Genomic DNA, 57,671 nt, shown 5'->3' on the forward strand with positions numbered 1-57,671 from the left:
GAGCCTGCTGGTGGGCAACCTCAACCTGGGGATGCGGCTGGCGCTGGCGCTGGGCATCTACGCCACCGGCCTGACGACTTATCTGCTGGCCCGCGACCATTTCTCCAAACCGGCGGCACTGGTGACGGCCGTTGCCGTTATGTACGCCCCCTACTTCGCCTTCGATGTTTACTTTCGTGGCAACCTGGCCGAATCGCTGGCCTGGCCGCTGCTGCCCCTGGCGCTCTGGGGCATGGGCCGATGGGTCCGCACCCCCCAACCACGCTGGCTGCTGCTAACGGCCGTTACCTACGCCGCCATCCTCCTCACCCACAACGTCTTTGCCCTGATTTTCAGCCCGCTGCTGGCGCTTTACGGAATCTGGGAAATTGTCAATTGTCAATGGTCAATGGTCAATGGTCAACGGCGAAAATTGACAATTCACCATTGGCTGTTAACCATTGGCAATTCTCTTCTCCCCCTCCTCCTCGGTCTCGGTCTCTCCGCCTTCTTCTGGCTGCCGGCCATCGCCGAACGGGGATTGGTCCACAGCGACCGGCTGCTGGTTCCGCCGGTGTTTGTCTATTGGGGCAACTTCGTCACCCTGCGCGAGATTTTCGCCGCGCCGCAAACCGTCCACCCGGACCTGATGAACCCGTCGCCGGCGCGGGCGCTGGGGCTGGTTCCGCTGCTGCTGGCGCTGCCGGCCCTCACCATCGGCTGGTGGCGGCTGCGTCCAGAGCCGCGCCGCCAGGTTGTCTTTTTTGGCCTGGCAACGGCCGTCTACGTGTTCCTGATGACGGCCGTGTCCGACCCCCTCTGGGCCAACCTGCCGCTGATCGAATACGTGCAGTTCCCCTGGCGCTTGCTCGGCCCGGCCGCCCTGACGCTGGCGATGTTGGTCGGCGCAAGTGTGGACGCTTTGGGGAGACGGGGAGACGGGGAGATGGGGAGACAGGGAGATGGGGAGATGGGGAGATTTTTTCTCCCGGTCTCCTTGTCTCCCGTTCTCCCGGTCTTCTTCACCGCGGCTCTCATCCTGGCCGACCTGGCCTGGCTGGACGCCCGCTTTTGCCCTGGCCTGGAAAACCCGACCATTGCCGATATGCAGGCATTTGAACGCGACAGCGCCACCATCGGCACGACGGCGAAGGGGGAATACCTGCCGCGCACAGTGGAATATATGCCCGACCAACCGGCTACGGAACCATTTGCGCCACTGCCGGACACGGCCGTTCTCCAATCCGCCACCCGCGCTCCTCTCCGCCTGGAAGCGGCCATCCGCGCCAGCGCCCCCTTCACCCTGACGGCCAACATTTTCGATTACCCCGGCTGGCGCGCCGAACTAGACGGCGCGGCCGTCCCGGACGGCCGCGCCGTCCCCATCACCCCCACCCCAGGAACCGGCCTCATCTCCATCCCCATCCCCCCCGGCGACCACACCCTCACCCTCCACTTCGGCTCCACCCCCCTGCGCACCGCCGCCAATGGGGCATCGTGGGCCAGCCTGTTCGTACTCGCCGTCATCGTATTCCGTAAGCCGTATTCCGTATTCCGTGTTCCGTAAGCCGTATTCCGAAATCCGAAATCCGCAACCCGTTCACAATTCACAATTCACAATTCACAATTCACAATTCACAATTCTCTTCCTCGCCCTCTTCCTTTTCGCTCTCATCCACCTCCTCCTCCCCCGCGCCGAAACCCCACTGCGCCGCTCGGGGTTGGCCGGACTGGCGGAAACGGCCGTCTTCACCAACAACCTCATCCTGCGCGACTACCAGATCGCCAGCCGCACCCTGGCCGCCGACGACGCCCTGCTCATCACCGCCACCTGGCAGGCCGGCGGCGAGGTAGACCGCGCCTACCGCGACACCGTGCGCCTGATTGGGCCAGACGGCAATTTGTGGAGCGAAAAAACGGCCGTTGCCCCCCGCGTCTTCCGTGCCGCCGGCCCGACACAGACCTGGCCGGCGAACCAATACGCCGAATCGCAGCATTTGCTGGAGCCGCTGCCCGGCACGCCGCCCGGAACTTATCGCATTGAACTCATTTTGTTCGACAAAGAGACGCTGGCAACCGCGCCGACCACCGACGGCCGTCTCACTCTCGACCTGGGCACAGTGCAAGTCACCCGACCGCGCCAGGCGGCCCGGCCAACCGCCCAGTACAACGCCGACTTCGCCTGGGGTGATGTGCGTCTGACCGGCTACAGTCTGGACCGCGCCGCAGCCGCCCCCGGCGATCCCTTCCTGCTCACCCTCATCTGGCAGGCCGACGCCGCGCCCGACGCCAATTACCTGGCCCGCCTGAGTCTGCTGGCCGCTGACGGCCGTGCCGCCTTCCAACTCGATTTACCGCCCGTGCGCGCCGACTTCCCCACCGGCCAATGGCAGGCGGGCGACGTCTGGCGGGGGCAGCACAGCTTCCGCCTGCCGGTAGATTTAGCCAGCGGCGACTACCACTGGCAGCTAACCCTGTGCGACGATCAATGCCGCGCCCCCATCGCCGATCTGGGCGCGCTCACCATCACCGCTCCCGACCGCCTTTTTACCACGCCGCCGCTGGACATCCCCCTGAACGCCCAATTCAACACCCTCACCACCCTGCTCGGCGTTAACTTCACTCCCGGTCTCCCGGTCTCCCTAACTCCCACCCTCATCTGGCGTGCCGAAACAGAGACACCCACCAGCTACCGCGTCTTCGTCCATCTGGTGGACGAGGCCGGGCAAATCGTGGCCCAATCAGATGGTGAACCGGCCGGCTGGACGCGCCCCACCACCGGCTGGCTGCCCGACGAAATCATTCTGGACGCGCACACCCTGGACTTGAGCAGCGTGCCGCCCGGCGTTTACCAGATCAACGTCGGTTTGTATGATCCGGTGGGCGGCGGGCGTGTGCCGCTGCCGGATGGGGCAACGGCCGTTACCATTCCCAATATCACCATCCCATGAACCGCGCACTCTCCCGCTACACCTGGCTGGCGCTGCCAACAATCCTTCTTCTGACCGCTGCTTTGCGTTTCTACCGGCTGGACCAACTACCGCCCGGCCTCTGGTTCGACGAAGCGTGGAGCAGCGTCGCTGCCCGCGACAGCGCTGCGCAGGGGCTTTACCCTGTCTACTACGCCGCCAGCTTTGGCGGGATGCATCCGGCCATCGTCTACCTGGCCCGTCTGGCCAACGCCCTCAGCGACTACCCCCTTTCCCTGCGCTACGCCGTCGCCGTTGTCAGCACTTTAACGGTGGGCGTCGCCTTCTTTGCCTACAGCGCTGTTTTTGAATTAGACAGCCGTAAACCGTATTCCGTTTTCCGTAAACCGTTTTCCGAACTTCACCATTCACAATTCACCATTCACCATTCATAATTCCTCCTCTCCCCCCTCATCCTCGCCATCACCTATCCGTTTGTCCATTTCAGCCGGATGGGGTTTGAGTCCAGCCTGCCCGTGCTGGCCGGGCTGCTGGTGTTTTGGAGTCTGGCGCTGGCCTTGCAGCGCCAGCGGGCAGGCTGGTTTGCTCTGAGTGGCGCTGTGTTAGGGCTGTCGCTGTACAGCTTCGACACGGCGCGTTTTTTTCCCTTTGCTCTGTCGGCAGCCTATTGGGGCGTCGTCCTGGTCCACCGACGGCGGGAATGGCGGCGTTATCTGGGCTGGTATGGACTGCTGGCGGGCACGGCCGTTCTTGTTTTCCTGCCGCTCGGCCTTTACGCCTTTACCCACTGGGACGCCTTCGCCGGGCGCGTCGGCGTAGCCACCTACAACACCCTCGGCCCGGGCGCCGCCTCCGTGCCGCTGACCCTGCTGCGCAACCTGGGGCGTACGCTGGCTGGGCTGTTCTTGCCCGGCTTTGGCGACGTGATCGCCCGCCACAACCTGCCTGGCCGCCCTGTGTTTGATCCTTTTCTGGCGATTCTGTTTGGCGTTGGCCTGGCGCGATTGGTCTGGACATGGCGACGGCCGTCTTCCATCCTCCTGGCCTCCTGGGCTTCCGTCATGCTGCTGCCGGTCATCCTCACCGATGGCGCGCCGACCTACACGCGCATCTTTGGTGCGCTGCCCGCTCTGGCGGCCATTGCGGCGCTGAGTTGGGATTGGGGATTGGGGATTGCGGGTCGCGGCGAGGGTGTGCCGCAATCCTCAATCCGCAATCCACAATTTCTCGTCCTCGTTTTGCTGGCGTTTAGCCTGACCACCACCATCCGCGACTATTTCGTCCACTGGGCCGCTTTGCCCCAGTTGTTTGATGATTTTCAGGTGGCCGAGTGGCAGGCGGGCCAGGCGGCGCTGGCGGCATTGGCCGAAGGGGATGTGTTTCTGGTCCCCAACCAGATCGATGAGAGCCACCCCACGTTGGATTGGCTGCTGCACGATACGGCCGTGCGCCCCCTGCCGCCTGACTGTTTCGTTTACCCGGCGGATGGGGAACGGACGTTCACCTACCTCATCCACACCCCCTCCGCCCCCGACGCTCTGACCGCGCTGCAAACCGCCTTCCCCACCGGCCAAACCACCGCCGCCGTCGTCAGCCCACTCACCGGACAGACGTTGTATGAGAGGTTTAATGGTCAATGGTCAATCGTCAACGGCCGTACCCGCCTCCGAAATCCGCAATCCGAAATCACCTTCGGGGCCATCCAACTGGTGAACAGCCCGGTGGTCGGCGTGACGGAAACGGCCGTTCTCATCCCCCTCGTCTGGTACGCCGCCGACCAACCGACCGGCGACCATACCCTGTTTGTCCACCTCTACCCCGCCGGGCAGGAAAATGGCCCACCGCTGGCGCAGTTAGACGTACAACCCTGCCTGCCCACGGCCCAATGGCGGCCCGGCGACGCTATCACCGAAACCTACGCCCTGCCCCTGCCGCCCGATTTGCCACCCGGCGACTACACCCTGGCGCTCGGCTGGTATACCTGGCCGACGTTCGAGCGGCTGCCGGTTGCGGGGACAACGGCCGTTCTCCCCAACAACCGCCTGCTCCTCCAATCCATCACCCTGCCGCCGGACGCCGCGCTGGGCAGCTATGCCCTCCGCCTGGGCTGGTACGAGCCGGTGACGGGGGAGCGCTTGAGAGAGGTTGTGATTGATCCGTAAGCGGAATCGGAATACGAGTTAGATTCCATGACAAAACGACTGACTTCCAACCATTTGAACCTTCTCTGTCTTCTGCTCCTGGCGGCGGGTGGGCTGTGGGGCGTGGGGCGCGCCCGGCAGACGATGGCCCAATTTACCCAGACGCCGCCCGACTTTGACGAGGCGGTGCATCTGCTGCCGGTGCGCCAACTGGCCTACGATTTGCAGCAGGGCGACCTGGGCGCGTTCTTGCGCCATACGCTGAATCAGGACCAACTGGCGGCGTACCCGTTTTTCCATTCCTGGCTGATGGTTCCGGCCTGGCTGCTTGCGCCGGGCATCACCACGGCGCGGACGATGAGCGCGGTGTATCTGGCGCTGGCGGCGCTGGTGGCTTTTGGCTTGGGACGTGATCTGGCGCGGAACGGCCGTTCCCCCTGGTTAGCCGGTCTGGTCGCCGGGGCGCTGACGCTGCTGGCGCTGCCCTTGTGGGCTTACGCGGCGCTGGCTTACCTGGAGGGGGCCGGGCTGCTGGTGACGTTGTTGGCGCTGTGGGTTTACGGCCGTAGCCATCCACCGCAAGCGCCCCACACCCATCGTTACGCCGCGCTCACCAGCCTGGCCGTCGCGGCCGCTTTGCTGACCAAATACAACTTCGGCCTGTTCCTGGCGGGCGGCATCATCCTGAATGAACTCATCACCCTCTGGCTGGCGGACCGCGCCGGGCGGTTAGGGGAATGGCGGCGGCGCTGGCTGTGGTTGGGTGGGCCGGCGGCGCTGGTGGCGCTGCTGTGGTTTGCCTGGCCGGGACATTGGGCGCGGTTTGTGGCGTTTAGCGGCGCGCAGCAGGGCGCATTGACCATTGGGGAACCGGCAAGTTGGCTGTTTTACCCGCGCAGTTTGCTAACGCAGTACAGCGCGGGCTGGCCGGTGGCTTTGCTGCTGGTCGCCGGGCTGCTTTATGGCCTGTGGCGCTGGCGCGATTTCCGGGGCGCGGTCGCTGCTGGCTTATTTGTTCGTGAGTTGGCTGCTGCTGGTAACAGTGCCACAGAAGGAGACGCGCTTTTTGTACACGGTGGCGCCGGTCGCTTTTGTGCTGGCGGGCGGTTGGGCAGCAGCGGCCGATGAATGGCTGGCGCGGCAGGTGGGGTGGCGGCGCACGGTGTTGGTGACGGTGATGGGGTTGTGGCTGGTGGCGGGGATAACGGCCGTTGCCCAACGCTTCCGTTTGTTCGATGAGACCCTGGCCGCCGGTTACGCCAGCGCCCCAGAGACCACTTCGTTGTATCGGTTTGTTCAGGAGCATACGCTGGCCCAGGGCGAAGGCGTGTATTTGCTTAATAGCTGGCATCTGTTCAGCCACCCCGCCCTGCTGTGGACTTACTACGACGCGGCCCCAGACAGCCCGCTCGCTTATGACGACGGCTTGTTAGACGCCGGAGTCGTCCCCGAACCGACGCCCGCCAACCAGGATGCGTTCATCGCCGATTTGCGCCAACGAGACATCCGCTACGTGGCGACGATTGATGGCAGCCCGGCCGGAAGTTACACCGGCTGGGCGATCATGGAGCCGTTGTTGGCGCGGGGGCTGGTGGAACACGTGGTCAGTTCGCCGGTAACGGCCGTGCCCGTCTTCGGTTTTGCCGCTCAGGAGGCGCTGCTGCGCGGAGATACACCCCAGGCCGCTCATGGGCAAGACGCCATCACCCTTCAGGTTCATCTCTACCGGGTCAGGGAATAGAGGAACTGGAGATTGGAGATTGGAGATGGTGATTCTCCAATCTCCAATCTCCAAAAGACGGTACAATCAGGCGCGATGAAACAACGCCTTCTGACTTTATTGGCCCTGGCTTTGCTGGCGATTCCGGCCGCGTCGCCTTTCTTTTTGCCCGGTGTGCCGCGCACCAACGACCTGTCGGCGCATCTGTTTCGCACCTTCTTTTTTGACCGGGCGGCAGATTGGGGCGGCTGGTGGCCGCGCTGGTCGCCGGACCTGGTTTACAGCTTTGGCTACCCGGTCTTCAACTTCTTCCCGTCGCTGTTCCACGCCGTCACATCTACGCTGAGCGATGTTGGCCTGCCGCTGCTGACGGCCTATCGGGTCGTGACTTACCTGCATTTCTTTGGGGCGGCAGTGGGCAGTTACCTGTTAGGGCGGGTGGCGCTGCGCAGTCGGGCGGCCGGCTGGGCGCTGGCGTTGGTGTACACCTACAGTCCCTACCTGCTCTACGACGCCCACGTGCGCGGCTCTGCGCCAGAAACGCAGGCGTTGGCGCTGCTGCCCTGGCTGGTGCTGGCAATCTGGAAAAGTGCGGAGTGCGGATTAGAAGCCGCTCCGCGAATCCGAAATCCGAAATCCGAAATCCGAAATCCGAAATCGCCGTTTTGGGTGTTGGCAACGGCCGTTCTCTTTGCCGCGACCTTTCTCAGCCATCCGGTGGTGTACCAGATTCTCATCCCGATTGGGTTGTGGCTGCTGCTAAAGGCGTGGTTTGCGCGGCGGGACGGCCGTTTCTGGGCATCACTTGTCGGGCCGGTGGTGGGCATTGGGTTGGGCGGGCTGCTGGTGGCCTTCTTCTGGCTGCCTGCCTTTGCCGAAGTGGGCCTGGTGCAGGCCGATCGCAGCATCAGCCAGGGATACGCCTACCAGAGCAACTTCCTGTCGCTGGCCGATATGCTGCGCTGGCCGCGCATCCCGGCCGACCCGGCGCTGGTGAATCCGCCGGTGGTGCGGGCGCTGCCGGTAGTGGGGCTGCTGTGGGCGGCGCTGTTTTTGGCCTGGCGCTGGCGCAAAACAGCCCGGCCACAGCGCGAGATTGTGGTGACGTGGACGGCCGTTCTGCTGCTTTGCGTCTGGCTCATCACCCCCAGTTCCCAGTTCGTCTGGGACAACTTCCCCCTGCTGCGCCTGACATTTTACCCCTGGCGGCTGCTCAGCATGGCCTCGCTGGCGACGGCGATACTGGCCGGCGTGGCAGCCGGGGAAATTGTCAATTGTCAATGGTCAATGGTCAATGGTCAACGGTTAACCATTGGCAATTGGCTATTAACCATTGACAATTTCTTCCTCTTCCTCCTCACCATCCTCATCATCACCGCCAGCATCCCCTGGTTGTACCCGCCGCGGCAGGCGATGCCGGAGCGAGTGGATTTGGCATTGGCGTTGAGCGAAGAACTGCCGCCGCTGCTGATCGGCACGACGACGTTGGGCGAATTTTTGCCGCAATGGGCCGCCGAACTGCCGCCGCAGGAACCGGCCCAAAGCGCCCTCATCGCCCAGGACAACCCGGATCGTTTGCAGCCCACCGCCGGCCTGACCTGGACGCTGCAAAGCGCCAACCCAATTGACGCGGTGTATCAGGTGACGGCCGCACGGCCGTTAACCATCACCTACAACCAGTTTTATTTTCCCGGCTGGCGGGCCTGGCTGGATGGCGCGCCGCTGCCCATCACCCCATCCACGCCGCATGGCCTGATCACCGCCGCCGTCCCAGCCGGCGACCATGCGCTGCGCCTGGCCTTTGGAACCACCCCGGCGCGCACCGCCGGCTGGGTGATTAGTGGGCTGGCGCTGGCCGCCTGCCTGGGAATGGCTTATTGCGGATTGCGGATTGCGGATTGCGGAGTAGACCTTCCGCAATGCGCAATCCGCAATCCGCAATTCCTCCTGGGGTTAACGGCCGTTCTCGTCTGGCTTTTTTTCACGGTTGTGGACACGCCGCTGCGCCGGTCAACGCTGCTGCCGGACGGGGTGTGGGGCCAACCGACTATCACGCCGTTGGATTTTGCCGGGGAGCTGCGCCTGTTGAGCTTTGCGCAGTCGGCGGCAGCCATCGCCGCCGACGAGACCATCGAACTGACGCTGTACTGGCAGGCGCAGCGCGCCATTGGCGTGCCCTACGACGTGGGCGTGCAGGTGTTGGATGAGAACGGCCGTCAATGGCAGGCGGGGGTGCATCGCCCGGCCGACTGGCGTTTTGTCGGCGCCGATCCCGGCCGCCGGACAGCTATCGGCTGGACCCGTTTGTGGTGGAATTGGCCGATGGCGCGCCGCCGGGAGCTTATACCTTCCTGGTGGGACTGGTGCGCAGCGATACCGGGCAGACGGTAGCCGCCCATGAATTAGGCGGTTTTGCGCTGACGCGGCCGGGCAGCGGGGCGCGGCAATTGGAAGAGGGGATGATGGCGGCGGCGGAAACGGCCGTCTCGCAAAATCTCCGCCTCCTCGGCACGCGCCTGGACCGGCGTGAAGCCGCGCCGGGCGACGTGGCACGGGTGACGGCCGTGTGGCAGGCGGCGGCTGGTGTGGCGACCAACGAATTTGAACTGCAATTGGTGGGGGAAGATGGCACGGCCGTTCTCCGCCAATTTGTGACCATCGCCGCCGATTATCCATTGGCCCAATGGCAGCCCGGCGACCGGCTGCGCAGCGAGACCATCTTGCGTTTGCCGCCCGGGTTAGACAGCGGCGACTACACCTGGCGGTTGTTGTGGGGCGACCAGGATGTGGCGCTGGGCGACCTGCGCGTGGCTGCCCCAGAACGCAGTTTTACGCCGGTGGCGGTGGATACGGCCGTGAACGCCACCTTCAGCGACCTCGCCACCCTGCTAGGCGTTAGCTTCTCCCCGTCTCCCGCTCACCCCCTCTCTCTATCTCCCATTCTGGTCTGGCGCGCTGAACGGGAGATGACAACCAGTTACCGTGTTTTTGTGCATCTGGTGGATGCGGCGGGGCAGATCGTTGCCCAATCGGACGGCGAACCGGCAAATTGGGGCCGCCCGACAACGGGCTGGCTGCCGGGCGAGATTGTGGTGGATGAATACACATTGATGCTGCCGGATGCGCTGCCAGACGGTCGGCTGCGTTTGCGCCTAGGGCTGTATGACCCAGAGACAGGGGAACGGCTGCCGGTGGCAGCGGCCGATTTTGTGGAAATTGCCTTGCCCGATGGGTAAGGCGTTACGCCTCGCCTGTTACCTGCCCTTTTGTTTTATGCCGCAGCCGCCATTCCCGCACCACCAAAATACCTAACGTCAGCGCCGTCAGGGGCACGACAAATTCCAACATGACAGCGCTGAAATTGGGCAGCGCGTCGTGCTGCGTCGCCGCCAGCACCAGATACAGAGTGTAGGCGATGTAATAAGCCAGAAAAACAGCCCCTTCCCAACGGGCGATCAGATTGCCGGTGAAGAAAATCGGCAGCGTTGCTATGGTCACGGCAACCATCACCGGGATATCGAAGCGGATGACTGCCGGGGCCACCGAGATGCCGCTGGGCGTAATCAGGCCCGTCAGGGCCAGCACCGCCATAATATTAAACAAGCTGCTGCCAATGGCGTTGCCAACAGCAATGTCTTTTTCCTGCCGCAGCGCCGCCAAAACAGATGTCGCCACCTCCGGCAAAGACGTTCCGGCGGCGATGATCGTCAGCCCAATAATCAATTCGCTCAGTCCGAAGATGCGCGCCAGAGAAACAGCGCCATTTACCAACAAACGCGAGCCAAACACTAGCAGGATCAGCCCCAACGCCACCAAACCCAAATTAATCGCCCAACCCTGCCAGCCTTCAATGCCAGCGCTGTATTCCTCGGCGTACTCATCTTGCACCGCCTTTGTCTCGCGGCGGCTTTTGCGGACGAGAAAGACGATGTAAACCAGCAGCCCGGCGAACAACAGCCCGCCCTCCCAACGGCCGACCAACCCATCGGCGGCCATCCACCAGAACAGCAGCGACACGCCAAGAAGCAGCGGCGCGTCTAGTCGGATGAGCTGCTGGTCTACAATCAAAGGGGTGATGAGCGCCGACAGTCCTAAAATGACCAGGATGTTAAAAATATTGCTGCCAACCACATTGCCGATGGCAATATCCGCCTGTCCCTGGAAGGCGGATTGCAGGCTGATGGCTAACTCTGGCGAACTGGTGCCGAAGGCGACCACTGTCAGGCCAATGATTAGCGGCGAAATGCCCAGGGCGGCGGCCATGCGCGATGCGCCGCGCACCAGGCCTTCTGCGCCAACAACTAATAAAACCAAACCGGCGATAAGGGATAGCGCTATTTCTAATGTCATCGTCTGTTTTTGTCTCCAGGAACGGCCGTTTTCGGTGCTGGGCGCTGATAATTACCCAAGCGCGCCAGCACACCGCTGCGTTTATACCGGCTTCCTCCGCCTCAGGCCACATTTGCTTGTTTTTCGCTAAGGGTTCATCTGTTTTTAACTTGTGAGATTGGACCAATCATGGAGATTGGTCCAATCTGGGCCATGTAATTTCTAGTTGATCACCAAGGTAGAACCAACTGAGCAATTGCTGCAATTGCTGTCAGAGTAAACTATCTGGGCGCACTTCGGAGTATAATCAAGCAAAACCCAGGCAGGGATTGCCCTGAACCTGAGGCTGATCGAATACAGGTATGAACTATGAACCGAACCGAACTGCTTAAGCAACAACTACAACAACGCATTCTCGTCACCGATGGGGCCACCGGCTCCCTGCTGCAAACCTACCAGCTCGACGAAGCTGGCTACCGCATGGAACGCTTCGCCGACTTCCCCTACGACATCAAAGGCAACCATGAAGTCCTCAACCTGACCCAGCCGGAGATCATCAAAGCGGTGCATACCGCCTACCTGGAAGCGGGCGCGGACCTGATTACTACCAATACGTTCAACGGCACGGCCGTTTCCCAGGCCGAATACCACATGGAACATCTCGTCTACGAGATGAACTACCACGCCGCCCGCCTGGCCCGCGAAGCCATCGCCGCCTTCAATCCGAAATCCGAAATCCGAAATCCGAAATTTGTCTTGGGCTCCCTCGGCCCGGCCAACAAAATGCTCTCCCTCTCGCCCGACGTATCCGACCCCGCCTTCCGCGCTGTCACCTTCGACCAAGTGGCCGCGGCTTACGCCGAGGCGGCACGGGGCCTGATGGATGGCGGCGCCGACGTGCTGCTCATCGAAACCATATTTGATACGCTGAATGCCAAAGCGGCCGTGTTTGGCATTCAAACGCTCTTTGAAGAGACGGGTAAAGAACTGCCCCTCATGATTTCCGGCACAATCACCGACGCCAGCGGCCGCACGCTGTCCGGGCAGACGATGGAAGCGTTTTGGTACGCCATCAGCCATGCACGGCCGTTGATTGTGGGCATGAACTGCTCGTTTGGGCCGGCGACGTTACGGCCGTATATCACCACCATCGCCAACCTGGCCGACACCTATGTCAGCCTCTACCCCAACGCCGGGCTGCCCGACGGCTTCGGCGGCTTCAGCGAAGAAGTGGACGACATGGTTCCCGTACTGCGCGAACTGGCCGAAGAAGGCTACCTCAACATCATCGGTGGCTGCTGCGGCACCACACCGACCTACATCCGCGCCTTCGCCAAAGCTGTCGAAGGCTTGCCGCCGCGCCCGATTCCGACCATCGAACCGCGCCTGCGCCTGAGCGGCATGGACCCCTTTGTCCTGACGCCGGAGATGAATTTTGTCAACGTCGGCGAACGGACCAACGTCACCGGCTCGCGCAAATTCGCCCGCCTCATCCTGGAAAACAAGTACGACGAAGCCCTCAGCGTCGCCCGCGAACAGGTGGAAAACGGCGCGCAAATCATTGACGTGAACATGGACGAGGGCATGTTGGATTCCGAAGTGGCGATGACCCGCTTCCTCAATCTCATCGCCGCGGAGCCAGACATCGCCCGCGTGCCGCTGATGATTGACTCGTCCAAATGGTCGGTGATTGAGGCGGGGTTGAAGTGTGTCCAGGGCAAATCCATCGTCAACTCCATCAGCATGAAGGAAGGCGAGGCGGAATTTATCCGCCATGCGAAGCTGGCGCGGCGCTACGGCGCGGCGGTGGTGGTGATGGCCTTCGACGAGCAGGGGCAGGCGGACACCTTCGAGCGCAAGACGCAAATTTGCGCCCGCGCTTACCGCATTCTCACCGAAGAAGTCGGCTTCCCACCCGCAGACATCATCTTCGACCCCAACATTTTTGCCATCGCCACCGGTATCGAAGAACACAACGAGTACGCGATGGCCTACATCGAGGCGGCGCATTGGATAAAGGCCAATCTGCCCCACGCCCTGATCAGCGGCGGGGTGAGCAACCTCTCCTTCTCCTTCCGCGGCAACGACGCCGTGCGCGAGGCGATGCACGCCGCCTTCCTGTACCACGCCATTCAGGCGGGTATGGATATGGGCATTGTCAATGCCGGGCAGCTTGCCATCTACGAAGAAATTCCCGGCCCGCTGCTGACGGCGATTGAGGATGTGCTGTTCAACCGCCGCCCGGACGCTACAGAGAACCTGGTGGGTCTGGCGGAGAAGGTCCGCGGCGGCGGCAAGGAGCGACGAGAAGATTTGAGTTGGCGCGAGATGCCGGTGAACGAACGGCTGTCTTATGCCCTGGTGAAGGGGATTGACGCTTATATTGTGGAAGATACGGAGGCGGCAAGAATGGCGGCGGCACGGCCGTTACATGTCATCGAAGGGCCGCTGATGGAAGGCATGAACCGGGTCGGCGACCTGTTTGGCGCGGGCAAAATGTTCCTGCCGCAGGTGGTAAAAAGCGCCCGCGTCATGAAAAAGGCGGTCGCCCACCTGGTCCCCTACTTGGAAGCCGAAAAGGAAGAGATGGGGCTGGCCGACCAGGCCAACGGCAAAATTCTCATGGCGACGGTGAAGGGCGACGTCCACGACATCGGCAAGAACATCGTTGGCGTGGTGCTGCAATGCAACGGCTACGATGTGATAGACCTGGGGGTAATGGTCCCGGCGGAGCGCATTTTGCAGACCGCCCGTGAGGAAAAGGTGGACATCATCGGTCTGAGCGGCTTGATCACCCCGTCGCTGGAAGAGATGCGCCACGTGGCCGCAGAGATGGAGCGGCAGGGGTTCACCCTGCCCCTGTTGATTGGCGGGGCGACGACTTCTAAGATTCATACGGCGGTTAAAATTGAACCCAACTACACACGCGGCCCGGTTATCCACGTGGTAGACGCCTCACGCGCCGTCGGTGTAGCCACCCACCTGCTGGGCGACAGCGACGATTTGATCCATGAGGTCAAAGCGGAGTATGCCAGCCTGCGGGAAAAACATGGCAGCCGACGGGATAAGCAGCGATTACGGCCGTTGGCCGAAGCCCGCGCCAACAAATTCCAGGCCGATTGGGGCAGTTATTGCCCGCCCGCGCCCACCTTCACCGGCGTGCACGTGTTTGACGACGTAGACCTGGCCGGGCTGCGTGCATACATGGACTGGACCCCTTTCTTCACCGCCTGGGAGTTGGCGGGCAAATTCCCGCGCATTTTGGTGGATCCGGTCATCGGAGAGACGGCGACGCAGTTGTACGAGGATGCCCTGGCGATGTTGGACTGCATCATCCAGGAGAAGTGGTTGACAGCGCGGGCGGTGGTGGGCTTGTTCCCGGCGCACAGCGTGGGGGATGATATTGTTGTTTTTAACGCAGAGGCGCAGAGACGCGGAGACATGTTGACGGTAGTGCATACGCTGCGGCAGCAGATGGAACGGCCGCCGGGCCGGCCGAATCTGGCGTTGGCTGATTTTATTACGCCACAAGAGACAGGGCTGGATGATTACCTGGGCTTTTTTGCGGTGACGGCCGGGTTGGGCGTGGATGAGAAAGTGCGCCAGTTTGAAGCCGCCCACGACGATTACCGCGCCATCATGCTGAAGGCGCTGGCCGACCGGCTGGCGGAGGCGCTGGCGGAACAGATGCACGGCCGTGTGCGCCGCGAATTATGGGGCTATGCGCCCGACGAGAATTTAAGCAACGAGGAGTTGATCAATGAGGCGTATCAGGGAATTCGGCCGGCGCCAGGCTATCCGTCTTGCCCCGATCACACGGAAAAGGGCGAATTGTTCCGCGTGCTGGACGCGCCGGGCAATGTGGCGATGAGCCTGACGGAGAATTTTGCGATGCGGCCGTCGGCGGCCGTGAGCGGCTATTACTTCGCCCACCCCCAAGCGCGTTACTTCGGCCTGGGCCGCATTGACAGAGACCAGGTGGCTGATTATGCTGAACGGAAAGGGATGACGCTGCAGGAAGCGGAGCGCTGGTTGGCGCCGAACCTGGGTTATGAGCCTATGGAGTGACGATGCAAGCATTAAGGTTTGTTCAAACGCCAAAAGATGGCAAGATTATTATAGAGTTACCGACGTATCTGCGTTCGCAGTTAGTAATCGTCTAAGAATAACTTCCCGTTTTTTAGATTGGACCAATCTTGGAGATTGGTCCAATCTGGCCATGTAATTTCTAGATGATCACTTAGTTGAAGTCATTGTTTTGACGGGTGTCGAATAAGAGGTTGAGCTTGAAGGGAACGCCACGCAGTATCGCGGCGCGCTGCGTTTGGATCTGACTGTCCAGGAAGTTGATGATGAGTCGCAGATATTGAGGGATGAATGGGACCCACGTATTTGATTGATACAAATATCTTGCTCTACTACTTCAACGATCAGTACCGGCTCAAGCCATTCCGATGATGGATGGGATTGTCAGGCAATCTTTCAATATTTGGCATGGTTCATCGAGCGAAACATCTTCTTTACAAATTTACGCTGCATTGTCATGCTGAACGGAGTCTTCGGCCCTGAGCAACGTCGAACGGGGAAGCATCCCATTCCCACCAGAGTAGCGGGATGCTTCGGGGGATGCTTCGGCTTCGCTCAGCACAGGCTCTCAGCATGACGCGCTTTCTTGCCAAATTTGTAAAGCACATATCGCCTGGAATGAACCATGCCCAACGTAGATGATTTTGCTGAGATTGCTATGGTACCAGTTTACAATCCGTTCGCCTGAGCTTAAACAGGGCAATGGCGCTGATGTCTTGGTCAAGATAAGGTCTTCTTGCCATATACGCAACAGTATGAAGATGAAACTGCTTGATGTTTTGCGGGCGGAGGCTGTTCGGCGAGGGTTGTTGGCGGAAACGGCCGTCATAGACGCGGCCACCGCTTTCCACCTGGTACGCGACATGCCCTACATTCGCGCCAGTTCGCGCCAGCCAGAGGCCATCATTCAGGAATGGCGGGGCACGTGTTCTGGCAAACATTATGTGCTCAAGGCGCTGTTGGCGGAGTTGGGCATTGCGTCGCGGCTGATGGCTTGCACGGCCGTTACCGAGATTGATTTAGCCGACGCGCCGCCAGCGTTACGGCCGTCGCTGGAAATGGGGCACGGCCGTTTTGTAGATGTTCACAACTACCTCATCCTGGACCTGCCCACAGGGGAGATGGTGGTAGACGCCACCTGGCCGCTGGCTGTGAAGGGCACGGGGTTGGTGGTGAACGAGCAGTTTGTGCCGGACCAAAACCAGGAAATTGCCTGCACGCCGCTGCAAAGCTGGGTTGTGCCCGCCGACCAGGACCCGCAAACGTACAAAGACTACCTGCTTACCACCCATTTTTCAGCCGAGGAGTTGGCGGCGCGGGATGCGTTTGTGCTGGCGATGGGCAGCTTGTTTCAGATGAATGAATGAGTGATTGATGGAGGGGAGAGCATGACAGCAATTCTTGTTTTGACGGCAGCGGCGGTGGTAACTGCCGTACTCGCCACAGCCGGCGAATACAAAGCCACGCGCACCCAGGTCTATTTCTTTAAACCGCTCACCACCACCCTGATTATCTTCATTGCCTTGTTGGGAACCGGCGCAGCCACGCCGCTGTACAAGGGCCTGGTGATTGCCGGGTTGGTCTTTTGCCTGGGCGGCGATGTGTTCCTGATGCTGCCGGCGCGCTACTTCATCGCCGGGTTGGCGAGCTTTTTGCTTGGGCACATCCTATACATTGTCGCCTTTGTCACCGATGCCGGGTTCCAGTTTTCGGTCTGGTGGCTGCTGCCGCTGTTGGTCTATGGCGCGGTGGTATACGGCCGTCTCCACGCCCACCTGGGCAGAATGCGCCTGCCGGTCATTGTGTACATGATCACCATTTTGACCATGGCCTGGCAGGCATTGGGCCGCTGGTCGGTGCAGCCAACGACTGGGGTGCTGCTGGCGGCCGTTGGCGCGGTTTTGTTTGTGGTGTCGGATTCGGCGCTGGCGCTGGACCGTTTTCGGGCGAAGTTTCGCAGTGCGCGGGTGATTGTGCTGAGTACTTACTGGCTGGCCCAATGGCTCATCGCCCTGTCGGTGGGCGGCTACCTGGCCCTGACATAAAATGAAAAGGCCCGGTGTACACCGGGCCTTTTTTATTCACAGAATTCTTCTCTAAAAGTTTCTACTTACAAGTTTCTAAATCTCGATATTTAAACCTCGATTCTTACCTTCACTAAAAACTTTGTTAAGCTCAACAATTCTGAACAGTTGTTACGCAAACTCTAAACAATTACCACATTTTCAATTTGCTAACGGCTAACTCAACGCTACCGTCTACACCGGATTTGTGTTGGTCAGAGGTTCAAAAGAATCTGCTGGACCTTATTTGAGGCCGTTATGGTTAGCCAGTTGGTGTTGCCTTCGATCACTTCTATACGCGCCTCCTTTCTGACTATTAATGAAAATTTGTAAATGGTAGGTTAACCTGAGGCCATCATACACGGTTTAAAGGGGAGCCGTCAATAGGCCTTCTGGCTTAGTTAATCTACGACTTACCTACGACGTGCGGCTCTGTGCGGACCTGCCAGAGGTGGGAAAAGCGCCCAGGGGCATGATGGTTTCAGGATTGGTGTCCACAATTTCGGCCGATAGTGCGCCGTGGGTCATCTCTTGCAAGGCGGTCTGGAAGGCGGGGAATTGGGTGACGGTGAATTGGGCGGTGAGGGTGATGTCGGCGGCAAATTCTTCTTCGAGGATACGGCCGTCATGCGCCGCCGCCAACAGGCGAATTCGCTCCAGCATTGGGTAGGGCAAGGCCAACATCACCGTGTGGGTGGGCACTTTTTCGGCCAGGGGCAGCGCGGCCAGCACAGCTTTGGCGGCATCGCCATAGGCGCGTACCAGGCCACCCGTGCCCAGTTTGGTCCCGCCAAAATAGCGCGTCACCACCACCGCCAGATCGCCCAGGCCGCTGCCCTGAATGACGGCCAGTATGGGCCGCCCGGCTGTGCCGGAGGGTTCGCCGTCGTCGTTGCAGTGGGCGGTAACGGCCGTGCCAAAGCCAATCTGGTAAGCGGGCACATTATGGCTGGCATCGGCGAACTCTTCTTTGATACGTTTGATGAAGGTCTTGGCCTGGTCTACGTTGAAAACCGGCGCCGCGCTGGCGATGAAGCGGGAGTTTTTCACTTCGATTTCGGCGCGGGTTTCGGCGGCGGGGATGGGATAACGGCTGCTCATGTGGCTATTGTAACGGCCGTTGCCTGGACAGGCCAACTGTCAGAGAGTGACAAGGTGACGCAGTGATAAAAATGTCCGATTGTGAGCTTTGCGCCTATACGGGGAGATTTTTTGTTAACTCTTGTGTGGGTCTCTGCCTGATCTGGTGGATGGCTGTTAGAATGGGGTTCATGCGAACATTAACGATTTTGCTGATTTTGCTGCTGTTGACCGGATGCCGACAGATGGATGAGGTGGCGACGGCGACGGCCGTTCCCCCGCCGCCGCCATCTATTGCCATTCTGCCTTTGCCGACACTGACGCCCAGGGCGACGGCCGTGCCGCCCACGCCAATCTCATCGCCAATCTCATCGCCAATGCCTGCGCCCACGCTAACGCCATCGCCCACTGCCACGCCGGCTTATCCCATCTACACCGGCGCGCCGCTGAACCGCACCGACATGGGCGTGCAAATCCACCTACACCGCGAAGATTTAACGGCCGTGATGAGCCATCTGCAAACCCTGGGCGTCGGTTGGGTGAAGGTGCAGGTCTCCTGGAAGCTGTATCAACCCGCGCCCGACCGCTACGACGACTTTTTGCTGGCGGAACTGGACGCGCTGGTGGCGGCGGCCGAGGCCAACGACATCGCCGTGCTGCTCAACGTCGCCAAAGCGCCGGAATGGAGCCGCCCGACGACAGAATTAGACGGCCCGCCGCTGGATGCTGCCCATTTTCAGGCGTTCATGCAGTTTTTGGCGCAGCGCTACCGGGGGCGGGTGGCGGCTTATGAACTGTGGAACGAGGCCAATTTGCAGCGCGAGTGGAACGGCACGCCGCTAAACGCCGCCGACCTGGTGGCCTTGCTGCGCGCTGGGGCCGCCGGGACGCGGGCCGGCGACCCGGCGGCGCTGCTGATCAGCGGCGCGCCGGCGACGACAGGCATTAATGATGGCGTAACGGCCGTTGACGACCGGGTATTCTTGCGGCAAATGTTAGCCACGGGCGTGGCCGACGTGGTAGACGGCATTGGTGTGCATCCTTACGGCTGGGCCAACCCGCCGGACAGCAGCGTGACGGATGGAGAAACGGCCGTGCCCTCGCACAACAACCATCCCAGCTTCTTCTTCAAGGACACCATCACCGATTATCTCGCCTTGCTGGATGAATTTGGCGTGACCGATTGGTTGTGGGTGACGGAATTTGGTTGGGGCAGCTTTGAAGGTTTCTTCGACGAGGCGGGAACGCCGGCCGCGCCACCCGCCGGAGCCGAGTTTATGGCCTACGTCAGCGAATGGCAGCAGGCGGAGTACATTTTGCGCGCCTTCGAGATGGGGCAGGCATGGGCGCGGGTTGGTCCAATGGTCCTATGGAACCTGAATTTTGGCCCACTGCTGGGGTCGGAATTTTCTGAATCAGGTTACAGCTTGCTGAATCGGACGGGTGAGTCGCGTCCGGCTTATCGGGCGCTGCAACACGCCGCGCAGTAGACGGGCCTCAGAGCGATTTAAGTCTTTACTTTCCGGTAAGTCATAGGTGCTGATGGCGACCAACTTGTTCATAATTGCAGGTAGCAAAAACACAAACTGCAAGGAGGACATATGTCAATCGCCATCATCCGAACTATACAAGTTCTGGAAGAAATCGTACAAATTCTGCCTGTGGGCACGAACCTGGCTCTTTTACATTTAATGTGGGTCATGCTCAATGGGTCCTTTCTCAGAAGCCGAGGTGCTGTTCACGGCGCATTGGTTGAATCCGGTTTCCACGCCAGGCCAGGTCAGGCGGAGTTGGTCAGCGCTGCGCTATGGCGTTTGGTCCATCAGCGAACTGATCGGGGCGTTGGCGCGCGATCGTCCTGCGTGAAGGGCGTTGGCAGCCCCGTGAATATGATGGCTACCGACCATTGGCCGTGGACATCACAGCTTTTTGGCGACCTAAACTCCAGGGTTGGGCCGGCAAGTTCTTTTATCGTCTAGCGAATCGGGCCGTCAAAGGCGTCGGCTACGGGGTCATCACGCAGGTGGGGCAAGTGGATGGACAACGGGTTCCTTTGCTCAAGCGGATAATTCGGGTCAAGCGGTCAGAGATGAGCGAAGCCGACCTCAAGGCGGATATTTTGCGCCAGGCAAGCACCTATCTGGACGAGAAGGAAGTTTGGATTCATGATGCTGGTGTGGGATTGGCCGACGTGCAGACAGCCAACATTGCCCGGTATGTCATTCGCCAGGCGGTGAATGCAACCGGGCGACGCAACTATCTGCCGCCGGCTAAGGATCGCGGCCGACCGGCTCAACACGGTGAAAAAAGTGCGTCCGTTGCCGCGGGAACGACTCGAACACCTGATAGCAGCGACGTCGCCGGATGTCAGCACGCAATTTCAATTTCAAGGACGCACCATTCAAGTTCAAGGCTGGCAAGAGCTGGTGCGTGCTGACCAGAAAGTGGCCGATGCGACGCAAACCTTCACCATTTGGACCTTTTCCGACCCTTTGTATAAGAAGCCAATGGTTCTGGGCACAAACCTGGCGGCCTCGGCAGAGACGGTCTTTCTTCTCTACCTTGACCGCTGGCCCGTTGAGCAACCGCCACTGGTCGCCAAGCAAATGTTGGGATTACATCGTCAATCTGTTTTTGCCCCCCGTCTCAGTTCTCCGGCTGCCAGAGTTGGCGTTGTTGGTGGCTAACATCCTGACCTACCTGGCTGCGGTGCTGCCGGCGATGCCTACCGGATTTTGGGACAGGCAGCCGAAAGCGCACCTCAGGACGGTTGCGGCGCGTGTTAGCCAGGGCAGTTTTTCCTAATGAATACCCTTTTTGCTGACCGACTTCGAGAAAAGCAGTCGGTTACGGCCCATTTGCCCAAGGGAATTCTAGCCCATCGGCGAAGGGAAACGACGCCAAACGGCTCCCTGAAACGGTATTTGGCGCTATTTTCGCCCACATTGTTAAAGTTCTTTGAGCCAAAGCTGGGCTTTGGATTGTTCGTTTTGCCCTTTTGGGGCAAGCAGTTACCGGAAAGTAAAGTTAAGTTAATTTTGACAAAAAGCACGCTTGCTATGTATCCTTTGGTGATATAAGGCGTGTTCATGTACCTGGCATCTCTACGACTTTCCCCTCATGTCACCTCGATGCGCCGCCTGCCTGTTTATCCGCTCTGTTTGTATGTACTCTGATTTGGAGGAAACCGCGATGTCCAGATTTACTTCTAAGCAGCTTGGTATTATCATTCTGACCATTCTCACGGCGTTGATCCATCTCTTTTTTGGGGATTGGCAGCCTGGGAGATGGCTTTTTTGGCGTGATTTTTATTTTGAATGGCCTGGGCTATCTGGCGCTGTTGGCCGGTTTGTATTTTTTGCCGCAGTTGGCCGGGCAGCGGGCGTTGATTCGTTGGGCGCTGTTGGGGTTTACGGCCGTTACCATCATCCTCTACTTCGTCTTTAATTGGCCGGAGGTGTGGGGCGTGATAGGGCTGCTGACAAAGGCCATTGAACTTGCCCTTGTTGTGCTGTTATGGCTGGAGAAAACAGATTAAGACAAATTCTGAGCTGGCTGCAACGGGCGGCCAACGTCTTGCTGCTGGCAGTGGTGTTGATCTGGCTGGGGCTGCGGTCTTTTCGCAGCGATATGTTGGCAGGCTGGCTGGCCCAGGCCACGCCGGATTATCCCTTTTTGGCGAATATGGGAACGGCCGTTGGGGGTAACGGCCGTTCTCTTTTTGCTGCTCGTCATCACGTTTGCCCTCAACCAAACCATCTACAAAAACCGCCTGAACGCTGACTATAGCCTGAAGCCAGGCGCGCCGCGCCCGGCGCAGTTTGTGGCCTATCCGCTGCTGCACAAAGATTCGCAGCACCTGTGGGGCAACCTGTCCGGCGTCCTTTTGTTGGCTGCGTTGGCCGTCATCATCACGCCGAGTTTTCAGGCGTTCTTGCTGGCCTCGGTTGTGATTTTGCTGGTGCAGGGCGTGGGTATCTGGTGGTACAGCGACAAGGGCGAGTCGCACTTGGGCGCGAGCGGGTTTGTGACCGGCTATTTTAGCTTTGTGGTGGCTTATGGCATGGCGCTGCACAGCAGTTGGCAAAGCCTGATCGCCATTTTAACATTCGTCGTTTTTGGCAGAGCATTCTGGCTACGCTGAGAGATCAACGCAGGGGTACTTCGGTGGTGGGCCATTTTTGGGGGTTTATCAGCGGGATTCTGGCGGCGGCGGTGTTGTTTTATTGGGGATAGGGGAGAGAGGAGAGGGGTTAGACAGGGAGTTGCCCTAAGAAGTCTAGCTGGTGGGCGATGTAAATCAGTTCGCCGGATTCGATTTGGGCGTGGCGGTGGGTGATCCAGGCGTTGAAGGTATCCTGGTCCAGTTGGGGGTGGCCGCGCAGGGCTTCGTGTAGGGTGTGGACGATGAAGTGTAGGAAGTAGGCTTCGTCGGCCGGGTAGCCTTGCGGCCCACCGTAGACGACCCAATCAGAACTGCCGGCGGCCAGGATTTGCGCCCCGGCGCGGCGCAGATGGTGGAAGAGGTGGCGGCCGGTCTGGCTGTCGCCGGAGGGACGGCCGTTGACCAGCCGTTCATCCATCGTGCGATGATAGAGCGCCTCGACATGGGCGTCGAAAGCCGCATCTATGGTCGGCTGCAAAATGGTCGCCCCATCAAAATTGAGCGTGAAGTAAAACAATCCCCCAGGGCGCAGCAGCGAAAAGAGACCTGGCAGCGCTGTGGGCGCGTCTACCAGGTCCAGGAAGGCGTGGGCCAGCAGCACGTCCCAGGTTTGCCGGCCGTTGTGTTGGGCGATGAAGTCGAAGATGTCTACGGCCGTTAACGTCAGCGGTGTTTCTTTGGCCAATGGCGCCAGTCGTTCTGCGGCGATGCGTATGTTTTCCGGTTGGGCGTCTACGGCCGTATAGCTGCCCACCGGCCACAATCCCCGCTCTTGCCAGCGCTCGACCATCGTGCCAATGCCCGCGCCGACTTCTAAGATGTGCGGGCCATCCAGCGCCAGCACCGCCTGGGCTAATTGCTGCCAGACACGGCCGTTCAGCGCCCGGTCGTCTACCGTCTTTTTGGCCGCCAGATAGCGGGGAAAGTTGGGAGTTGGGAGTTGGGAGTTGATAGTTGGGAGTTGGGAGTTGATAGTTGACAATTGGCTGTTGGCTATTTATTTGTTGGTTTGTTGGAAGGCGTGGTTGTGGGCGGCGACTTCTTGCAGGAAGAGGCGGATGGAGGTCATGCTTTCGTCCCAGGTGGGGTGGGTCTGGTACCGTTTCTGCGCCGCCAATCCCAGCCGCAGCAGCAAGCGACGATCTTCGTTGAGCAGGAAGAGCTGTTTTGCCAGCGCCAGGACGTTGTTGGGCGGCAGCAGAAAGCCATTTTTGCCGTGCTGGACAATTTCGTCGGCCGCGCCGGCCGTGGAGCCAATCACCGGCAGGCCAAAACCCATCGCCTCGATGTAGACAATGCCAAAGCCTTCATACTCCGACGGCAGCACCAGGACGTGGCTTTGGTTGTATAAGGCGGCCAATGTCCAGTTAGACACTGCGCCGTGTTGGGTGATTTGCCCCTGGTTCAACTGGCGGATGGCCGGCCGGACGTGGCGCTGCACGTAAGTTGGGTCCACCGTCGGGTCGCCAACGATGTCCAGCAGCCAACTGCGCGGCGGCAAATAAGTCAGCGCCGCCAGCAGGGTGTGCAGCCCTTTGCGCCGGATGAGGTTGCCGACGAACAAGATGCGCAGTGGGCCTGGCTTTTGCGCGCGGGAGACGATGGTATGCTGGCTGACATCCGGCAGCAGGCGGTCGCCGCCGGGATAGGCGACCATCGCCGGGCGTTGGGCCATCGCCGGGGGCTGACCGGGCAGCAGGGCTTCCACGCGGTGCAGCGTGGTGCGGCTGTTGGCGATGACGGCGTCTACGCTGGCGAGGTAGCGCTGTTCGATGGCGCGATAGGCGGGCAGCAGCCAGGGAGAATGGCGCTCGTCGCTGCGCAGGTGGTGGACGATGCTGACGATGGGGTAATGGATGAACGGCCGTAACTGCCAATTTAGCCAAAATAAGGACGGGTGGTTCAATTCATCTTGCAGCAGCAGGTCGTAGGGGGTGTCGCGCAGGTGGCTGAAGAGGGCGCCGTCGAGGTTGTGGATGAGGTGACGGCCGTAACTGGACGGTTTCAGCGAGATGATCTCTACCTCGTCGCCGTGCCGCTGCAGCAGTTCCACCAACTGGCGGTCATACAAATAACCACCAGAGAGGGTTTCGAGACGGCCGTAAATCAAAAGTCCTATGCGCATGGGTCAATCATCGTCAATCCTTCGGCAAGCTCAGGACCAATCCTTCGGCAAGCTCAGGACCAATCGTCAGGTTTTGTTCCCAGCTTGCCCAGGCAATATCTGTTTCCCAGATTTTGGTGGTGATGCGGTTCAGGTTGGGGGCCTGAATGCGGCCGGCCATCGCCTGGCAAAAAATGCGTGAGAAATGCTCGATACTGGGGTTGAGGCCGGTAAATTCCGGCAGATCGTTCAGCGTTTTGTCCCGAAAATAAGCCACCAGGGCGTCCAAATTGGTCTCAATGTCTATAATGTCTACCAGGTAGCCGTGTTGGTCCAGGGTGCTGCCGGACAACTGCACTTCTACCTGGTAAGGGTGCGAATGCCACTGATTTTCCGCGCCCCAGTCGCCACCGATTAAAAAGTGTTGCGCCACAAAGTTTCGTTTAACAGCTACAGTGTACATCATGCCTCGCTTGAAGATAAGTGGTTGATCATAAGCTGCTTATTTGTATCAGGAAATGGGGCGGGTGGCGAGTGGCGGGTTCAGGGCAATTGCATATTTGGTCTACATCCTATTACGCCCGGCACCAAAATCGCTTGGTTGCTAAACAATGCGTCGTTTACTCAGCATTGGCACGTCTTTAGTCGGTTTCAATCGGCGTTGTGGTGCAGCCGAGGCGTTTGCGCGCTAGCGAGGCCGAACAAGAAGTAAATGTGCCGCGAACAGCAATTGCCCTTGCTCTAATAACATTGCCTAATACATCATAAGTACTGGGACATAAAATCTTGGAATTTGAAATCATCTAAAAATAGCTTCCCGATTTCAGACGTTCAACTTGTCCGAAGAAGTTGAACGTCTCGTGGGAACTAATTTTTAGATGGTTACTCAGCCACTTCCAGCGAGACACCATCCGCCCCGGCAAAGCGAAAAGAGATAAAGCCAATGTTCATGCGATTCTCCAAATGAGCGTGTGGCAACCACGAGGTTTGCCCGTACAATGCAATGCTATGCGTATAGGACCATTGTCTCATGACGGTTTTGTGACTTTCCTCCTCTGGTAGGAGGGCAGGGCGTGTGTTATCTTAGGAGGAGATTTCAATTGGGAGATGAGGAACGGCCGTTTTGCTGCCAATATCTAATGGTATTAATGAAAATCAAATTCTCGTCATTACTTATATCATAATGATCTGTAACGACGTTTAGGGGGCGTAAATGACTGACCTAGATCAATTAGATCCACTTGTTAGGATAATTAGTAATCATCGTGGAACAGCAAGTGATGCAAAAAAAGAACTTCTTGCAGCAGGAATTTCAGAAGAAAAAGTCGAAAAGGCGTATCAAGAATTCCTCAAATTGACTGGCAGACCAAAATTTCTTACCCCTCCACCGATGCTTGTAAAAGACAAGCAAAAAGAAGGCTGGTATCTCGGTGCAGATTATTATCAGGATGCAAAATTTTGGCCTGCACTCCGTACTCATCTCTTGAATGAAAAGCAGTGGCCTAAAGATGCAGTTGAAGCCATTCACGATGCTTCAGATAAGATTGTATCTTGGCTTGATTCACCTCACGCAGCACGAATTAAGACACGTGGCTTGGTTGTTGGATATGTTCAAAGTGGGAAGACGGCCAATTTTACAGCCGTTATTGCCAAAGCAGCTGATGCTGGATACAGATTTTTTATCGTTTTATCCGGCACAAAAAAGTCGCTGCGGCGGCAAACCCAACAGCGATTGGAAAATGAACTTGTCACACTTAACGATGATGTTTGGTTTACACCGACATCAATCAATGATTTTAGACCAAACTCAATAGGAAACCCCAATTTTTTCCTTGCCGATCAAAAACATGATAAGGTGCTTTGTGTAGTCAAAAAAAATTCCACGATTTTGCGTAAGCTTATCGCTTGGTTGGGAAGCGCTTCGCCAGACGTTCTGCGCCGCTGCCCCTTTTTAATTATTGATGACGAAGCCGACGAAGCCAGTGTCAATACAGCACGTAATCAAACTAACACTGATCCAGAAAATCGTGACCGAAATGCTATCAACCGCCGCCTTGTGGAATTATTAGAGCTTTTGCCTAAAGCTGCTTATCTTGGTTATACGACAATGCCTTATGCAGGTAGTATCGAGAATTTTCGCAACTCATTTTCAGGCGATTTCATTCTTACTCTTCCAGAATATGTTCTTATTGATTCACAACCTGTCATTGGCTAAAAGAGTCGAGACCAGATTCTAAGTCATGGAACGCAATAAAATGACAGATAACAAGCATGAAAATTACGAGATATTAAACTTGATAGGCTATGGGTTAGCGAAATTTGACAAGGATTTTGTCAAATTGTTTGGTTTCAAGACAAAAACGGCTTTCTATCAGCATATCGTGGATTTGAAAATAGCGGAAACAGTAGAAGTTGTAAAAAATCGTCAAGACCTTTTCGATCCATTTTTTGATAATCTTCGAAGAGGTTGGTGGCAAAAAGGTAACACTTACATCCATAGGAAAATATTGATTGATTCATTATTTGGAAATTATAATGTACAGCAATTTGTTTCTATGGTTCAACTGTATATTGCAAATGAATTTGAGATTGAAGAAAGACCTCTACATCCAATCGTAAGCCCTGTCATGAAGAGCAAATTCAAGCAACTTCAGCTAACAGGTCAGGCTGCCGAACTCCATTTCATGAATAATTATGAAGGCATAAAGATTTTTTCCAGTGGTACACTTGAAGACGCAAGGTTATTCGGTGACGGTTATGATTTTCAGATTCAAGTTTCTGAAAAGTATTACTTGGCAGAAATAAAAGGTGTACGCGGTTTATATGGGAGTGTCCGGCTTACAGAAAACGAGTTTTCAAAGGCCGGTGAATTTAGGGATGAGTACGCGCTAGTTGTTGTCAGTAATCTTGACAACTTACCAAAGATGACGGCTATATTTGATCCAGTTACCAGTTTAACGTTATCACAAAAAGTTATCACCCAAAGCCAGACAACTTATCATTCAGAGGTGTTAGCCTGGTAATTCAACATATTCCTCCTGGGAGTGTTGTGGCAGCACCACACTTAATCGTGGTGAAGTTGCTATAGCAAGTTTTCTGAGTTACGGCTTACGTTATGTTGAGAAAATCATCGTAATCGGGCCGTTTTCAGGCTAAAATTCAGCTGATTTAGGGAAAACTCAAGCCCAGAACGGTCAAAATAAACGTTCAATTGCGCTAAAAGCACCAACCACGATTAAGTGCAGTCCTACCCCGCCAAGACGCTGGGTGGGTTTATCTGGTCATTGGTCTTTCGCTGGTTGGATCAGCGCCCACAGGTTCGGGCAGATGAAATGTGAACCCGACGCTTGAGAACACATTGGTTGCTACCGAGTTTGTTAAAATGAATCACCACAAAAAGAGCCTGTTCTGGATCTAGATCACCCCTATCGCCTTATCTTTGTGCCCGACCACTACCCCGCACCGCGCAAAGCGGACGGGGGACTGGATTGGCGGGCGGTTACGGCCGTTTGTCTCCTTGCCATGGAGGATTACCATGAGTAAACCAACCACAAATTCGTATGAACCTGATTTCGTCGCCCCGCCAGGTGACACGTTGCTGGAACTATTAGAAGAGCGGCACATGACCCAATCAGAACTGGCCCAACGTATGGGACGGCCGCTCAAAACCATCAACGAAATTATTCGCGGGAAAACACAGCTAACGCCCGAAACCGCGCTGCAATTGGAACTGGTATTCGGAACAACGGCCCGCGTCTGGCTCAATCTGGAGCAAAGCTATCAGGAGCATCTGGGGTGGCAAGCCGCTGGCGAGTCGTTGTAAGCCCACCAATCATGGCTGGACCGTTTTTCCATCAAAAATAGGCAAACCAGAGCCAGACCGACCAACGGCCGTACAAAAAACAACCTCATCATGAAGCCAGCATCCCACCGGGCCATGATCAAAAACAGATTGTGTTACAATTCAACAACAAGAGTTGAGAATGTCTAAGGCAATTATCTGGACAAAACACGCTGAACAAAACCGGGTTGAACGAGAGATTGAACGCTCCGACAAGGACAACCAGCATGAAAATCGTCTACGGCCGTGAAACAGACACCCTGGTCATCACCCTCCGCGAAGAACGTATCCGCGAGAGCGACAAAATCCGCCCCGGCGTGATTGCCGATATTGGCTATGACGGCAAAATCGTCCGCTTTGAAATTCTAAATGCCTCGCAATCAGTACAAAAGGCTGCGGAAATGCAATTTGCCGTGGAAGCATAGCAGACCAGGAGACAAGGGGAAACAACAAGCCCATCCTTACCCATGTCTCGTCTGTCTATCCGGTAAACCAACTAACTAACCAACTAACTAACCCAGGAGAACGATTATGTCTGACCAACGGCCGTTAACCATCCTCTGTCTCGCTTCTGAATTCAAAGGGCTGCCCTTCCTCCAGGCCGCCAGCGACGCCGGCTGCCGCGTCCTCCTCCTGGCCAACGAAAAAACGGCCAAAGAAGCCTGGCCCTGGGACAACATCCACCAGGTCTTCTACATGCCAGACATCTCCACCCAGCCCGACGTCACCTACGCCGTCAGCTACCTGACGCGCGGCCATAAAATAAACCGCATCGTCGCCCTCGACGATTACGATGTCGCCACGGCCGCTTCCCTGCGTGAACACATGCGCCTGCCGGGCATCGGCGACAGCCTGGCCCGCCACTTCCGCGACAAACTCGCCATGCGCGGGCAAGCCCGCCGCGCCGGCCTGCCCGTCCCCGATTTTGTCCCCGTCTTGAATTACGACGACCTGCGCGATTTCATGGAGCGCACACCCGCCCCCTGGGTCCTCAAGCCCCGCTTCGACGCCGGGGCCATCGGCATCCGCAAACTGCATCACAGCGAAGAATTGTGGCGCGCCCTGGATGAGTTGGGCGACAAACAATCCTTCTTCCTGCTGGAGCAGTTCATCCCCGGCGATGTGTACCACGTGGATTCGCTGGTCTGGGATGGGCAGGTGATTTTTGCCAGCCCCAGCAAATATGGCCTGCCACCGCTCACCGTGTCGCATGGCGGCGGCATCTTCAGCACCCGCACCCTGTCCGCCGGCGACCCGGAAACGCAGGCGCTGCTGGCCCTGAACCAGGAATTATTGGTCGGATTGCAACTGCCGCGCGGCGCGGCGCATACCGAGTTTATTCGCGGCCATGCAGACGGCCGTTTCTACTTCCTGGAAACGGCCGCCCGCGTCGGTGGCGCCAACATAGACCGCCTGGTCAAAGCGGCCACCGACATCGAACTCTGGGCCGAAGCCGCCCGCATCGAAATCGCCCATGCCCGCGGCGAACAATATCACCTGCCCGCCATCCGCCACGATTACGCCGGACTGCTCATCTGCCTGGCCCACCAAAAACACCCCGACCTGTCCGCCTACCAGGAGCCAGAAATCGTCTGGCGGCTGCCCAAAGACCATCACGCCGGCCTCATCGCCGTCTCCTGGGACGCCAGCCGCATCGAATACCTGATGGGCCAATATGCCGAACGCTTCGCCCAAGATTTCCTGGCCGTACAGCCGCCCAAACAAGAGGCGCGCACAACGTTTTAACCTGACCTGAACGGCGGTACGGCATACATCCCGGAGTACACGGGAAATTACTCGTTTCATCTCCGTGCCCTCCGTGGTGAAATCGCAAAAACCTATGAACCAACATACATATCACCCCAATGTGGTGCAGCGCAGTATTCAACGAGCAGCCGCTTTACGGCCCATCTCCTGGGCCGCATCCTATGTGGCCCCCCACCTGGACCGCCCGATATACCGGCTGACCGGCGGGCGGCAAACGGCCGTTACCCTGCTCACCGGTCTGCCCATCATCATGCTCACCACCACCGGCGCCAAATCCGGCCAACCACGCACCATCCCCCTCGTCGCCATCCCCAACGACGATGGCCTGGTCATCATCGCTTCCAACTGGGGCGGCAAAAGCCACCCCGCCTGGTACCACAACCTGAAAGCCAACCCCGACTGTATCGCAGCCGTAAACGGCCGTGCCCAACCCTACACCGCCCACGAACTCAGCGGCGAAGCCAAAACGGCCGCCTACCGCAAAGCCGCCACCCTCTACGCCGGCTACAACGCTTACAAAACCCGCGCCGCCGGCCGCGAGATACCCGTCTTGCAGCTTGTAAGCCGTGAGCCGTAAGCCGCAGCCCGTGAGCCGTCGTTCTTTATTCCGCGTTCACCACCTATGCTCGCAAAGGTCATAATCTGACACTTTTGTCACCTTATCACCTTATCACCTTGTCATGTATATATCCATCCCCCCCGACTTCACCGCCCACATGCTCGAACTGTACGGCGATGTCGGCCGCGACTGGTTAACCCGTTTACCCATCATCCTGGCCGACTGCGCCCAACGCTGGCAGCTTACCCTACAACGGCCGTTCCCCCTCTCCTACAACTATGTCACCGCCGCCACCCGCGCCGATGGCACGGCCGTTGTCCTGAAAGTCGGCTGCCCCAACCCCGAGCTGCTGTCTGAAATTGCCGCGCTGCGCCATTACGACGGCCGGGGCGTCTGCCGCCTGCTGGCCGCCGACGAGGCCCAGGGCGCACTGCTGCTGGAGCGCGTCCTGCCCGGCCTTCCCCTGGCCGCCCTGCCCGACGATGAGGCGGCCGCTGCCGCTGCCGCCCAACTCATGCAGCAACTCTGGCAGCCGCCGCCCGCCGACCACTCTTTCCCCACGCTCGCCCAATGGACGGCCGCTTTGCTGCGTTTGCGCCCCTATTTTGGCGGCGGGACCGGTCCATTTCCGGCGCGGTTGGTGGATACGGCCGTTGCTCTCCGCGCCGAACTGTTGGCCGACGAGGTGACGCCCACCCTGCTGCATGGCGATTTTCACCACGACAACGTCCTCACCGCCCATCGCCAGCCCTGGCTGGCAATTGACCCCAAAGGCGTCGTCGGCGACCCGGCCTACGAACCGGCCTCGCTGCTCTACAACCCCATCCAGACCTTCCCCTTCCGCCCCGACATGCCGCGCCTGCTGCGCCGCCGCCTGGACATCCTGGCCGAGTTACTGTCCATTGACCGGGCGCGATTGCTGCGCTGGGGCATCGTGCAAAATGTGCTGTCCGTCTGGTGGAGCGTAGAAGGCAACGAAAACGGCTGGGAACCCGTCCTGCGCATCGGCGAAGCCATGCTAGAATTGTGAAAGGTGAACGCTGAATTGCGAAGTAAAGAGACCTCCCCAACTTCACAATTCACAATTCATAATTCATAATTCAAAGGGGTTCCCGTGAAAGAACTTTCCCATCTCCTCAACAACATCCCTTCTTCGCCCACGCTGGCCATCAACGACAAAGCCAAAGCATTGCAGCGCGCCGGCCATGATGTCATCGCCCTGGCCGGGGGCGACCCTGATTTTGCCACACCGCCGCACATTATCGAGGCCGCCTACCAGGCCATGTTGGCCGGGGCCACCCACTACCCCGCGCCGATGATCGGCATTCCGGCGGCGCTGGAGGCCATCGCCGCCAAAATGGAGCGCGAAAATGGCGTGCCCGTGCCCGACCCGCGCCATCAGATCATCATCACGCCGGGCGGGAAGTGGGGGCTGTATCTGGCGTTAACGGCCGTCCTCAACCCCGGCGACGAAGTCCTCATCCTGGAACCCCATTGGGTCTCCTACCCACCGATGGTCACGCTGGCCGGCGGCGTGCCCGTGCCCGTCAGCCTGCCCGCCGCCGACAATTTCCGCATCACCGCCGCCGCACTGCGCGCCAGACTGACGCCGCACACCAAAGCGCTGCTGGTCAACAACCCGTGCAACCCTACCGGCCGCGTCCTCACGCCGGAGGAATTGGCAGCCATTGTGGCGGTGGCTCTGCAAGCCGACCTGTATGTGATTGCGGATGAGATTTACGAGAAGTTGGTGTTCGACGGCCGTACCCATCTCTCCGTCGCCGCCGCCCCCAACATGGCCGACCGCACCCTCACCATCAACGGCCTGACCAAATCCTACGCCATGACCGGCTGGCGGTTGGGCTGGCTGGTTGGCCCCGCGCCCATCATCCAACTGGCGACGCGCCTGAACAGCCAGGCCGTCTCCTGCGCCGCTACCTTCTCCATGCACGCCTGCGTCGCCGCCCTCAACGGCCCACAGGAAAGCATTACCGAGATGCGCGACGCCTACCAGGCGCGGCGCGACTTCATGGTGCAAGCGCTGAACGAGATTGAAGGGATTGCCTGTCGTTCTATCGAGGGGGCGTTTTACCTGTTTCCCAGCTTCCCCGGCAGCCGCAAAAACAGCCTGGAATTGGCCGACGCCCTGCTGGACAAGGCGCAAATCGCTGGCGTGCCGGGCATCGCCTTTGGGCAAAGCGGCGAAGGCCACGTGCGTTTCGCCATCTCCACCGCCCTGCCCGACCTGGAGCGCGCCGTGGAGCGCCTGGCGCGGGTGGCCCATGCGTTGTAGCGTTTCATCTGGCAGACTTCATGAGTGGGCAGACCGACCGACTACCACAAATGAAAACCCTGGGAACGCAGGCGTCTCGCCTGCTGTGGCGGACGAGATGTCCGCGCTCCTATTTTCACAGGGGCATGGATGACTACCCCATAGACGCAGCGCTGGCCCGTTTGATGATGACCAGGGTAAAATCGTCGAATTGGGCCATGTCGCCGGCGTGAGACTGCACGGCGTGCAGCAGCACGGCCGCCAGGTCTTCGGCGGATGTCTGGGGATTGGCGGCGAGGATGTCGGCAACGGCCGTATACAACCGCCCTTCGCCATACGCTTCATACGCCCCATCCACCGCCTCCGTGAGGCCATCGGTATACAAAACCAGCACGTCCCCCGGCCCAATGCCCACTTGCTGCTCTTGCATCTCGATTTCCGCGACCACGCCTAAAACGATGCCATCCGAGTCCAATATCTCCACCTGCCCGGTGGTGGCGCGCCAGATAAAGGGGTGGTTGTGGCCGGCGTTGGCATAGAGGAAACGGCCGTCTCTGCCATCCAACACCCCATAAAAAGCGCTAACAAACATGTCGGAACGGCTGTCGTCCTGTAAATAGCGGTTGGTCAGCATCAGCGCGTGGGCCGGGGGGTGGCCTTCCAGCGCCGTATTGCGGATCGTCGTGCGGCTGAGGGCCATGTAGAGGGCCGCCGGAACCCCCTTGTCGGCCACGTCGGCAATCACCACACCCCAGGCATCCTGGCTGCCGGGCAGCCGGAAAAAATCGTAAAAGTCGCCGCCTACCTGCCGCGCCGGTTCGTAAACGGCCGTAAACTCCCAACCCACTATCTCCGGGCAGCCCAATGGCAGCAGGCTCAGTTGAATTTGCCGGGCCACAGCCAACTCCTCATCAATTCGCTGGCGGTGAAACTCCTCATCACGCAGGCGCACCCGCTCGATGGCGATGGCCGCCTGATTGGCCATGAGCTGCAAAAAGCGAATGTCAGCCACGTCGAACTGGCGCGGGTTTCGGGCGTCTATCACCAACACGCCGATGGAGCGCCCCTGGGCCACCATCGGGATCACCACCTCGGCGTGGAAATCCTCCTCACGGAACCAGTCAGACACCCAGGGAAAATCCTCTACGTCAGGAACCGATTCACGCACGATGGGCTTTTGGCTGGCCATTACCTGGCCGGAAAAGCTGCCTTCTATTGGCACGCGAAAACCATGCCCCACCGGATCCGAGGTCCAGCCGGAGGCGGCGCGGAAATAGAGATTTTGGCCGCCCGGCCCTGGCAGCAGCACCGCGCAGGCGTCCAGGTCTTGCAGCTGCAGCACCTCGCCGACCAGATAATTCAGCAGCGCGTCCAGGTCCAATCGCCCCAAAAGCTGGTTGGAAAGGCGCAGCAGCGTGGCCTGCTCATGGATGCGCCGTTCGTGCATCATGTCGTACAGGCGGGCGCGCTCCAAAGCTGCCCCCATCTGGCTGCCGACATTGGTCAACAGGGCCAGGGCGCGTTCATCGAACGCTGCCCAACTGGGGGCGGCGACATTGAGGATGCCCAGAATTTCGCTGCGGCCGCGCAGGGGCACGGAGGCGTGCACGACCAGATTGCCCCGGTCGCCGGCGATATCAGCCAGGCGGCTGCACCGCACTTCGTTGTAGGCGGCGGTCAGCTTGCCCTTGTTGCACAGCGACTGGCAGTCGCAATCTTTGTCCCAGGCGGCCGGGTTGTGGCGCGCCAGGGCCGGGGGCAATTGGCGCTGGGCGGCCAGGGTGTAGCCACGGCCGTCCCATCGTTCCTGGGCTTCGGGCTGACGCAAAAAAACCCAACCAGTCTCCAGGCGCAGCAAGGCGATCAACTGCGCCAGGGAATCATCAAGGGCGCTGCGCGTGTCTACAGCCGAGTTGAGCGTGGCAGCAATCTGGTTTAAGGTTTGCAGGTCGGCAATCAGCCGGGAATTGTTGGTCATATCACTCTGGTTCTGTTACTTTGACACAGTGATCATCTAGAAATTACATGGCCCAGATTGGTCCAATCTAAAAAACAGGGGCATGGTTCATCGGGCGAAACATCTTCTTTACAAATTTACGCGGCATTGTCATTCCTTCGGCGTTGCTCAGGACAAGGTCTGAGCGGAGTCATGGAAGCCTTCGGCTGCTATCTGTTTCATCCTCCAACGGTTTCTCTTTAAACAATACCTTGTCTACCCGATACCCGTCCATGTCAGCCACTTCAAAACGAAACCCACCCCAGATGAAATGATTGCCGGTTGTAGGGATGCTCCCCAGCATAAATACAACAAAGCCCCCTAACGTTTGATATTTATCTTCACCCGGTAACAACCCAATGGCAAATGCTTCCTTAAAATCGTCTATGGGGATGATTCCATCCACTAACCAGGAACCATCCTCACGCTGCACAATCGGTGGGTCTACTTTTTCGTTCAAGGTTGGAATATCGCCAACAATGGCTTCGAGAATGTCAATCAGGGTCACCAATCCTTCAATCCCGCCATATTCATCAAAGACCAAAGCGATTTGTAGGCCACTCTGCCTGAAGCGTTCCAGAGCCTTTAGCGCCTGCATCTTATCCGGAATTAAAAGCGGTTCCTGCATTACGGTTCTGATGTCGAATGTCTCGCCTTCGAGGCAGGCGAAGAGCAGGTCTTTAGACTGCACCACACCCAGAACCCGGTCAAGGGCGCCATCACAGACGGGAAAGCGTGTACTGTTGGATTCATAGATGAGGTGGCGGACTTCTTCCTGAGGCGCATTGACATCTATCCAGACAATTTCTGGTCGTGGCGTCATTATTGATTCCAAAGTTCGGTCTCCTAAACGAAAGATGCTTTCCACCATATCCCGCTCGGCCTCCTCAATCGTGCCCGCCGCAGCGCCCTGTTGAAGCATCATCCTGATCTCCTCTTCATTGACCTCCTCGTCCTTTGGTGACTGAACGCCCAGTAGTTTCAATGTCATGTCCGTGGCAATACTAAACAAACGGACAACGGGCGTGGCAATTATCGAAAGGGCGCGCATGGGCCGGGAAACCAAAGCAGCGATTTGCTCGGCATTGCCTAAAGCAATACGCTTCGGTACCAATTCGCCAATCACGACCGATAGGAAAGTTATTGTACCGACGACAATGACCAGACTAAGGGCGTCGGCATATCGTCCAACCCAGCGTAATTCACGCAGAGGAACTGCTAACTCGCCGGCGATGTTGGCGCCCCCGAACGCGCCGGCGAAGATGCCCACCAGGGTAATGCCCACCTGAACAGTGGAGAGAAAGCGATTGGGACTATTGACCAATTCCAACGCCACTACAGCCCCACGGCTGCCACGCTGGGCCATTTGCTGTAAGCGGATAGGTCGGGCCGATACGATGGCAATTTCAGACATAGCAAAAAGCCCATTAATTACAAGCAGCAGCAGAATAATCGTGATTTCAAAAAGGGTTTCAGGCATATGGTTTATGTGCGAAACAAAAAGGTTTTTATTAACCCCTATTTTCCCTTTTGTCGAATTGCAAGTCTATAGCTCAGGGGTTCTTACGGCAGCCGCTAATGCCGCTGGCGAATCAGGTTAATTATTATGGTTAGGTGACGAGAAATATAGCTTCGTTTGTGCCCAAGTTCGTCTTTATGTTTATTAAGAGGCTGGTTGCAGCGAGAATATGCGACCAATAATGCCGCACATTAACAATCCAGGCAAAAAAATCAACCTCCTGATACGACCACCAGCTTTAACGTAGACACTGCACATTTCTAAATTATGGGCGCGGCGGGTGGCGCGGACCAGCTATTCGCTGCTTGCCTCTAGCGGCTCATACCAGCCGATGGTGCGCGCTTGTTTGCGCAAATAGGTGGCGCGGACCCGTTCGATGTCGGTCAGGGTGACGGCTTTTAGCTGTTCCAACACCGTCTCGAACCAGCGATAGTCGCCGGTGACGGCTTCGGCCATGCCCAGAAGCTGTGCCTGACCAGTGATGCTTTCCCCGGCCATGACAAATTCCGCTTTGGCTCGTTTGAGCGCCTTGTCCAGTTCCGCCTGGGTGATGGGTTCGGCAGCCAGACGGCCGATTTCGGCGTCCAGGGCGGCTTCAACGGCGGTCAGGGTGTGGCCCGCCAGAACAGAGCCGTTGTTGACAACGGCCGTAATCACATACAAATAGGGGTCTATGGTCGGCGTCAGGCCGCCATAGGCGGCGACAGCCAGGTCGGTATCTACCAGCGCTTTGTAGAGGCGGGAGCTTTTGTTGGAACCACCGCCGCCAAACATGCCCAGGCTGCCGCCCCCGGCAAAGGCGGCGTTGAGCAGCGTCAGGGCGAAGTAGTCGGGGTGGGTGGCGGCCGGGGCGCGGTAGGCAGCGCTGAGGGTCGGGGCATCGCCGGGGCCGTTGACGACGATGCGTCGTTCGCCGCGCTGCGGTGGCTCTTGTCGGGTGATGGCGGGCGCTGCTTTGCCAACCGGGATGGGGCCAAAGAGTTCGGCAAGGCGGGGCAGGATAACGGCCGTGTCGAAATCCCCCACCAGCACGGCGATGGCGTTGTTGGGCGCGTAATAACGCCGGTAATGGTCGCGCAAATCGGCGCGGGTCATGGTCTGCAAATCGGCCATGTCGCCGATGACTTCGTGGTGGTACGGATGCACACGAAAAGCGGCCGCTGTTAGTTCCTCGTTCAACAGGAAGTGCGGGTCATTTTCATACATGCCCCGCTCTGCCAGGATCACCTGCCGTTCCGCTTCCACTTCTCGCGCCGAAAAGCGCGTGTTTTTCATGCGGTCCGCTTCTAAATCCAAAGCCAGGTCAATGCGGTCGGCGGGCATCGTCTCGTAATAGGCGGTGAAATCCAGCCAGGTGAAGGCATTCCAGTGGCCGCCTTCACGGGAGACCAGGCGGTCCAATGTGCCATCGGGATATTTAGGCGTGCCTTTGAACATCATGTGTTCCAGCCAATGGGAAACGCCGGTGCGGCCCGGAATCTCATTGCGGCTGCCCACCCGATACCAGACCATAAAGCTGGCCACAGGCGCGTGGTGCATCTCTTTTAGGATGATAGTAAGGCCGTTGTCTAGGGTTGTTTTGGTTGTTGCAGAAGGCATAGGAATTGTGAATTGTGAATTGTGAAGTATAGCTGCTGGTGAGCGCTGGTCCGAAATCCGAAATCTTAAATCAGTTTGCCTGCACTTCCTGCCAGGTGACGGCGCTGTTGCGGGCTGGCACGCTGCCGAGTTGGTCGGGCGCGACGCCGGTGATGTGGCGGGCAATGTGGCTGACGTGGTGGTGGGTGGTGGAGATGAAGTATTTGAATTTGAACTGCGTCCCGCCAGCGGCCGTTCCGGCGACGTAGAGGCCGGGCACGTCTGTTTCCATGGTCTGGGGGTTGAACACAGGGGCGCATTCTGGTCCGGTCAGGCTGACGCCGGCCCGCTCGAATAGGCGCATATCGGCGACGAAGCCGGTGGCTAACAGCACAAAATCGGTGGGGACGTGGATGATACGGCCGTTACCCACCATCCCATCCTCCGTTTCGGCCAATACCACATGGGTCGGCGTAATTTCCACCGGCAGGGTTGCCGGGTAAAAGGCCATTTCCCGCTTCTCCAGCCGGTCGCGCAAATCCATCGCCAGGTGGGGCTTGATGCGCTCGAAGTTAAACTCGGCGCGGCGGTAGCTCAGGCTGACCCGCGCCCCACCCCGCCAACTGCGCAGCGCCGACTCGATGGCCGAATTGCGCCCGCCAACCACCAGCAGCCGGGTGCGGAAATAAGCGTGAGGGCCGGGGAAATAATGGCTGACGTGGGGCAGGTCTTCGCCGGGGATATTCAGGCGGCGTGGCCCGGCCATACCGCCGGTCGCCAGGACAACGCGGCGGCAGTGGTAGCTTTTGCGGCCAGATAACGGCCGTGTCCGCAGCACAAAACCGCCCGCTTCTTTCTCAATATCCGTCACCGGCTCATAAACGCGCAGGTTCAAGTCGAACATCTCCACCAGCATCCGCAAGTAAGCCAGGTACTCTTCGCCGCTGAGGGGCTGTTGGCTGCGGTTGTGGACCGGCACACCGGCCAGGGCCACGTGTTCTGGCGTGCTGTAGAAGACCGTGTCCGGCGGCCATTGGCTGAAGGCATCACCGATCTGCTTCGCCTCGAACAGCGTATAGTCCACCCCGGCTCGTTGTAAAACAATCGCCAGCTCAATGCCAATGGGGCCGGCGCCGATGATGGCGACGTCGGTAATCATTTCAGGATCAGGAGCGTCTTCATTTGTCATGCGCCTGATATTACCATGACGTGGGCTTGTGGGGAAAATAACTGCTTACCACGGAGACAGGGAGAGTGCTGAGGTTAGAAAAGAAAAACCCCCGGCGCTTAAGAACGCCGGGGTCTGGAAAGGGAAAGCGGAAAGCTCTCTGAGACCGGGTTTATTTACTGGGCGTTGACTTTGACGTTGATCTGTTTCGGTTTGACGGCTTCGGACTTGGGCACGTTCAGCGTCAGCACGCCGTTTTCGTAGGTAGCTTCGATGGCTTCGGCGTTGACTTCGACGGGGAAGCGTAGGCTGCGGCTGAAACGGCCGTAGCGCCGTTCGCGCAAATGATACCGGGCGTCGTCAACCTGCTCATCGCTGCTGACTTCGCCCTGAATGGTCAGGACGTTCTTCTCCAGTGTCACATTCAAATCGTCGGCCTGGATGCCGGGCACAGAAGCTCTGACGGTATACCCGGCTTCGGCTTCAATGACGTCCAGCGGCAAGCCCCAGCTGTGCGGCGCGTCCGATTCAGCGACCTGGGCATTAAACAAACGGTCAAATTCGTTTAATAAACTGCGGGATGGGTTCCAGCGTACTATCGTGTTCATGATTTTTTCCTCCGAAAGGTTAGTTTGTTGATTTGTTTACTCAGATTGGACCAATCTTGGAGATTGGTCCAATCTGGGCCATGTAATTTCTGAATGATCACTATGCAGGTATTGTGCCGCTGTTGTGTAAGAAAGGCATATGAGCCATATCGGAGGAATGTTATTGCTGCGTATGAATTGTGTTAGCGCCGCGTTGGACTGGTAGGAGCGCGGTTCTGAACCGAACGTACTACTGACAAGAAGCCAGTGATTTTATACACTACAGGCAGTTGTATTGTTAGGGTTATAGATACGACCGAAACAGGAACGGATGTACCCAATGTCATTTATTCTCATTTTTGCCACTTCATCTATCATCGCCTCCGTTTTCACGATTGCCACCTGTATGCTTTTTGCCTCCCATAGCCCACGTGAATCTCTGGCTAAAGTGTACGTTGAATAAACGGGTTGGGTACATTCATTGCAAGTAACAGGGTAGCCTCCTTCCTGATGTCGTTCTTGATTGTATTTGTAAAAGAAAACGGCCGTCTTGCCCAAGACGGCCGTTTTCTTTTACCTATATTCGGTGATGATCATTCAGGCGGATTCGGTTGGGACAAGACAATGGTGAAGGTACTGCCCTGACCCGGTGCGCTTTCGACTTCGATACGGCCGTTTTGCCGCTCCACCACAAACCGGGCAATCGTCAGCCCCACCCCCAGACCGGGGAACAAATGCTGTCCCCCTTCTTGTTCAATGCGCACAAACGGCTCGAAGATGCGTGACAAGTTTTCCCGCGCAATGCCGATCCCTTCATCCCGCACACTGATGACAACCTCGCGCGCTGCGCGGTTATCGGCGGCAATGTGAATTGGTTTTTGGTCGGGATTAAATTTGAAGCTGTTTTCAATGATCGCCCGCAGCGCCAATACCAACGAGCGCCGGTCCGCATACACGGTGGAGATTTCCGCGGCAATGTCCAACGTCACCCGCGTCGTCTTGCCATTCAACACTTCCCGCGCCGCGTTGAGCGCCTCGATCAAAATGTCTGGCAGACTGACGTAACTGTATTCGGCCGTCGCCGGGTGCATTTCATACAAAATCAACAGGTCGTTGGTCAGGCCCACCATCGTGTCCACATTGCGCGTGATGGCGTTCAGCGCCACCTGCACTGACTCCCCTTTCACCGCCCCCTGGTTGATAAGCCCCAGAAAGCCCTTGATGGTCGTCAACGGCGTTCGCAGCTCATGCGATAACGTGGCAATAAACTCAGTCCGCAGCTTTTCCTGTGCCGCCAGGTCCAGATACGCCTTCTCTAACGCCGCGTTTTTGATATTCAATTCCTGAATCACCGCTTCATCGTTACGCCGCAAATGGCCGATAATTTGCCGCAGCAATGTGCGCAGCAAGCGCGGGTTGGCATGGGCCACCGGCAAAAAATCGGTATGTTCGATAACCAGCATTTGGCAGTCTGACCGGGCGCAAATGGTTGCTGTGCGCGTGGTTTCCCCCAAAAAAGCCATCTCGCCCAGGTAGGTATTTGGCCCCACCGTGTCAATGAGAATGTCAATCTCCGGGCTGGCATGGACGATGATGTCCGCCGCCCCTTCCAGCAAAATAAACAAAGACGTGCCCGGTTCGCCTTCGCGGCAAACAATGGCCCCCGCAGGGTAACAGCGCGGCACGGCCGCGTAAAGCAGCGCCCGAATATCCTCTTCGCCTAATTCAGGAAAGGTGGTTTGCAAAACCTCTGCCAGATCTATTTGTGCAATTTGTAGCATACTCTCCTCGCTGCCGGCGGCTGATTTGTGATTGGGTACATGAAGCCCACAATAATGTAATGGCAGTATCCAGAGGTCAGGATTCAGTATTCAGCGGGTGTTTTCAGAGGCGCCGCCAACTGAAAACTGGTCACTGAATACTGATTACGGCAATTAGTAGGTTCATTCTAACAAGCCACCGCCGCGCTTTGGGAATTTATTTACGCCAATTTCACCTGGCAGGGGAAGACCACTCTTTTTTTATGCCCCCTTCACGTAAAACAGACGGGGCAGTCTCTGTTTTACATGTTCCACAGCGCAAACCCTGTGCTATAATGTGCCCATTACGTCTTTCACCCTGCTTTCAGACCAATCACTACATCATCGCCGCCTACGTCCCAGGCCCAACTTTTGGCGCACAACCACTGCGCAGTAAAGGAATACGTGCATGGCCCCTCTGCATATTCAGGCTTTTGGCAAGCTCCAGGTGCAGTATCAAGGCAAAGCCATCACTTCGTTTCCCACCCGCCACACTGAAGAATTGTTCGCTTATCTGCTTCTCCACCAGGAAACGGAGCATCACCGCGAAAAATTGATTGAATTGCTCTGGCCGGATGGTTCACCGGACAATGCGCGTGGTCGCCTGAGTACAGTGGTGTGGCGGCTGCGCTGCCTGTTGGCTGAATTGGGGTTAGACACGGCCGTTTCCCTGCCCACCACCCGCGATTGGATAGCCTTCAGCCCGGTACGTCCGTTCACCTTCGACCTGGCCCTCTTTGAACAGGCCCTCGCCCAGGCCGCCCAAACCGACGATGAAACAGGCCAACAATGGCTGCAAACGGCCGTTACCCTCTACCACGGCGACCTCTTCAATGGCCTCTACGCCGACTGGATTCTCATCGCCCGCGAACAACTGGCCCGGCGGCATTTGCAAGCCCTGGGTGACTTGATGGCGGCCTGCCTGGCCCGCCGCGCCTACGTCGAAGCCTTAGCCCACGGCCAAACGATCCTGGCCGCCGACCCCCTGCGCGAAGAGGTCCACCGCGCCCTCATGCTTTGTTATTGGCGGCTTGGCCAACCCACCCAGGCCATGCAGCAGTTCCACCACTGCGCCCGCCTCTTGCTCGACGAACTCCACATCCTCCCCCTACCGGAAACCCGCGCCCTCTACCAACAGCTCCTCGCAGAACGCCTGCCCCACACCACCGCCGCCAGCCCCGCCCTTCACAGCGCCTACCGCGATTTCCTGCGCGCCGGCGACCGCTTGAATTCTTTGCTGGACGGTAATCCGTAGTCCGTGTTCCGTTATCCGTAATCCGTGTTCCATGGCGATTCACGGTTCGCGGTTTACGGCTTACGGAAAACGCCCCTTGTGAGACTTTTGTGAGACTTCCCCCCTAGAATGGTCGTGACGGAAACGTGGTACGGCTTAGGGAAGGCTTGCCAGTTGGTTGGTTGGTGTCAGCGACCAACTAACCATCCAACCATCCAATTCCCTCCAGGCTACAGGAAACCCTATGGACGACGAGTCAGGCGACATGATGGCTGGCTTCGACCGTGAAGCGCACTCCTTTGTCATTCGCATCTGGAAAGAACCCACCGGCGAAACCGGCCAATGGCGCGGTTGGATCAACCACGTGCAAACCGGCCAGCGCCACCACTTCCGCGACCCGTCAGCCATCAGCCCAATCGTCGCCAATTATTTGCACGACCAACACGAGGCAGTCCAGGAATGAACGTCACGGCCGTTCTCGCCCCTTATGCCGACAGCCAGAGCCATTTGCTGGCCGGGCTGTCTGTGTTGGATTGGCGCGTGCAGTGGGCCATCGCCCGCGCCCGCGCCAACGGCCTCCAGCCCGACGATGAATTTCGCGGCCTCTACATCAGCGACGACCACGCCGACGCGCTGCTGAGCCAGGGCATTGGCGGCCATATTTGGGCCAATGGCAGCGGCCGTTCCATGCCCACTGCCCTCGATTTCCCCGCCGCCCTGGATCAGGCCCGCCACGAATGGCAGGCTCGCGCCCAGGCCAGCCGGGCCGACAACATCCCCCTCCGCCTGAACCATCTGGCCGCCGCCTTTGGCCTGACGCCAATTGAAGTTGACGCCCTGCTCATCGCCCTGGCCCCGGAGATTGACCCCCGCTACGAACGCCTCTATGCCTATCTGCAAGACGACGTGACCCGCAAACGGCCGACGATTGACCTGGCCCTCAACCTGCTCACCACCAGCTTTCGTGAAAAATTACAGCAGCGGCAGTTATTTGCCGAGAACGGCCGTCTGCTTGCCCACCACCTCCTCATCTGCTTCCATGATGGCCCCAACAGCGCCGCTGCCCGGCTGGCCCACTTCCTGCGCCCTGCTCCCAGCGTCGTCGAATTTTTGCTCGATGACGACACGCTCGACCCCCAACTCACCCCCGCCGCCGCCCTGATCGCTGCCGCACCCACCCATCCGCCACAGCGCGTCCCAGCCGATTTACTCCGTCACCTGCAGCAGGCCGCCAGCCACACGCCGCTCTTTCTCTTCACCGGCCGCCCCGGAACCGGCAAACAAGAAGCCGCCCACCACCTGGCCCATGCCGCCAACCAACCCTTGCTCACCTTTGATTTCGCCGCCCTGGCCCAAACCGACCTGGCCGCCGACGAAGGACTGCGGCTTGCCTTGCGCGACGGCCGTCTCCATCAGGCCATGCTCTATCTCACTGGCTGGGAAGGGCTGCTGACCGATGACGGCCGTTTGCCCGCCAGACTCTTCAGCCAACTGCTCGTCTATCCGCACACCATTGTCCTGGCCGGGGAGCTGAATTGGCAGGCGGATGGGGAGAGGGAACGGCCGTTGTTCCCCGTCGTTTTTCCCTTGCCCGATTACGGCCGTCGTCTGGACCTCTGGCGTGCCCAACTGGGCGATGGGCTGCCGCCTGAGGCCATTGCCAGCCAGTTCCGCTTTACCCCCGGCCAGATTGAAGCCGCCGCCGCCGCCGCCCGCGACCTGGCCCGCTGGCGCGGCGAGCCATTGAGCGAAAGCGACCTCTTCGCCGCCGCCCGCGCCCACTCCAACCAAAGGTTGGCCGCGCTGGCCGTCAAAATTCGCCCGCGCTACACCTGGGACGACATCATCCTGCCCGCCGATACGCTGGCCCAACTACACGAGATGGTCAGCACCGTGCGCCAGCGCCCCACCGTTTACGGCGCCTGGGGCTTCGACCGCAAGCTCGCCCTGGGCAAAGGTCTCAACGCCCTGTTTGCCGGCGAATCGGGCACAGGCAAAACGATGGCCGCCGATGTGATGGCCGGCGCGCTGGGGCTGGACCTGTACAAAATTGACCTCTCGGCCCTGGTAAGCAAATACATCGGCGAAACGGAGAAAAATCTGGACCGCATCTTCACCGAGGCGGCTACCAGCAACGCCATCCTCTTTTTTGACGAGGCCGACGCCATTTTTGGCAAACGTTCAGAGGTAAAAGACAGCCACGACCGCTACGCCAACATCGAAATCAGCTATCTATTGCAGCGCATGGAGGCGTATGACGGCGTGGTCATTCTGGCGACCAACTTGCGCGCCAACCTGGACGACGCTTTCACCCGCCGCCTGCACTTTGCCATCGAATTTCCCTTCCCGCAGCCGGCCGACCGCGAGCGCATCTGGCGGGTCAATGTGCCGCCGGAAACGCCGATGGGCGACGATGTGGATTGGCCGCTGCTGGCCGAACGCTTTGAACTGGCCGGTGGCTCCATCCGCAACATCATCCTGGCCGCTGCCTTCCTGGCCGCCGAGGAAAACGCCGCCGCCACGGCCACGGCCGTCCATCTGCGCCACCTGCTCCACGCCGCCCGCCGCGAATACCAGAAGATGGGGCGGTTGATTGAGGAACGGTTGTTTGAACGTAATCCGTAATCGGTGAACGGAACACGGAACACGGAGGAACTATGCCCGCCGAATATCAGCTAGACGACAAGAAAAACGTAAACCGGCCAGAACGGAAAACGGCCGTTCCCGCCAAAACCGCCGACCCATTGACGCTCGATCAGATAAACAACCGGCTGGACAGTGGAACCGTCACCCAGATGCAGCAGACGTTGGGCAATACGGCCGTGCAGCGCGTCCTGGCCCAGCGCAGCGGCGCGGGCGAGGTGGATGAGGAAACGGCCGCATCCATTCAGCAACAGCGCGGCAGCGGCGGCAGTCTGGATTCCGGCATGGCGCAAAAAGCAGGGCAGACGATGGGGCAAGACTTCGCCGATGTCACCATCCACACCGACGCCCAGGCCGACCACCTGAGCCGCCAACTGGGGGCCGAAGCCTTCACCACCGGCAGCGATGTCTTCTTCCGCGAGGGGGCCTATGACCCGGCTTCCAGCGATGGGCAGCGCCTCATCGCACATGAACTGACCCACGTTGTACAGCAAGGGGCGGCCGCGCCCACCGTCCAGGGCAAACTCAGCGTCAACGACCCCGACGACCAATTTGAAACGCAAGCCGACTCTGTCGCCGACCTGGTAATGAACCAGCCGGCCGAAGAGGAAGAAGAGCTGCAACTGCAAGAAGTCGAAGAAGAAGAAGAGCTTGAATTGTGAAGTCTGAATTGTGAAGTGTGAAGTGATAAGAGACGTCTCTCTTCAACTTTACCATTCACCATTCACAATTTACCAATTCCATGATTACCGATTTAGACCAAACCATCAAACGCCTCCTCATTGAGGAGCTGCCGGTTAAAAACGGCGAAATTGACGTGAAATTCGACCAGCCGACGCGCGAGTGGAGCGCGAAGCTGGCGAAGCCGACAATCAATTTTTTCCTCTACGACGTGCGCGAGAACAACCTGCTGCGCCAGCACCAATGGCAGGCGGTTAATGGTAGCGGCCGTCCTGCCGACCCCGCCGCCCGCAAGCGCACCCCCTTCCGGGTGGACTGCACCTACATGCTCACCACCTGGGCCACTGACCCCGGCGACGAACACCGGCTGCTCACTCGCTGCTTGCTGGCCCTGTTCCGCCACCCCATCTTGCCGGAAGAAAACCTGGTGGGCAGCCTGCAAAACCCGACCTTTGAAATTCAGGCCCGTTTGGCCGCCCACGACAAGCTGACTAACCCGGCCGAAGTGTGGAGCGCGCTGGACAATGAGCTGCGGCCGTCTATCTCTTACACCATCACCCTGGCGCTGGACCCCTGGAGCGAAGTCACGGGACCGGTTGTCCATTCGCTGACCATGCGCCTGGGACAATCCGAGAATCCGCGCCGCCAGGAGATGGAGAGGGAAACGGCCGTTTCCACCACCTTCATTGGCGGCGCGCTGACCAAGGGCAAAGAGCCGCTCGGCGACGTGGCCGTCGCCCTGCAAGACACCGGCTTTATGGGGCGCACGGATAGGAACGGCCGTTATCGCTTCCACGGCGTCCCGGCCGGCAGCTATACCCTGCTCATCTGGACCGGCAAAGGCAAGCCGCAAGAAAAGCCCATCACCGTCCCCGCCGGCAACTATAACGTGGAACTGTGAGCTTTCCTGGGAGCGCAAGCCTCCTGCCTGCCATCACTGCGGGTGGGACGCCCGCGCTTCCAAAGGTGGAAAAAATGAAAAAACAACCCATCCGTAAAAACCGCGCCCCACCGCGCCGCTGTCATCAACAAATCTTATCCGCATTCATCCGCGTGTATCCGTGTTCGTTCATCCACTGCCTAAAGATTGCCCAGATTTCTTAATCTGTGGAATCTATGAAATCTGTGGATCATGTCTTAAGGAGAAAGAAAATGGCAGTCAGTTACGCATCTCCCGGCGTCTACGTTGAAGAAGTTGATCGGGGCGCCAAACCGATTCAAGCGGTGGGAACCTCCACCGCCGCATTTGTCGGCATCACCGCCGAGGCCAGCCGCAAGGCGCTGGACCCGGCCACCGGCGAGCGCGTGCCCGTCGAGTCGCGCGTTAATATCGCCACCCTCGTCACCAATTGGACGCAGTTCAGCGATATTTTCGGCGGTTTTGTCCAGGGCGCGTATTTGCCTGACGCCGTGTATGGTTACTTCGCCAATGGCGGTGGGCCGTGCTACGTCCTCAGCCTGCGCGCCCTGAATGAGGCAGCCGCCGAAAAAGCGTCATCTCCCCGCTCGCGGCCCGCGCCCAAGAAGAAGGAAGAAGGCGAGGAAGGGGACAGCGCCCCGCCCCCGCCGCCCCCGCCGACGTTTGGGCCGTTAACGGCCGCAGACTTCATCGGTGATGTGGCCCAACGTACCGGCATCAACGGCCTGGAAGCCCTGGACGATGTTAGCCTCGTCCTCTGCCCCGACTTGATGGCCGGCTACGATGGCTCCAACGCCGCCAAAGAGCTGGTCAAGCAGGTGCAAACGGCCCTCATCGCCCACTGCGAAAACCTCAAATACCGCTTCGCCATCCTGGACACCCCGCCCGGTCTCAACGCCCAGCAGGCCAAAGAGTGGCGCAACTACATCAACTTCGATTCCTCCTACGCCGCCCTCTATTATCCCTGGGTGGAAGTGGCCGACCTCAGCGACAGCCCGCAGACCAGCAAATTTGTGCCCCCCAGCGGCCACGTCGTCGGCATTTACAACCGCGCCGACAGCGAGCGCGGCGTCCACAAAGCCCCGGCCAACGAAGTGGTCCTGGGCGCGACCAACCTGGAAATCAACCTGACCAAAGGTGAGCAGGACACGCTGAACCCTATCGGCGTCAACTGCATCCGCGCCTTCCCCGGCCGGGGCATCCGCGTTTGGGGCGCGCGCACCCTTACCAGTGATGGCTCCTGGCGCTACATCAACGTGCGCCGTCTCTTCATCATGGTTGGCGCGTCGCTGGAAGCCAATATGGGCTGGGTGGTCTTTGAACCCAACGACAGCACCCTCTGGGCCAAAGTGACCCGCGACGTGACCTCCTTCTTGCGCCTGGTGTGGCGCAGCGGGGCGCTGTTTGGCTCCACGCCGGAACAGGCCTTCTATGTTAAATGTGATGAGGAGTTGAACCCGACCGAAGTGCGCGACCTGGGCCAATTGATCATCGAAATTGGTTTAGCTCCCGTCAAACCGGCCGAATTCGTCATCTTCCGCCTCAGCCAATGGGCCGGCGCGAACGCCGAAGCGTAAGAATGATGAATTGTGAATGATGAATTGTGAATTGTGAAGTTTGTAACACGGAGGTCCACAGAGGAATTGCGGAGAGCAAGAGGGAAAAGATTGGTGCATGTTGAGGGCAAAACCTGCTTTGCTTTTGCTCTCCGCTCTCTGTGTAACTCCGTGCCTTCTCCGTGTATCTCCGTGTAATAACTTTCTTTCTGGAGTGGAAAAATGGCAGAACGTACTGATCCGCTTGTTGGTTTTCATTTTGGGGTAGACATTCAGGGTGTTGTCACCGGTTACTTTACCGAATGTTCTGGGCTGGGGTCCGAGCATGAGGCGATTGAGCATAAGGTGGTGACGGAGAAAGGGCAGGAAGTGGTGCTAAAGCTGCCCGGCCGCTTGAAGTGGGAAAATATCGTCTTAAAGCGGGGCATCACCGCCAGTATGGATATTTGGGATTGGCGCAAGCAGGTGGAAGATGGCGATGTGGAGGGCGCGCGGCGCGATGGCTCCATCGTCATGTTCGACCAGAAGTTGAGCGAGGTGGCCCGTTGGAATTTCGAGCGCGCCTGGCCGCTGAAAGTGACCGGCCCGCAGCCCAAAGCCGACAGCAACGAAATCGGCATCGAAGAATTGACCATCGCCCATGAGTACATCGCACGGGTGAAATAAGACAGTTGTTAGTTGATAGTTGATAGTTGTTAGCAAGACACTATCAACTAACAACTAACAACTATCAACTACTATGCAACTTGAATTTGAGTTCACGCTTCCAAGAGGTTATCTGGATGAGGCGGGGCAGCTTCACCGGCACGGCCGTATGCGTCTGTCTACCGCTCTGGATGAGATTGAGCCGCTGCGCGACCCGCGAGTGCAGGCCAACCGGGCCTATTTGCCGGTGCTGTTGTTGAGCCGGGTGGTGGTGGCGTTGGGGTCGGTAACGGCCGTTACCCCCGCCATCATCGAACGCCTCTTCACCGCCGACCTGTCCTACCTGGAAGACCTCTACCTGCGCCTGAACAGCAGCGAAGGCATCCTGATCGGCGCGACTTGCCCGGCGTGCAGCGCCTCGTTCAACTTACAAGTTGCGCCGCTGAGTGGGTGATAGGCCGCTTAGCCTGGAGCTAAAGCCCCAGGCTAAAAAACGACGCCCCGTAAACAGGGCTAAAAAGACCCCAAGCCGGGTTTACCCGGCGTCGTGATTTAGCCGGGGCGTTTACGCCTCGGCGCAGCCGGCGAGAAGCCGGGGTATGACAGGGTGACAAGGTGACAGGTGACAAGGTGACGGGTGACGGAGTGACGGATGAGAAGGCGAAGGCCATCACGCCGGAGATTGTGCAGAAGGTGGCCGATAAGGTCTACGCTCTGCTGCTAGAAGACCTGCGCCTGGAACGAGAACGAAAACGACGGAGGTAGGCCGTAAGCCGTAAGCAGAACACGGAACACGGAATACGAAACATGCGCGATACAACCCATGCAGTTTTTCGCTTTGTGGTAGACGTAGACGGCACGCCCTATGGCGCGTTCACTGAATGCACCCTGCCGACAATTGAATGGGAAATTGAGGAGGTGAAAGAAGGCGGTTTGAACACTTTCACCCATCAGCTTCCTGGGCGGCGCAAAGGGGCAAAAATTACGCTAAAGAACGGCGTGGGAGCCAGCGAGCTGGTGGACTGGTACATGGAGACGATGAGCGAGCAGTTTAGCCGACGGCCGTTAACCATCTCCCTGCTCGACAGCCAGAAAAACCCGATCATCTCCTGGCACGCCGCCGACGCCTACCCGGTAAAATGGACCGGCCCGCAGTTGAAAAGCAGCGAGAACAGCGTCGCTATCCAGACATTGGAATTGGCCTGTGGCGAGATCACGGTGAGTACGTAGGCGAAGTGGCCCGTAAACCGTGAAGAAAACACGGCACACGAAAGACAACGATGACCAACTATCAACAGTTAACGGGGAACAGTGAACGGGCAACAGATGGCGAAAGTCCGTTGGTGCGGCGGGTGCTGCGGCATACGGCCGTTGCCACCCTCTTCCGCGCGCCGGCTGCGGGGCAAGAAGGGGTCCACGTCCCCTTCGCCGCCGCAGCCCACGCCGTCCCCGGCCGCATTGTGCCCCAAATTTCCAATGCGGAAATTTCAAACACCAATGCGGAAATTTCAAACACCAATGCGGAAATTTCAAACACCAATGCGGAAACTTTAAACACCAATGCGGAAAATAACTTTTCCAATGCGGGGATTTTAAACGACAAGGCGCAAAATAATTTTCCCAAAGCGCAAACCAAAATTCCCCAGGCGGAAATTCCAGCCACCAATCCGCAATCCGCAAGCGAAAATCCAAAATCCGACTGGTCGCGCCTGCAAGCCATCTACCACGGGCATATGCAGAAAAACAACCCGGTCGAACCCACACCGGACGCGCCCGACGTGGCCCGTTTTACCGGCCAGAACAAACAGACCGCGCCGACTGCGCCGCCAGCCAACAATCATGCGCCAGCGCCGCCGGCAGCCAATGTGGGCGACGGGCAAGCCGCGCCGCTAAACACCCCATCGCCCACTGCCGATCCTGGCGCTGGCGACGGTTCGACGGCCGCCGGCGGCGCGCTGATGGTCGGTGGCAGCCTGACGGTGGGCGGCGATGTCAGCGTGGGCGACCAGGCGACGGTAGGCGGCAGCGCGGTTGTCGGCGGCAGCACGACAGTAGGCGGCAGTGCAGCGGTTGGCGGATCGGCGACGGTTGGCGGCGCGTTGAGCAGCGGCAGCGATGCCCACATTGGCGGAGCGGCGACTGTTTTAGGGGAAACGGCCGTTGCCCAAAATGCCACCATAGGCAGCGCGGCCACCTTCCAGGGCGCAGCGACCACCGGCGAAAACGTCACAGTCGGCGGCAGCGCCCAATTTGGCGACGCCGCCGTCATCGGCCAAAACCTGGACGCCGGGGCTACTGTGCAAAGCGGCGGCGGCGTAACGGTCGGTGGACAGGCGGCGGTGGGCAGCGCCCTGGCGGCGGCGGAAAATGTGCAGATTGGGCAGTCGGCGACAATCGGCGCCGCCCTCGTCAGCGCCGGGGATGTGACCATCGGGCAAACGGCCCAGGTGGGCGGCCTGGTCAAAGCGGATACGGTGACCGTTGGGCAGAGCTTGACGACAGCCGCGCTGAAAAATGATGGTGACGTGACCGTTGGCGGCAGCGCCACAACCGGTCCGGCCAAAATTGGCGGTGGGTTGAACGTTTCCGGCAGTGTCTCCATCGGCGGCAGCGCCAAAATCGGCGGCGGCATCAGCGCCGGGGGCAATGTGACTATCGCCGGATCGTCCAACGTGGCTGCGACCGGCGGCGGCGATTCAGCCGCGCCAGTGCAGCGCCAACCGGCCGCACAGCCTGCCCTGGAAACTGTGTGGCCCGTCCAACGCCTGCCCCAACCAACCCCAACGCAGCCAACCAACCAACCAACAACCCAACCAACTCTCTCTGCCGACGCGCCGGAACGCACAAAGGTGCGCCAGACGCTTGATCAAGTGGCCGCCAGCCAACCCAGTGATTCCACTGTGGAACTGGTCTTGCCCCGCCGCCCGCGCCCGGCAGCGGCCGTTATCCAACGCCAACCAACAAACCAACCAACCCGCCAACCAACAAACCAACCAACCACCATACCCACCGAAATCGGCGAACTCCCCGGCGATTTGTGGGAACTCATTGGCAAAACCCCTCCCCCTGGGAGCGCAGGCGTCCCGCCCGCCGTAAGAGCAGGCGGGACGCCTGCGCTCCCAGGGGTGCAGCGAGAGGAAGAAACGGAAACGGAAACGGCCGTTCCCCTCCCACCCACCACCGCCAACCCTGAAGAACAAGCCGAAGCCGCCGACATCAACATTGACGACCTGGCCCGCCGCGTCTACGCCGACCTGCGCACCCGCCTGACCGTAGAGTGGGAACGCACGCGAGGCCGCTACTAACGACTATCAACTAAAATGGCAAACACACGAGGCAATTTAGTCGCCGCTCGGATATACGAGGTGGACGAAGGCGGGAACGAGTCCGGCCAATCGGTGGACTGCATGTTCAACCCGTTTGAATACACCGTCTCCAAGTCCAACACCTACGAGGAAAAGTCTCGTAATCGCTCGTCCACGCCGCAAATCGAGTTCAAAAAGTCCGGCGCGCAAACGCTCAAGCTCAACCTGCTCTTCGACACCTACGAGGCGGACGAAGACGTCAGCCAGACGACCAACAAATTGTGGAAATTCATGGAACCCAAACCGGCGCAGGGCAACCAAAAAACCACGCCGCCGGAAGTAGCCTTTGAATGGGGCGTCTTCCGCTTTGTCGCCGTCATCACCCAGATGACCCAAAAGTTCACCCTGTTTAAGAACGACGGCACGCCCGTCCGCGCCGCCGTAGACGTGACCTTCACCCAGCACAAAGATGTCAACGACTACCCCAACCAAAACCCCACCTCCGGCGGCGGCCCCATCCAGCGCGTCTGGCCGGTGGTGATGGGCGATAGGCTGGATACGATTGCTACGGCCGTTTACGGCGACGCCACCAAATGGCGCCAAATCGCTACCTACAACCACATCACCAACCCCCTGGCCCTACGCCCAGGCACGCAGTTGACCATTCCAGAAGATTAGGTACACCACAGAGGCACGGAAGGCACGGAAGATTCAAAGAAACCAGATGTTGATTGACGAGGCATTGACGGAACAAATCATTGGCGCGGCGATGGAAGTGCATCGTTTGTTGGGGCCAGGGCTGATGGAAAATGTTTACCCGGTATGTCTGGCGCATGAATTGGATTTGCGCGGTGTGAGATCTCAGCGTGAAAAACCGCTGCCCATCGTTTACAAGGGAACACAGCTAGATTGTGGCTCTTGTAGATTTAGAATTAAGTCCGGTAGTCTGCGTTGCCCGCCCCACCCAGCGATAAATCGCCGGGCTACCAACAACGCCCCATGAATGGGGCTTAAAAGCCGGGTTCACCCGGCGTTGTTTCATAGCCCGGACGTAAACGTCCGGGCGGGGCGGCGATTACCGGATTATTTTCTTAAGCACAATAGGCTGGATTTTTTGGTGGAGGACAAAGCCTCCGTGGTGAATAAATGTCTGACCAACCCCTCACCTCCCAACTTACCATCAAGCTCGCCGGGGCGCCGGTGCAGCAGCCAGTGATGGCCGCTGTCGCCGAGGTGACGGTGGACCAACATGCCTATCTGCCGCACATGTTCACCATCCGTCTGCACGACCCCGGCCTGGAACTGCTGGACAGCGGCCCCTTCGACCTGACCAAAACCATCGAAATCAGCGCCGAAGACGCCGAAGGCAGCAGCGTCAACCTCATCAGCGGCGAAATAACCGCCCTGGAACCGCGCTTCGAGGAAGGCATGATCGCCGAACTGCTGGTGCGCGGCTACGACAAATCGCACCGCCTCTACCGCGAGACGAAAAGCCGCGCCTTCCTCAACCAGAAAGACAGCGACCTGGCGGCCGACATCGCCCGCAGCGCCGGGCTGCAAGCCGACGTGGAAGCCACCGCCACCGTCTACGACCACATCTACCAGCACAACCAGTCTGACCTGGCCTTCCTGATGGAACGCGCCTGGCGTATTGGCTACGTCTGTTATGTGGCTGAGGGCAAACTGGTTTTTAAACGGCCGTCGGCCAACAGCGCCCGCGTCACCCTCACATGGGGCGAGGAGCTGCTCAGTTTCCGGCCGCGCCTCACCCTGGCAGAGCAGGTGGACGAAGTGGTGGTGAAAGGCTGGGACGCCGACAAGCAGGAGGCGATTGTGGGCCAGGCGCGCAACGGCCGTCTGTACCCCCAACTCGGCGACAGCAAAAACGGCGCTGCCTGGGCCAACGGCTTCGGCGCCGGCAAACTGGTCATCGTAGACCAGCCTGTCGTCAGCCAGGCGGAAGCCGATGCCCTGGCCGCCGCCCGGCTGGACGAACTAAGCGGCGCGTTTGTCCAGGCCGATGGGCTGGCTTTCCGCCGCCCAGACATCACCGCCGGGCAGCTTGTGAAGCTGGAAGGGCTGGGCCAACGACTGAGCGGCGATTATTTAGTGACCAGCGCCACGCATATTTACGCCGATGACGGGCTGCGCACGCTGTTTACCGTGCGCGGCTCGCGGGCTGGCCTGCTGGCCGAACAGTCGGCCGGGCAGGAACCGGTAAAACGCTGGCAGGGGGTAGTAACGGCCGTTGTCACCAACGCCGACGACCCCCTACAATGGGGCCGGATCAAGGTCAAATTCCCCTGGATGGCCGACGACGCCGAGAGTGATTGGGCGCGGGTGGTCTCTGCCGGGGCCGGGCCGGAGGCCGGTTTCTTCTGTATGCCGGACGTGGGCGACGAGGTGTTGGTGGCCTTCGAGCATGGCGAATTTAACCGCCCCCTTATTCTTGGCGGCCTGTGGAACGGCCAACACCAGGAACCGCCATCGGTAAGCGGCGCGCGCAATGGGGAACGGCCGTTGCTGCGCACCTGGCACTCCCGGACAGGCCACCACATCACCATGCACGACAACGCCGACAAAAAAATCGAACTGGCAACGGCCGCCGGCCACAAAGTTGTCCTGGACGACGCCGGTGGCAAAATTGAAATCAAAAGCAAAGGCGGCCTCACCGTCATCCTGGACGACAACGGCAGCAAAATCACCATCGAAAGCGGCGGCCAGGTCGAAGTTAAATCCACCGGCAACATGAAGCTGCAAGCCGGTGGCAACCTCGACCTGCAAGCCACCGGCCAGGTAAACGTAAAAGGCGCCATGGTGAACTTGAACTAAACTGAAATCAAGTTGAAACTCGGAGTTTTAGTGCTTTGTCATTCTGAGCGTAGTCTGCGGAGCGAAGAATCCCTATGTGTCAGCCGCAGGGGATTCTTCCTCGAAGACTCGTCAGAATGACAGGTTGTACAAAACTCTGGTTTTCAAGTCAACTTGAGTATAAGAGAATTTACCACGGAGAATACGGAGTTTTAAAACCTGTTTTCCTCTGTGCCCTCCGTGTCTCTGTGGTGCAATCTTCTGGAGAATCTATGACGACCAACATCATCGGCCAGGGCTGGGCGTTTCCACCGCAGATTGGGGCACAGGGCGGCTTCACCCTCACCCATGACCGCAACGAACTGGATCAGGCCATCCGCATTATTCTGATGACTGCGCCGGGACAGCGGGTGATGCGCCCGACTTTTGGCTGCCGCCTGCACGATCTGCTTTTTGCGCCGAACAACAGCCACACGGCCGCTTTAGCCCGCCGCTATGTAGAAGAAGCCCTGGGCATGTGGGAGCCGCGCATCCGCGTCCACAGCGTCAGCGCCCGGCCCGATCCCGACGAGGCCTCCCGGCTGCTCATCGAAATCAGCTACGAAACCAAAGCCACCAATGACCGGCGGAGTCTGGTATATCCCTTTTATCTCATTCCAGAGGAATAAGAAATTGTCAAGGGTCAATAGCCAATAGTCAATCGCCAACCGTTGACAATTGACAATTCAGGAGTTCTTTATGTCGCTAATCGCTCCCAAACTCGACGACCGCCACTTCCAAGACCTGGTGGATGAGGCCAAAAAGCGCATCCCCCATTACGTCAAGGAGTGGACTGACCACAACGTCAGCGACCCCGGCGTGACGCTGATCGAACTGTTTGCCTGGATGACCGATGTGCTGCTGTACCGGCTCAATCAGGTCCCTGACCGACACTATATCAAGTTTATGGAGATGTTGGGCATTACCTTGCAGCCGCCGCAGCCGGCCAAAGTGCCGGTGACGTTTTGGTTGTCTGCGCCGCAGGCGACGGCCGTATCCATCCCCGCCGGCACCGAAGTCGCCAGCACCCGCACGGAGACGGAAAGCTCCATCATTTTCACCACCGACGCCGATTTTGTGGTGCAGCCGCCGCAGCTAACGGCCGTTCTCTCGCGCATCACCGCCGGACAAGAGCAAAAACAATACCGCGAGCAAAACCTGCGCCGTCTGGCGGCCGGCTTTGAAGGCTTTGAAGCCTTCTCCGGCGTGCCGCAAATAGACGACGCTCTCTACTTCGGCTTCACCAACGACCTCAGCCACCATATCCTCGGCCTGCAATTCGACTGCGATTCGGCCGGCGGCGCAGGCATAGACCCCACCCAACCGCCGGTGGTGTGGGAAGCCTCCACCGGGGACGTCAATGCCCGTTGGCTGCCCTGTGCCATAGACCTGGACACCACCAAAGGCATGAATATCGGCGGCCAGATTCACCTCCACCTGCCGGCCATGGGGCGTTACGCCATCAACAAACAAGAACAGTACTGGGTGCGCGTCCGCGTGCGCGAAATCAGCGCCGCCGAACGGCAGGACGGGATGCGGCCGTACCAGACCTCACCCCGCCTGCGCCAGGTTCAGGCGGCTGCCTGGGGTGGGACCACCCCAGCCACCCACGCCCAACAAATCGAAAACGAATTTTTAGGCCAGAGTGATGGCGCCGCCGGTCAGCGCTATCAACTGCGCGTTACTCCCATCCTGGCCCGCCAGCCGCAAGAAACGCTGTTGGTACAGGTGGAAGGCGAAGCGCCGCAGCCCTGGACCGAAGTTGAAGATTTGGCTGATTCCAGCGCCTACGATGCGCACTTCACCCTGGACAGCGTGACCGGCGAACTGCGCCTGGGGCCGGCCGTGCGCCAGCCCGATGGCGCGATCAAACTTTACAGCGCCATTCCGCCGCGTGGGGCCAATCTGGTATTCCGCCGCTATCGCACCGGCGGCGGGCAAATTGGCAATGTGCAGACTGGCATCCTCAACACCCTCAAGACGGCCATCCCCTACATCGCCCGCGTGCGCAACCGCGAGCCAGCCTGGGGCGGGCTGGACGCGGAGACGCTGGAAGCGGCGATGATGCGCGCCCCCAAGCTGCTGCGTTCACGCGGCCGCGCCGTCACTGAGGATGATTTTGAATTTTTGGCGCGGCAGGCGCTGCCGGCGGCGA

50 protein-coding genes (1 of these 50 running past the window's edge) are annotated in these 57,671 nt (G+C 58.8%); 39 read left to right on the forward strand and 11 right to left on the reverse strand.

What is annotated here, in order from left to right:
- The 8 genes from IPM39_20395 to IPM39_20430 all read left to right on the forward strand — a co-directional run.
- Positions 1-1,546: YfhO family protein (locus IPM39_20395; protein MBK8988394.1), on the forward strand; the 1,546-nt coding region annotated here is incomplete at its 5' end.
- Complete coding sequence (locus IPM39_20400) at positions 1,536-2,930, forward strand: hypothetical protein (GenBank protein ID MBK8988395.1); 1,395 nt, start codon at positions 1,536-1,538, stop codon at positions 2,928-2,930. The genes IPM39_20395 and IPM39_20400, both read left to right, overlap by 11 nt.
- On the forward strand, positions 2,927-3,343 hold the full coding sequence (locus IPM39_20405) for a hypothetical protein (protein ID MBK8988396.1): 417 nt from the start codon (positions 2,927-2,929) through the stop codon (positions 3,341-3,343). Before IPM39_20400 ends, IPM39_20405 begins: the two co-directional genes overlap by 4 nt.
- Positions 3,344-3,400: 57 nt before the next feature.
- Complete coding sequence (locus IPM39_20410; GenBank protein MBK8988397.1) at positions 3,401-5,071, forward strand: hypothetical protein; 1,671 nt, start codon at positions 3,401-3,403, stop codon at positions 5,069-5,071.
- A 27-nt stretch (positions 5,072-5,098) separates the two neighbouring features.
- Positions 5,099-6,178: a hypothetical protein gene (locus IPM39_20415; protein MBK8988398.1), complete on the forward strand. Its 1,080-nt coding sequence runs from the start codon at positions 5,099-5,101 to the stop codon at positions 6,176-6,178.
- Positions 6,117-6,791, forward strand: coding sequence for a hypothetical protein (locus IPM39_20420; protein ID MBK8988399.1), 675 nt, complete (start codon positions 6,117-6,119; stop codon positions 6,789-6,791). The genes IPM39_20415 and IPM39_20420 overlap by 62 nt, the downstream gene beginning before the upstream one ends.
- A 75-nt stretch (positions 6,792-6,866) precedes the next feature.
- Entirely contained in the window at positions 6,867-9,161 is a 2,295-nt protein-coding gene (locus tag IPM39_20425; GenBank protein MBK8988400.1) for a hypothetical protein, read from the forward strand.
- Complete coding sequence (locus IPM39_20430; GenBank protein MBK8988401.1) at positions 9,080-10,006, forward strand: hypothetical protein; 927 nt, start codon at positions 9,080-9,082, stop codon at positions 10,004-10,006. The genes IPM39_20425 and IPM39_20430 overlap by 82 nt, the downstream gene beginning before the upstream one ends.
- A 4-nt stretch (positions 10,007-10,010) precedes the next feature.
- Here IPM39_20430 and IPM39_20435 read toward each other — a convergent pair whose 3' ends face one another.
- Positions 10,011-11,120 carry a calcium/sodium antiporter gene (locus tag IPM39_20435; GenBank protein ID MBK8988402.1) on the reverse strand — a complete coding sequence of 370 codons (1,110 nt, stop codon included), beginning with the start codon at positions 11,118-11,120 and terminating at the stop codon, positions 10,011-10,013.
- A gap of 348 nt (positions 11,121-11,468) precedes the next feature.
- Here IPM39_20435 and metH point away from each other — a divergent pair, with 348 nt between their 5' ends.
- The 3 genes from metH (at position 11,469) to IPM39_20450 (ending at position 17,230) form a co-directional block, all read left to right on the forward strand.
- A complete protein-coding gene (gene metH / locus IPM39_20440; GenBank protein ID MBK8988403.1) occupies positions 11,469-15,167 on the forward strand; it encodes a methionine synthase in 3,699 nt (1,232 codons plus the stop codon).
- A 779-nt stretch (positions 15,168-15,946) separates the two neighbouring features.
- Complete coding sequence (locus tag IPM39_20445) at positions 15,947-16,552, forward strand: hypothetical protein (protein ID MBK8988404.1); 606 nt, start codon at positions 15,947-15,949, stop codon at positions 16,550-16,552.
- Positions 16,553-16,573: 21 nt separating this feature from the next.
- Complete coding sequence (locus IPM39_20450; GenBank protein ID MBK8988405.1) at positions 16,574-17,230, forward strand: lysoplasmalogenase; 657 nt, start codon at positions 16,574-16,576, stop codon at positions 17,228-17,230.
- Positions 17,231-17,665: 435 nt separating this feature from the next.
- Here the strand turns inward: IPM39_20450 and IPM39_20455 are convergent, their stop codons facing one another.
- Entirely contained in the window at positions 17,666-18,349 is a 684-nt protein-coding gene (locus tag IPM39_20455) for a YigZ family protein (protein ID MBK8988406.1), read from the reverse strand.
- 170 nt (positions 18,350-18,519) lie between these two features.
- Between IPM39_20455 and IPM39_20460 the strand changes: the two genes are divergently transcribed.
- The 5 genes from IPM39_20460 to IPM39_20480 all read left to right on the forward strand — a co-directional run bounded on the left by IPM39_20460 (position 18,520) and on the right by IPM39_20480 (position 22,472).
- The gene (locus IPM39_20460) at positions 18,520-19,818 is read left to right on the forward strand and encodes a cellulase family glycosylhydrolase (GenBank protein MBK8988407.1); all 1,299 of its coding nucleotides are present in this window, start codon (positions 18,520-18,522) and stop codon (positions 19,816-19,818) included.
- Positions 19,819-20,565: 747 nt separating this feature from the next.
- A complete protein-coding gene (locus tag IPM39_20465; GenBank protein MBK8988408.1) occupies positions 20,566-21,015 on the forward strand; it encodes a hypothetical protein in 450 nt (149 codons plus the stop codon).
- Positions 21,016-21,629: 614 nt separating this feature from the next.
- A complete protein-coding gene (locus tag IPM39_20470) occupies positions 21,630-21,866 on the forward strand; it encodes a hypothetical protein (protein MBK8988409.1) in 237 nt (78 codons plus the stop codon).
- Positions 21,845-22,111, forward strand: coding sequence for a hypothetical protein (locus IPM39_20475; GenBank protein MBK8988410.1), 267 nt, complete (start codon positions 21,845-21,847; stop codon positions 22,109-22,111). The genes IPM39_20470 and IPM39_20475 overlap by 22 nt, the downstream gene beginning before the upstream one ends.
- The gene (locus tag IPM39_20480; protein ID MBK8988411.1) at positions 22,026-22,472 is read left to right on the forward strand and encodes a rhomboid family intramembrane serine protease; all 447 of its coding nucleotides are present in this window, start codon (positions 22,026-22,028) and stop codon (positions 22,470-22,472) included. The genes IPM39_20475 and IPM39_20480 overlap by 86 nt, the downstream gene beginning before the upstream one ends.
- A 109-nt stretch (positions 22,473-22,581) precedes the next feature.
- Here the strand turns inward: IPM39_20480 and IPM39_20485 are convergent, their stop codons facing one another.
- The 3 genes from IPM39_20485 to IPM39_20495 are packed head-to-tail and all read right to left on the reverse strand — an operon-like array spanning position 22,582 to position 25,060.
- Positions 22,582-23,475 (reverse strand): class I SAM-dependent methyltransferase, encoded by an 894-nt coding sequence (locus IPM39_20485; GenBank protein MBK8988412.1) that lies wholly within the window; start codon positions 23,473-23,475, stop codon positions 22,582-22,584.
- Positions 23,476-23,490: 15 nt separating this feature from the next.
- Positions 23,491-24,618, reverse strand: a complete 1,128-nt coding sequence (locus IPM39_20490) for a glycosyltransferase family 4 protein (GenBank protein MBK8988413.1) — start codon at positions 24,616-24,618, stop codon at positions 23,491-23,493.
- A gap of 13 nt (positions 24,619-24,631) precedes the next feature.
- The gene (locus tag IPM39_20495; GenBank protein ID MBK8988414.1) at positions 24,632-25,060 is read right to left on the reverse strand and encodes a 6-carboxytetrahydropterin synthase; all 429 of its coding nucleotides are present in this window, start codon (positions 25,058-25,060) and stop codon (positions 24,632-24,634) included.
- A 750-nt stretch (positions 25,061-25,810) separates the two neighbouring features.
- On the opposite strand from IPM39_20495, the gene IPM39_20500 reads away from it, so the two are divergent.
- The 8 genes from IPM39_20500 (at position 25,811) to IPM39_20535 (ending at position 33,057) form a co-directional block, all read left to right on the forward strand.
- Positions 25,811-26,812, forward strand: coding sequence for a hypothetical protein (locus IPM39_20500; GenBank protein MBK8988415.1), 1,002 nt, complete (start codon positions 25,811-25,813; stop codon positions 26,810-26,812).
- Positions 26,813-26,852: 40 nt separating this feature from the next.
- The gene (locus tag IPM39_20505) at positions 26,853-27,620 is read left to right on the forward strand and encodes a DUF3883 domain-containing protein (protein ID MBK8988416.1); all 768 of its coding nucleotides are present in this window, start codon (positions 26,853-26,855) and stop codon (positions 27,618-27,620) included.
- A 512-nt stretch (positions 27,621-28,132) separates the two neighbouring features.
- A complete protein-coding gene (locus IPM39_20510; protein ID MBK8988417.1) occupies positions 28,133-28,420 on the forward strand; it encodes a HigA family addiction module antidote protein in 288 nt (95 codons plus the stop codon).
- A gap of 245 nt (positions 28,421-28,665) precedes the next feature.
- On the forward strand, positions 28,666-28,863 hold the full coding sequence (locus tag IPM39_20515; GenBank protein MBK8988418.1) for a DUF2283 domain-containing protein: 198 nt from the start codon (positions 28,666-28,668) through the stop codon (positions 28,861-28,863).
- A gap of 106 nt (positions 28,864-28,969) precedes the next feature.
- On the forward strand, positions 28,970-30,184 hold the full coding sequence (locus IPM39_20520) for an ATPase (GenBank protein MBK8988419.1): 1,215 nt from the start codon (positions 28,970-28,972) through the stop codon (positions 30,182-30,184).
- Between the two features lie 94 nt (positions 30,185-30,278).
- Positions 30,279-30,782, forward strand: a complete 504-nt coding sequence (locus IPM39_20525) for a nitroreductase family deazaflavin-dependent oxidoreductase (protein ID MBK8988420.1) — start codon at positions 30,279-30,281, stop codon at positions 30,780-30,782.
- A 103-nt stretch (positions 30,783-30,885) separates the two neighbouring features.
- Entirely contained in the window at positions 30,886-31,794 is a 909-nt protein-coding gene (locus IPM39_20530) for a phosphotransferase (GenBank protein ID MBK8988421.1), read from the forward strand.
- A 114-nt stretch (positions 31,795-31,908) separates the two neighbouring features.
- Positions 31,909-33,057, forward strand: coding sequence for a pyridoxal phosphate-dependent aminotransferase (locus tag IPM39_20535; protein MBK8988422.1), 1,149 nt, complete (start codon positions 31,909-31,911; stop codon positions 33,055-33,057).
- A 133-nt stretch (positions 33,058-33,190) separates the two neighbouring features.
- Here the strand turns inward: IPM39_20535 and IPM39_20540 are convergent, their stop codons facing one another.
- The 6 genes from IPM39_20540 to IPM39_20565 form a co-directional block, all read right to left on the reverse strand.
- Positions 33,191-35,014, reverse strand: a complete 1,824-nt coding sequence (locus tag IPM39_20540) for a SpoIIE family protein phosphatase (GenBank protein ID MBK8988423.1) — start codon at positions 35,012-35,014, stop codon at positions 33,191-33,193.
- Between the two features lie 169 nt (positions 35,015-35,183).
- On the reverse strand, positions 35,184-36,512 hold the full coding sequence (locus tag IPM39_20545; GenBank protein ID MBK8988424.1) for an HlyC/CorC family transporter: 1,329 nt from the start codon (positions 36,510-36,512) through the stop codon (positions 35,184-35,186).
- A 333-nt stretch (positions 36,513-36,845) separates the two neighbouring features.
- Complete coding sequence (locus tag IPM39_20550; GenBank protein MBK8988425.1) at positions 36,846-38,150, reverse strand: insulinase family protein; 1,305 nt, start codon at positions 38,148-38,150, stop codon at positions 36,846-36,848.
- 70 nt (positions 38,151-38,220) lie between these two features.
- Positions 38,221-39,288 (reverse strand): NAD(P)-binding domain-containing protein, encoded by a 1,068-nt coding sequence (locus IPM39_20555; protein ID MBK8988426.1) that lies wholly within the window; start codon positions 39,286-39,288, stop codon positions 38,221-38,223.
- A 185-nt stretch (positions 39,289-39,473) separates the two neighbouring features.
- A complete protein-coding gene (locus tag IPM39_20560) occupies positions 39,474-39,905 on the reverse strand; it encodes an Hsp20/alpha crystallin family protein (protein ID MBK8988427.1) in 432 nt (143 codons plus the stop codon).
- 572 nt (positions 39,906-40,477) lie between these two features.
- Positions 40,478-41,665 carry a HAMP domain-containing histidine kinase gene (locus IPM39_20565; GenBank protein MBK8988428.1) on the reverse strand — a complete coding sequence of 396 codons (1,188 nt, stop codon included), beginning with the start codon at positions 41,663-41,665 and terminating at the stop codon, positions 40,478-40,480.
- A 427-nt stretch (positions 41,666-42,092) separates the two neighbouring features.
- Between IPM39_20565 and IPM39_20570 the strand changes: the two genes are divergently transcribed.
- The 15 genes from IPM39_20570 to IPM39_20640 form a co-directional block, all read left to right on the forward strand.
- A complete protein-coding gene (locus IPM39_20570) occupies positions 42,093-42,938 on the forward strand; it encodes a hypothetical protein (protein MBK8988429.1) in 846 nt (281 codons plus the stop codon).
- A 223-nt stretch (positions 42,939-43,161) separates the two neighbouring features.
- On the forward strand, positions 43,162-43,380 hold the full coding sequence (locus IPM39_20575) for a hypothetical protein (protein MBK8988430.1): 219 nt from the start codon (positions 43,162-43,164) through the stop codon (positions 43,378-43,380).
- Entirely contained in the window at positions 43,377-45,542 is a 2,166-nt protein-coding gene (locus tag IPM39_20580) for an ATP-binding protein (protein MBK8988431.1), read from the forward strand. Before IPM39_20575 ends, IPM39_20580 begins: the two co-directional genes overlap by 4 nt.
- 32 nt (positions 45,543-45,574) lie before the next feature.
- A complete protein-coding gene (locus IPM39_20585) occupies positions 45,575-46,222 on the forward strand; it encodes a DUF4157 domain-containing protein (protein ID MBK8988432.1) in 648 nt (215 codons plus the stop codon).
- Between the two features lie 80 nt (positions 46,223-46,302).
- Complete coding sequence (locus IPM39_20590) at positions 46,303-47,142, forward strand: DUF4255 domain-containing protein (protein ID MBK8988433.1); 840 nt, start codon at positions 46,303-46,305, stop codon at positions 47,140-47,142.
- A gap of 251 nt (positions 47,143-47,393) precedes the next feature.
- Positions 47,394-48,737 (forward strand): phage tail sheath family protein, encoded by a 1,344-nt coding sequence (locus IPM39_20595; protein MBK8988434.1) that lies wholly within the window; start codon positions 47,394-47,396, stop codon positions 48,735-48,737.
- A 201-nt stretch (positions 48,738-48,938) separates the two neighbouring features.
- Positions 48,939-49,382 (forward strand): phage tail protein, encoded by a 444-nt coding sequence (locus IPM39_20600; protein MBK8988435.1) that lies wholly within the window; start codon positions 48,939-48,941, stop codon positions 49,380-49,382.
- Positions 49,383-49,455: 73 nt separating this feature from the next.
- Positions 49,456-49,815 carry a phage tail assembly protein gene (locus IPM39_20605; GenBank protein MBK8988436.1) on the forward strand — a complete coding sequence of 120 codons (360 nt, stop codon included), beginning with the start codon at positions 49,456-49,458 and terminating at the stop codon, positions 49,813-49,815.
- 353 nt (positions 49,816-50,168) lie between these two features.
- Complete coding sequence (locus IPM39_20610) at positions 50,169-50,591, forward strand: phage tail protein (protein ID MBK8988437.1); 423 nt, start codon at positions 50,169-50,171, stop codon at positions 50,589-50,591.
- Between the two features lie 50 nt (positions 50,592-50,641).
- Entirely contained in the window at positions 50,642-52,666 is a 2,025-nt protein-coding gene (locus tag IPM39_20615) for a hypothetical protein (protein ID MBK8988438.1), read from the forward strand.
- 15 nt (positions 52,667-52,681) lie between these two features.
- Positions 52,682-53,344: a LysM peptidoglycan-binding domain-containing protein gene (locus IPM39_20620; GenBank protein MBK8988439.1), complete on the forward strand. Its 663-nt coding sequence runs from the start codon at positions 52,682-52,684 to the stop codon at positions 53,342-53,344.
- A gap of 46 nt (positions 53,345-53,390) precedes the next feature.
- On the forward strand, positions 53,391-53,669 hold the full coding sequence (locus IPM39_20625; GenBank protein ID MBK8988440.1) for a GxxExxY protein: 279 nt from the start codon (positions 53,391-53,393) through the stop codon (positions 53,667-53,669).
- 143 nt (positions 53,670-53,812) lie between these two features.
- Positions 53,813-55,498, forward strand: coding sequence for a VgrG-related protein (locus IPM39_20630; protein ID MBK8988441.1), 1,686 nt, complete (start codon positions 53,813-53,815; stop codon positions 55,496-55,498).
- 251 nt (positions 55,499-55,749) lie between these two features.
- Positions 55,750-56,145 carry a GPW/gp25 family protein gene (locus IPM39_20635; GenBank protein MBK8988442.1) on the forward strand — a complete coding sequence of 132 codons (396 nt, stop codon included), beginning with the start codon at positions 55,750-55,752 and terminating at the stop codon, positions 56,143-56,145.
- 70 nt (positions 56,146-56,215) lie between these two features.
- Positions 56,216-57,671, forward strand: the 5' portion of a protein-coding gene (locus IPM39_20640; protein MBK8988443.1) for a putative baseplate assembly protein. Its footprint extends 545 nt past the window's final position; 1,456 of the gene's 2,001 nt are visible here — the first part of the coding sequence; it begins with the start codon at positions 56,216-56,218; its stop codon lies off the right edge, out of view.

It is taken from the genome of Candidatus Leptovillus gracilis (assembly GCA_016716065.1).
Lineage (GTDB): Bacteria > Chloroflexota > Anaerolineae > Promineifilales > Promineifilaceae > Leptovillus > Leptovillus gracilis.

Bases quoted from the DNA above. Each gene is read 5' to 3' on its own strand.
- IPM39_20405 (MBK8988396.1), top strand. From the start codon at position 2,927: ATGAACCGCGCACTCTCCCGCTACACCTGGCTGGCGCTGCCAACAATC.
- IPM39_20410 (MBK8988397.1), top strand. From the start codon at position 3,401: ATGGGGTTTGAGTCCAGCCTGCCCGTGCTGGCCGGGCTGCTGGTGTTT.
- IPM39_20415 (MBK8988398.1), top strand. From the start codon at position 5,099: ATGACAAAACGACTGACTTCCAACCATTTGAACCTTCTCTGTCTTCTG.
- IPM39_20425 (MBK8988400.1), top strand. From the start codon at position 6,867: ATGAAACAACGCCTTCTGACTTTATTGGCCCTGGCTTTGCTGGCGATT.
- IPM39_20435 (MBK8988402.1), bottom strand. From the start codon at position 11,120: ATGACATTAGAAATAGCGCTATCCCTTATCGCCGGTTTGGTTTTATTA.
- metH (MBK8988403.1), top strand. From the start codon at position 11,469: ATGAACCGAACCGAACTGCTTAAGCAACAACTACAACAACGCATTCTC.
- IPM39_20445 (MBK8988404.1), top strand. From the start codon at position 15,947: ATGAAACTGCTTGATGTTTTGCGGGCGGAGGCTGTTCGGCGAGGGTTG.
- IPM39_20450 (MBK8988405.1), top strand. From the start codon at position 16,574: ATGACAGCAATTCTTGTTTTGACGGCAGCGGCGGTGGTAACTGCCGTA.
- IPM39_20455 (MBK8988406.1), bottom strand. From the start codon at position 18,349: ATGAGCAGCCGTTATCCCATCCCCGCCGCCGAAACCCGCGCCGAAATC.
- IPM39_20460 (MBK8988407.1), top strand. From the start codon at position 18,520: ATGCGAACATTAACGATTTTGCTGATTTTGCTGCTGTTGACCGGATGC.
- IPM39_20465 (MBK8988408.1), top strand. From the start codon at position 20,566: ATGCAACCGGGCGACGCAACTATCTGCCGCCGGCTAAGGATCGCGGCC.
- IPM39_20475 (MBK8988410.1), top strand. From the start codon at position 21,845: ATGGCTGGAGAAAACAGATTAAGACAAATTCTGAGCTGGCTGCAACGG.
- IPM39_20490 (MBK8988413.1), bottom strand. From the start codon at position 24,618: ATGCGCATAGGACTTTTGATTTACGGCCGTCTCGAAACCCTCTCTGGT.
- IPM39_20495 (MBK8988414.1), bottom strand. From the start codon at position 25,060: ATGTACACTGTAGCTGTTAAACGAAACTTTGTGGCGCAACACTTTTTA.
- IPM39_20500 (MBK8988415.1), top strand. From the start codon at position 25,811: ATGACTGACCTAGATCAATTAGATCCACTTGTTAGGATAATTAGTAAT.
- IPM39_20505 (MBK8988416.1), top strand. From the start codon at position 26,853: ATGACAGATAACAAGCATGAAAATTACGAGATATTAAACTTGATAGGC.
- IPM39_20510 (MBK8988417.1), top strand. From the start codon at position 28,133: ATGAGTAAACCAACCACAAATTCGTATGAACCTGATTTCGTCGCCCCG.
- IPM39_20515 (MBK8988418.1), top strand. From the start codon at position 28,666: ATGAAAATCGTCTACGGCCGTGAAACAGACACCCTGGTCATCACCCTC.
- IPM39_20520 (MBK8988419.1), top strand. From the start codon at position 28,970: ATGTCTGACCAACGGCCGTTAACCATCCTCTGTCTCGCTTCTGAATTC.
- IPM39_20525 (MBK8988420.1), top strand. From the start codon at position 30,279: ATGAACCAACATACATATCACCCCAATGTGGTGCAGCGCAGTATTCAA.
- IPM39_20530 (MBK8988421.1), top strand. From the start codon at position 30,886: ATGTATATATCCATCCCCCCCGACTTCACCGCCCACATGCTCGAACTG.
- IPM39_20540 (MBK8988423.1), bottom strand. From the start codon at position 35,014: ATGACCAACAATTCCCGGCTGATTGCCGACCTGCAAACCTTAAACCAG.
- IPM39_20545 (MBK8988424.1), bottom strand. From the start codon at position 36,512: ATGCCTGAAACCCTTTTTGAAATCACGATTATTCTGCTGCTGCTTGTA.
- IPM39_20550 (MBK8988425.1), bottom strand. From the start codon at position 38,150: ATGCCTTCTGCAACAACCAAAACAACCCTAGACAACGGCCTTACTATC.
- IPM39_20555 (MBK8988426.1), bottom strand. From the start codon at position 39,288: ATGATTACCGACGTCGCCATCATCGGCGCCGGCCCCATTGGCATTGAG.
- IPM39_20560 (MBK8988427.1), bottom strand. From the start codon at position 39,905: ATGAACACGATAGTACGCTGGAACCCATCCCGCAGTTTATTAAACGAA.
- IPM39_20565 (MBK8988428.1), bottom strand. From the start codon at position 41,665: ATGCTACAAATTGCACAAATAGATCTGGCAGAGGTTTTGCAAACCACC.
- IPM39_20570 (MBK8988429.1), top strand. From the start codon at position 42,093: ATGGCCCCTCTGCATATTCAGGCTTTTGGCAAGCTCCAGGTGCAGTAT.
- IPM39_20575 (MBK8988430.1), top strand. From the start codon at position 43,162: ATGGACGACGAGTCAGGCGACATGATGGCTGGCTTCGACCGTGAAGCG.
- IPM39_20580 (MBK8988431.1), top strand. From the start codon at position 43,377: ATGAACGTCACGGCCGTTCTCGCCCCTTATGCCGACAGCCAGAGCCAT.
- IPM39_20585 (MBK8988432.1), top strand. From the start codon at position 45,575: ATGCCCGCCGAATATCAGCTAGACGACAAGAAAAACGTAAACCGGCCA.
- IPM39_20590 (MBK8988433.1), top strand. From the start codon at position 46,303: ATGATTACCGATTTAGACCAAACCATCAAACGCCTCCTCATTGAGGAG.
- IPM39_20595 (MBK8988434.1), top strand. From the start codon at position 47,394: ATGGCAGTCAGTTACGCATCTCCCGGCGTCTACGTTGAAGAAGTTGAT.
- IPM39_20600 (MBK8988435.1), top strand. From the start codon at position 48,939: ATGGCAGAACGTACTGATCCGCTTGTTGGTTTTCATTTTGGGGTAGAC.
- IPM39_20605 (MBK8988436.1), top strand. From the start codon at position 49,456: ATGCAACTTGAATTTGAGTTCACGCTTCCAAGAGGTTATCTGGATGAG.
- IPM39_20610 (MBK8988437.1), top strand. From the start codon at position 50,169: ATGCGCGATACAACCCATGCAGTTTTTCGCTTTGTGGTAGACGTAGAC.
- IPM39_20615 (MBK8988438.1), top strand. From the start codon at position 50,642: ATGACCAACTATCAACAGTTAACGGGGAACAGTGAACGGGCAACAGAT.
- IPM39_20620 (MBK8988439.1), top strand. From the start codon at position 52,682: ATGGCAAACACACGAGGCAATTTAGTCGCCGCTCGGATATACGAGGTG.
- IPM39_20625 (MBK8988440.1), top strand. From the start codon at position 53,391: ATGTTGATTGACGAGGCATTGACGGAACAAATCATTGGCGCGGCGATG.
- IPM39_20630 (MBK8988441.1), top strand. From the start codon at position 53,813: ATGTCTGACCAACCCCTCACCTCCCAACTTACCATCAAGCTCGCCGGG.
- IPM39_20635 (MBK8988442.1), top strand. From the start codon at position 55,750: ATGACGACCAACATCATCGGCCAGGGCTGGGCGTTTCCACCGCAGATT.